The sequence below is a fragment of the Psychrobacter sp. Pi2-1 genome, from assembly GCF_904846645.1.
Classification (GTDB): Bacteria; Pseudomonadota; Gammaproteobacteria; order Pseudomonadales; family Moraxellaceae; genus Psychrobacter.
This window is the reverse complement of sequence record NZ_CAJHBO010000009.1, coordinates 1-57671: the sequence shown is the minus strand read 5'-3', so window position 1 is coordinate 57671 and position 57671 is coordinate 1. Positions and strand designations below refer to the sequence as shown.

The following is a 57671-nucleotide window of genomic DNA, read 5'->3' as shown; positions in this document are numbered from 1 at the left end:
TCTTCTCTCAAATGTTCGACTTTCGATTGAGCCTATCAGTGATATAGATGAGCTGAATGCTTGCGAAGACAAAGAATATGTTGGCTATCTAAGCATCAAGAATTTAAAGAAATTGGCGCTATAATAGGTTCATCTAAATTTTATAAAAGTAACCCAATACATGCTTGATTAAATGAACTTACTGGATAACTTAAGTTCGGATACGTTCTGTAATGTGTGATAGTTTCAGCATTATTGATACAAGAGCAATCAGGACTCGACTAACTTGAATCATACCCCAATTACCCCCATAATCTAACCACTTCTACATAATAAATAGCCTAAGCAAATATGCCCAATACTTCTAAGCCCAATATTCCTAAAAACAGCGATCCAGATACATCTACTGTAAATGAAACTCAAGATACTAAGAAGCCAGCAGTACCACTGGCGGATCTACCAGTACTTGCAAAGGATAGCTATTACTTAAGCCGTCTTGAGCGAGAACTGGCACGTGCTGCTGTATCTAAAAATAAAAAATCTGATCATGATTCTGAGCAAAAGAATAATTCAGATGATGTAATCGCCAAGAAACGTGCTCAGTACGAAAAAATCAAAACGCGTTCTCAAGAAGCTGTGCAGGCACGTATCGATAGTATTCCAAGTGATTTACCTACCAAGCTAAATTTAGATCTGCCTGTTAGCCAGCGCGCAGAAGACTTAGTACAAGCGATTATCGATAATCAAGTCATTATTGTCGCTGGTGAGACGGGTTCTGGTAAAACGACGCAGCTGCCTAAGCTTGCGATGCTGGCAGGGCGTGGTATCACAGGGCAGATAGGGCATACACAGCCGAGACGATTGGCTGCTCGTAGTGTGGCAAACCGTATCGCAGAAGAGCTGGGTGAGCCATTAGGTAATACTGTCAGTTTTAAGATTCGCTTCAATGAGCAAGGGACAGCGCAATCTGTTGTAAAGCTCATGACCGATGGTATTCTGCTCGCTGAGTTGGGTCATGATCGGTTCTTGAGTAAGTACGATACGATTATTATCGATGAGGCGCATGAGCGTAGTTTGAACATCGATTTTATTATGGGTTATCTCAAAAAGATGCTGCCCAAGCGCCCAGATTTAAAAGTCATTATTACCTCGGCGACCCTTGATACCAAGCGCTTTAGTGAGTATTTCAGCCATTATGATAACAAGCTAAAACGGCAAGTTCCTGCACCTATTTTTAATGTAGAAGGGCGTAGCTTTCCAGTAGAAGTCCGTTATCGTCCGTTGACAGATGAGCCAGTAAACAGCTCAGAGGATGACAGCTACGATGATTTTGAAGAGAACCTGCCGCGTGCTGTGGTTGCCGCTGTCGAAGAGTGCTTTAGCGATGCGCAGAGCAAAGGCCACGCCGATCAAGCTGATATTTTGATATTTGCTGCGACTGAAGCGGAGATTCGCGAAACGCAAGAGGTGCTTGAGCGTCATGGTCCGCGCCATACCGAAGTACTGCCACTATTTGCACGGCAGACTTACGAAGAGCAGCAGCGTATCTTTCAACCATCGGGTCGAGGTCGCCGTATTGTTATCGCGACCAACGTTGCTGAGACTGCATTGACCGTACCAGGTATCCGCTATGTGATTGACTTGGGTTTTGCGCGGATTTCGCGTTACTCGTATCGCTCGCGCGTACAGCGTTTACCGATTGAAGCAATTTCCCAAGCAGCGGCTAATCAGCGTAAAGGTCGCTGTGGCCGTGTTGCTCCAGGTGTTTGTATTCGTCTTTATAGTGAAGAAGATTTTAGTGGTCGCCCTGAGTTTACTGAGCCTGAAATTTTACGTACTAATTTAGCGTCAGTAATCCTACAAATGGCCAACCTACGTCTAGGTAGTGTAGATGACTTTGAATTCATTGAGCCGCCTGATAGCCGATTGGTTACTGATGGTCATAAATTGCTAGATGAATTGGGCGCTATTACCTCTAAGAAAGACATCGCTGCTCAGGACAAAACCAATAAACCAAAAGCTAAGAAAGGGCTTGATCATCTGCGTTTGACAGCAACTGGTCAGAAAATGGCACGTATGCCAATCGATCCAAGGCTAGCACGTATGCTGGTGGCTGGTTCTGATTTTGATTGTATTCGCGAAATGCTGATCGTTGTGGCAGCGCTTGCTGTACAGGATCCACGCGAGCGTCCTGCCAATAAACGCACGCAAGCGGATCAAAAGCATGCGGTCTTCCGTCAAGACGACTCTGACTTTTTGTTTTATTTGAGTCTATGGAAGGCGCTATTTGAAAAAGATGAAGACGGTAATAAACTGTCTGGCAATCAGCGTAAGCAGTTTACTAAGAAGAACTATTTAAGCTTCCCGCGTGTACGTGAATGGCATCAGACGCATCGTCAGTTGGTACAGATGGTCACTGAGCTGAAATTAACTGATGTTAATGAATCAAAAGCTTCTGATAAAAATGTGGCTGTCAATGATCCGACTGCGATCGAAGACGAAGAGTTAAAAGCGGTTAAATATGCCAATCTGCATAGAGCGTTATTGACGGGTTTATTATCTATCATCGCGCACAAGACCGAAAGCCGCGGTGAGTATTTGGCGGCGCGTCAGCAAAAGGCCAAGATATTCCCAGCCAGTACGGTGTTTAAACAAATACCACCTTGGGTGATGGCGTTTGAAATGGTGGAGACTTCACAAGTCTTTATGCGTACTGTTGCCAAAATCGAACCAGAATGGATTATTTCAGCGGCAGGTGATTTGCTGAAATATCATTACTTTGAGCCACACTGGTCCAAGAAAACAGGACGAGTTAAAGCTTACGCTCAGATTAGTCTGTTTGGACTGATTATTATTAGTAAGCAGCTGACTAACTATGAGCAAGTTAATCTGGTCGAGTCACGAGAGATATTTATCCGTGATGGCTTGGTGACAGGCAATTTTGGTCGCAATGCACCATTCTTGCAACATAACATGGACAAGATTGCTCACGTTGAGCGCATCGAAGACAAGCTGCGTCGCCGTGATTTGTTGGTGGATGAAGAAACGCTCTATCAGTTCTATGATAAGAAAATTCCTGAGCACGTTGCCAGTCGTAAAGCGTTTGAGGATTGGCGTGCAGAAGTCGAAAAGCATGATGCCAAGCATCTATTCTTCACTGATAAAGATGTACTTAATAGCCAGGCGCCGACCACAGGGGACTTTCCAGAAGTGTGGAAGCTGGGCGATCTAAAGTTGCCGCTGCGTTATATTTTTGATCCCGCCAGCGATGATGATGGTGTGACCATACGTGTGCCGCTTGCCGCATTACCGCAGCTCGATGCGATTGAGCTACTGTGGGGCGTGCCTGGTTGGCGCTATGAATTGGTATTGCAGCTGCTCAAGTCGCTACCAAAAGAGATACGTCGCCAAATCGTACCGATACCCAATACTGCAGACAGTTTGTTTGATGAATTGCAGCCAAAGGGTGGGCAAGGATTACTGAAGCAGCTGTGTCAGGCGTTGCATCGTCGCGGTATTATGTCGGTGACGCCAGAGAACTTCAATCCATCTACGATTGATCGTTATTTGCAGCCACAAATCTGCGTGGTCGATGAGAAAAACCGTATCATCGAAAAAGGCCGTGATCTACAAACCCTACAGATTCGTCATGCATCTGAAACCAGTCAAGCGGTAAATGAGCAGCAAGGCGTGCATACTGAGTTCCCTGAGCATTTTGCTTTTAGCAAAAACCATCATAGTGCAGGTGTGGTGATGAAACAGTTTGCGGCACTCGTCGCTGATGAAGCGGGAGAAGCGGTATCGATTCATCAATATACTGATGTCAATGCAGCACTTCAAGCACATCGCATCGGGGTGCTGACTTTAATCAAAGGCAAACTTGGTGCAAAGAAAAAGCAGTTAACGAGCCAAATCGACAGTATATTTAAACTGGCATTTGCGCCACTTGGCGACATGGATAAACTCAAAACGATTGTTATAGATGCTGCGTTAGACGCGGCTCTCGAAGAACACTACGTCTTATTTGATCACTCTGATAATTTACCAGAAAGCGCCGATGAAATCGCAGTTGGATTGAGCGAGGAGCTACCGTTTACCTCTGAAGAGTATACCCAGACACTCGAAGTGGTAGTGAATAACTTCTTATTAACTGGTCAAAGCGTTATCAAAACGCTTAAAAATGTCTACACTCGTTGGCAGCGTATCCGCCAAGGGTTGCTGATGCTAGATCGCGAGATATTTGGTGAGTCTATCGATGATATCGAAGATCAGCTAGAAGACTTACATTTGGCTGATTTTGTTTATCGGATGGACTATAGCCACTGGCAACAGTACCCACGCTATCTTGAAGCGCTACAGATTCGACTAGAGCGTCTGGAGCACAATCTCGACGCCGACCTCGATGGTGTTTACGCGCTTGACTTGCATATGGAGCGGCTAGCAGGACGTGCGGACAAAGAAGCCATCAGTGAGTATCGCTGGATGGTGGAAGAGTATCGTATTCAACTGTTTGCCCAGCCTATGAAAACTCGTATGGCAGTATCGCCCAAGCGTCTAAGCAAGATGTGGGATAAGGTGAGTTAGGCTAAGTTTTAGGTTTGTATGGTACGTTATGTTATAGAGCGCACATTAATTTTATGATGTGTGCTTTATTGCTACGTTTTCTAAATGCCATATGTTACCTACTAAATTGGATATCAATCTCAAATAACAGGACGATTAAAATGTGGGATGAACGCTATAGCGGTACAGAGTTCGCATTTGGTACCGAACCTAATGATTTTTTGAGAGAGACGTTTGAGCAGATACCTGTAAGTGGACACGTACTTTGTCTAGCAGAGGGCGAGGGTAGGAATGCAGTATTCTTAGCTGAGCAAGGCTTCACTGTAACTGCGATGGATATGTCCGAAGTAGGGTTAAACAAAGCGAACAAGTTGGCCAAAGAGAAAGGGGTAGCTATTACCACCCAAGTAGCTGATTTAGCAGATTACAACTTTGGTCAGGATAAATGGGATGCCATAGTTTCTATCTGGGCACACGTGCCTGAAACGGTACGTCAATATGTACATGCACAAGTTGGCACTGCTCTCAAGCCAGAGGGAGTATTTATCGTCGAGGCTTATACAGAACGACAGCTTGAAACAGAGGCAGTCGGTGGCCCACTAGCCAGTCAAAGGGAGCGTTTTGGCGCTTTAGAGAACTTTCAACATGAGCTTGTAGGGCTGAACGAAGTGATTGGTATAGAGAAGTTGCGTATGGTATCAGAAGGAAAGCGGCATCAAGGGCTTAGCGCTGTAGTACAATTTGTTGGCAAGAAAACCAGTAATTAAACGTTGTAAGTTAAAGCTATTAGTAGCTATATATAGTTAGAGAAGATAGTTTGCAAACCATCTTCTCTATGAGCTATTGAGGCTTAATGTCTGATAATTAGTGACGGGTATTTAATGACTAGTATTTAAGGATTGGTACTTGATACTTAATGATTGGTACTTAATGACTAATCTTTTCTGTCAGTACACCCATGCTATAAAGTACATAGGCAATCACAGTTAATGCGACGATAAATGGAGTAAGTATCCAAATCACAATATTAATCAAAAGTGATGGTAACAATCCATTGAACAATTCAATATCTGGTGCGAAAAAATCGGTCATGACATCGACGGCACGTTTAGCAATAGGGAATAGCAAGGTGCTAAAAGCTAACATATAAATGTACTTACTAAAGCCAGGGTCACTCATGACTACCATAAAGTAGAACACTGTAAAAAACGTGATACCAAGTGCCCAGCATTTGAGAGTGTAGCTTAAACGAATCATGTTATCTCCTCCCTAAGCTTTCTATTGATCGCTTTACATCGATCTTGCGCAGAGTAAAGCTGCTCCTATAAATTCATTATTTTAAATATATACAATATGTTATAATACGAATATATAGTCGAGTCAACCAATTTTTTCTATTTATTTAAAATACTCCATGAATCATTCAATTTAAAAATGATGTTTTTTGGGGAAGAGTTTCATAGGTATAGTAGAAAATAGCCTAAGCAAAATTATTCATTCTATTAAACGATAAGGTTATAACTACAACTCATTACTCGGGCTCAGACCAAAAAGCCGCTTATATTCTCGGCTAAACTGACTAGGGCTTTCGTAGCCTACTTGCATCGCTATTTGTGATATTTGCGCTCCCTGCATCTTAATTAAGCGTCTGGCCTCCATTAAGCGTAAGCTTTTTTGATACTGTAGCGGACTCAGTTGGGTTATTTCTTTAAAGTGCTGATGAAACCCTGAGACACTCATGCCGCATCTACTAGCTAAACTCTCAACCATAATAGGTTTATCTAGATGTGCCTTTATCCAGTCAGTCGCTTGGGCAATGCGGTGTGTATGGCTACCGCTAACTACCAATTGCTTAAGTTTGTTGCCTTGCTCAGCCAAGAGTAGGCGATAGTATATTTCTTGTTGAATTAAAGAAGACAGAAAATCAATATTATTTGTATAATCAAGCAAGCGTATCAATCGCTCAAACGCGTCCATTATGGTGTCATCTAAGTGCCACTTTATTCCTAAATGACTGCCTGCTACTGGGTGTGTGGTCGGTATCTGCGCTAATACGTCTCTAATCATAGCTAAATCTAATTTCATTGATAAAACAATGACAGGGTTCTTTATCGAAGCGTGCTTGATATGCATACTTAGCGGTATATTAACTGGACAGAACATCAAGTTACTATTGTCAAACCTTTGACAGTCAGCACCCAAGTAAATCTCTCGTTCACCTTGCAGTACAATACAAATACTTGGCTCTTGAATATAGCTTACGGCTTTGCTTGGTTTATCCGCGCAGTAAAAGAACAAGCCTGAAACAGCGGACTCGATGGTTTTATTTCTAGGTAGTACTGCTAAAAGTTGGTCAATAGTCGTTTGATTCATTACGAGTGCTTATTTTATATAATTGCCTGATAGTATAAAGATTTGCAGGATTAGGCAAGAGTTATAGAGGTTTGTTCTAACGTATAAGTGTAGATGATTCTATAATAATCTCATCGCAACAGCGTAAGTACGACCTCTAATAATATGAAACAAGGAATAATTACTCATGAAAATATTTTATAAAACGCGCGCAACCGCTACTGGTGGACGTTCTGGCCATACTGGATTAGACGATGGTTCGTTAGGATTTGATTTGGTATCTTTTCAAGAGCAAGACAAAGAAGGCGTGAACCCAGAACAGCTTTTTGCCATGGGTTACGCGGCTTGTTTTGATAGCGCTTTGAGCATGACTGCACAGCACATGAAATTGCCTGTTACCGCTTCAAAGACCTCTGCGCAAGTGGGTATCGGTATGAAAGCTGACGGTAGCTATAACTTAGAGATAGAGTTGTCTGTAGAAGTATCAGGTATTGATGAAGCGCAGGCGCAGCAGTTGATAGAAGCCACGCATCAGGTGTGCCCGTATTCTAATGCTACTCGCGGCAATGTCGATACTCGTCTAGAAGTGACTGTTGTTTAAAGACTAGTGACCGTAGACTAGAAATATTAAAACAATGACTCATATATTCAAACGCCCCGATCTATAAAAGTCGGGGCGTTTTATATTGTCTAGTAGAGACATTAGCTTGAACCTTTTTGAGCAACTTAGCTGATGATAGGTTATTAATAGCCTTATTTTATACCGGTACTTTTTTATTTAAGGTAAACACCAAGACCGCGCCCAAAATGACTGTGCTTGCAACTATAAATGGCATAGACAGCTGTTCAGACAAAAATATCACACCTAGCACGGCAGCAATCACAGGGACACATAGCTGAACGATAGCAGCTTGTGTGTTTTTCAATAGTGGCATCGCTGTATACCAGATACTGTAACCCAACCCTGAGGCGATCGCTCCTGATGCACAGGCGAGTAATATACCTTCAGTGGTAATACCCTTCAAATTGATATTTTTAAAACCCAAGTCATCTAGATACGTCATGCCTACTAGTAATAGTATAGGCACAGCGACTAAACTACGCACAAAGTTAAACCCTGTCGCTCGAAGTGGTGAGATACATGATTTGCCGCGTACACTATATACTCCCCAAGCCACGCCGCTCATAGCCATTAATGCTGCCGCCAATGGTGACGGTATGGCCGCTGATGGCAACATCAAATACACGAATCCTGCGACTGCAACAACAAATGCTAACCATTGTAGTGCGCTTAATTGCTCTTTTTTATAGATACCCCAGCCAATCATCGTCAGCTGAACCGCTGAAAACAAAATCAATGCCCCAGTGCCAGTATCCAGCTCTACATACGCAATTGAAAAGCACAGCGCATAAATCACCAAGCTGAGACTACTCAACCAACTGCCTTTGTCATTTAATATAGCGTGGACAGTAGAGTTGTCATGATTGGGCGTTTGGCGTCGCAGTCTGTAAGCATGTACAGCCATGATAAGGCCTAGACAGGCCGTCGCACTCACTAGCCTAATGATGGTAAAACTCCAAGCATCGATGTAGCCTTCCGCCAATGCCATTCGGCAAAACAAGGAGTTTGCGGCAAAGGCGATTAACGCAATAATGGTATAAGTAGTGGCTTTCAAAAGTAATTCCTACAATGAATAAATGGCACAAAACAAGCAAGCATAGGATTTTAATTTTAGGTCTTGAGATACGCTGTTATAACGAACGCTTATTTCTTAGCAAAAATAATAGATTGATAAATTATCAAACTAATCTATAGCTGTCTCACAGGACAGGATATTTTGTCGTACTTATGGCAAAAAGTCTCTTTTAAATCAGAATAACGATAGTTATATTGACGATAAGGTCTAAAAATAGGGATGATGTGCGTCGCATCAAATGAACTATTAGAACAACATTCATTAAACACAATAAATCAGATAAATAAATAGGAAAAGATAGTATGAATTGGGCAAGTATTTTTATTTATGACACAACTTGGTTGTTTGCCGTAGAAATTTTAATACGTGTCACTGTAATGTTTGTATTAATTATCACATTTTTGCGATTCACTGGTAAGCGCGGCGTCCGTCAGCTCTCTATTTTCGAGCTAACCATTATTTTATCATTGGGCTCTATTGCAGGTGACCCTATGTTCACCGAAGACCTGCCGATTATCCAAGCGGTATTAATCATGGGTACGGTCATTTCACTTTATAGGCTCTGTACTTGGGCGATGATGAAGTTCCAGCCTTTTGAGGACCTGCTAGAGGGGCGCTCAATGTATATTGTAGAAGATGGCATGCTGGTGCTTGATAAGATTAAACAGGGGGAAATGTCACATGATGAGTTTTTTGCTGAAATGCGCCAACAAGGGGTTGAGCATTTAGGCCAAGTTCGTGTCGGTTTGCTCGAAGCTGATGGCAATTTTAGTATCTTGTTGCACACCTCTGAAAAAACAGACTACGGTATGCCGCTTTTCCCCAAGCAATATCGACCGGTCGAGCAAGTAGAAGCAGGGGTTTACTATGCTTGTATGTATTGCGGTTATGTTGATGAAATCTCTGATCCCAATCAGTGTTGCCCGCGCTGCAAAGATAATTGCAATAACTGGGCTAAAGCGTTAAACAATCATATCGTCAAATAATATAACGATTAGCTGCCTTAGCTCAGTTGATAAGCTAAGACAGCCAAGTACTTTTTTTCAAATTATTAGATAAAAACCTTTCATTTACTGACAGTTTGTCTGACTTGCTTTATACAGCGCATGGCTCTAATAATTTATGTCACTTTATACCAGTCGAGTTTGCGAGTCATCACCATCACGCAGGCAAGTAATACAAAGCAGAATATCGCACCCAGTAACAGATTGAGATCTTCTGTACTTAAAATACCGAAAAACGCAGCATATAGCCCAGCAAGCGTCGCGGTAAAGATTACTGCCCGTTTGAAACCGCCAAATACATAGTAGCTATACCAGCCAATAAGCCCAACACAAGCACTGGCCGCTACCATATAGGCTTGCCAAAATGCGATTTGTTCTGCAAGTGGTAGTAATAAGACATAAAAGACAAATAGTGCGCAGCCGACGAGCAGATACTGAATAGGGTGGATACGACTTGATTTGAGCACTTCAAATAAAAAGAAAGTGCCAAAAGATACCAAAATTAATAGCAAGGCGTACTTCATGGCTCTTTCAGTTTGTAGATAGACATCGTTGGGGCTTGCAAAACTAACGCCAAAGCTGTTTAGCAGAACACTTTGATTACTACCAGCTACTGCTGCACTGTCTGTCGTCAGACCTCTTGATGCCTCAAACGAATCAGGATTGTACGAATGACTATCGATATTGAGCGTTGATTCACTTATGATTGTACATTGCTGGTTAGGTGCGCTGAGACATTGAGAGAGGTATTGATTATTTGCAACGGTTAGATACTGATTTTGCCAACTGGCATTGAATCCTGCAGCGGTAATGCTCTTGGTATTTGGTAGTGCTTTGCCGATGAAGTTTGGTGTCTGCCAGTCACTGTGCATAGATAAAGTAAAGTTCTGCCCAGTTGGTACAGTTGTTACATTACTAATGCCAGCTAAAGGTAAGTCGATCACGATATGAAGCGCTTGATTGTCTTTAGGGCTGGATAATTGGCTACTCACCTCTGATTTATTTAGAGCTGTATCTATTGAGCCTGTGGTAGCCAAGCTATCTTCATTCTGCTGGCTAGTAAGATTGCTTAATTGCTCCAATACGTCTTTAGGAATATCTACTTCGACATAGGTTAAGTTCTCTATCATTGGTATCTGCGGATAGTTTGCTGCAATTGATTTTTGATTGATTGTGACAGTAGGCAAGGTAGCGACACCGCGTAAGTCAGACACGGGAATGATCAATTTTGCTTTATTCCAGTGGGTAATGGTTTTGGCTAGCTGTGTCTTATCTGTATCATTGTCGATTGTATTGCCAATCTGATCTAAATTTTCTAAAGTCTCAGCAAAGGTATAACTCTGATCGAATGTCAGCTGACCATCATAGCTAGTAGCGCTATAAATACCGCGTTTATAAGTGTCTGTGTTCACTTTTAGGTCTTGTGTAGCTTGCGTCTGAGAGGCAAATATCGTCTCAATCTTCGAGTACGACGGTTCGCATTTGCTCTTTATATTTGGTGTATCAGATGCATTTGACTGACATGCCGGTGTGACTGTCATGGGAATAGCGATAAATGGATTAATGACTTCTTGTGGATTGACATGCTGCTGTGTGATTTCTTTTATCACTGATTCTGCGTAGTATTGCCTCTCGTATATGATATCGCTAATCATAGTGAGTCCGATTGAAAAGACAATACAAAGTCCTATAATGATGGATAACTTAGTCAATAATGTTTTTTGCATGTTGTTGCCTCCTAAGTGTCTTTAATCCACAGCTGCCGAGATAGCAGACCGTGGCTTTAAAAGACATCATAGAGAGGGTATAACGAGAAGATGTGCAGGAAATATGGAAAAACAGTGAAAGGGCGAAAGTCGATATTTTCGGATAATTATTTTTCGATTATTAATGTTTTTAATGCTTTTTCGTGTCGCCAACGACTTTATCCATAATAGCGAATAACAAGCCAGACAATACAAAGGTCATATGAATAATAACCTTCCACATGAGTTTGTCAGCATCAAGTTCACTCATTCCGCTAGATATATCCATAAAGGACTTTAGCAGATCAATCGCTGAGATAGCGACGATTGCTCCGATGACTTTGAGCTTTAGACCAGAAAAGTCCACTTTGCCCATCCAGCTAGGACGATCATCATGAGTGCCAGTATCGATTTTTGAGACAAAAATTTCATAGCCACTGAATATAATGATAAGCAATAAACTGGCAACTAGAGAGATATCAACCAATACCAATATATCTACAATCACACTGGCTTCAGAGGCCGTCAGAATGTCAGCGAACATGTGCCATAGTTTTTGGACAAACTTAATAAATAATAAAATAATGCCTAACACCAACCCTAGATAAAAAGGTGCCAATATCCAGCGGCTATTAAATATGGTTTTTTCTAAGTAAAGCTCAAACTTCTTTAGCATGGGTATCTCTTAGGTTTCAAATACAAAAAAGTGTTAAAGACAAGAAAGTCTTAAAAACACAAATATGAATAAGTTTTTGGGTATAGCTATTTAGCTTTATTCAGGCGATATTTTATCTATATTAGCGAGCTGCGCTACTACTTGTTGAACGCGCGCTTTTCTATCGCCACTAATGCGTTGAAAAGGTTTTTGGTGCTTGCTCAATTGATTGGCGAAATAAGCACTTATCTCATCGCGTTGGTGTGGACTGTCTCGCAGGTCATCGGCGACCCATGGCGTATCAACATCAGTTAGTAATATCAAGTCATAGTGATGGGCCAACGCTGATTGCTCAAGGGCCGTAGGGCAATCGTCATAATACCAATAAGAATAAACCATTAGCTCAAACAAACTGGTATCACAAAACAAATAATCACTGGCATCAGACGTCTGAGCGATCTGTTTGGCTAGGGTATTTTCTAGTGTAATTTGCCCCTGTGCGATAGGGAGCAGGTCCTCCCACGTACAAGTCAGCTGCTCGTCGTCCCATTTTGCCTGTAAGTAGGTACGCATATATTCTGACACCCAAGGAGTATCAAAATGCGCGGCCAAATCACGACATAAGGTCGTCTTACCCGTACTTTCTGCCCCTAAAACCGCGACGTTGATGACAGATTTAGGCGTATGCTGCTCGAGGTTGTACACGGTAGCGTCGTTGCCATTCATAGTATGCCCAGATTGCGATAAGAGTGAAAACTACATATTGTAGCGCGGTAAAAGTAAAACCTTTATAAAAGTATAGCGGTACCGATATCGCATCAGCGATGATCCAGAGTATCCAATGCTCGATTTTGCGTCGTGCCATGAGCCACATTGCCATCAAAAACAAAGCCGTGGTAAGCATGTCGATATAATCGACCCAAGTAAATAGATGGATCCCAAGTACCGTACTATCGAAACTAAAGCCATTATTAATCACTGGACGGAAATAATAAACCAAGCCTACAAAAGCTATCGTTCCTGCTGCCAAAGCAGAAAGTATAGGGATGTCACCTGCATGTAAATGCTCAATACGGACTTCATTGGCATCTGACTGCTTATGCTCAACAGACTGGTTTTTCTTGTTCTTTGACCAGTTAATCCAGCCATACAAGCTCATCACGGTATAGTAAGCATTGATGAACATATCGCCAAACAGCTGCCACTTCCACAGTAGGTACACAAATATAGCAGTGCTGACCAGACCAATAGGGAAGACTAGGATATTGGTTTTGCTGGCGAGTAAGACACTTGCTACGCCAAAGACAACGGCAATTAGTTCAAGAATGATGAATATTGTAGAGTAGTCAGCGTATTGACCAAATAACCAGTTGAGAAGTTCTGCCATTAGCATTCCTAAGTATGAGCGTGTATCGATGTTCTGAATTATTAAGATAGTTCGAGGAGTCGTACAGAATAAATGATGTCAATTATAACGTAGCTACCGCAAAAGGACGGCAGTCTTTGCTTATTTATCGCCAGAAACAGATTATTTGTAACAAAGCATTAGAAAAAATTTAATATTCAGGCATAATAAACACACTGATTTTAAGTTTACAGTTATTCACTGAATTTGAATGGCTATTATTTTCCACTTTTATGCTTATTCCAAGCACCACAGTAGTAGACAAGGAAGCGTATCATGACGACTTGTATCACAGGCACTGGTCTTTATATCCCACCTTACAGCATTAGTAACGAAGAGCTAGTTGAGTCATTTAACCAGTATGTTGAAAACTATAATACCGAACATGCTGAAGAGATAGCTGCAGAGACAATGACGGCACTTGAGCCTTCTTCAGCTGCTTTCATCGAAAAAGTATCTGGTATCAAATCACGTTATGTGATGGAAAAAGACGGTATTTTAGACCCTGAAATCATGGCACCAGTCATTGCCTATCGTAACTTAGGTGAAGAGCTGTCTGTGATGGCAGAAATGGGCGCGGCTGCGTTAAAAGACGCATTGGCTGATGCTGGACTTGAGGCCAATGACTTAGACGGCATTATCCTTGCTTGCTCAAATTTCCAGCGCACTTATCCTGCGGTTGCTATTGAAATCCAAAATGCCATTGGTATGGTTGGCGGCTTCGCTTATGATATGAACGTTGCGTGTAGTGCGGCGACTTTTGGTCTATCACAAGCACATGGTTCTATTGTTTCTGGTCTTGCCAAACGTGTGGCTGTGGTCAATGTTGAGATTACCTCGGCGCATCTAAACTGGCGCAATCGTGACAGCCACTTTATTTTTGGTGATGTAGCAACGGCGACTATTGTTGAAGAATTAGACACGCCAAAGGGTTATGAGATTCTAAACGCTAAGCTATTTACTCAGTTTTCGACCAACATCAAAAACGAATATGGCTTTATGGATCGCTCAGAGTATCTAGCCGCGCAGACCGAAATGTATCCAGATATCAAAGCGCCGGTCACTGATAAACTGTTTTTGCAAAATGGTCGCAAAGTATTCCGTGAAGTTTGTCCAAAGGTGTCTGAGGTTATCACTGAACACCTACAAGAAAATGATATACCGACCTCTGATGTTAAGATGATGTGGCTACATCAAGCCAATGCCAATATGCTAGATTTGATTTTACGCACTGTCATCGGTAAAGATGCTGACAAATCAATCGCACCAAGCGTGATTGCTGAATTTGCCAATACCAGCTCAGCCAGCCCAATGATTGTATTCCATCGCTATAAGGATGAGCTAGCGTCAGGTGATCTAGGTGTTATTTGCTCATTTGGTGCCGGTTACTCTATTGGCTCAGTATTGGTTCGTAAAGTCTAACGTTTTAATACGATGTTTTTGATAGATAAAAATAGCTAAGAGTCTTCTTAGCTATTTTTTTGTCTACTAATCTTGGTATCAGAACCAAGTATCTTTATTTAAGAATAAGTAGAGATATTTGAGAGTATAGTGACAAGATTGCTGCGAATATTGAGAAGAATGCTTAGAGGTTTTAATTTACCCCAAAAAATTTGCTATAATCACGAGCTTATTCCTCTTATCCAATTAAAAGTCCTTTTATGAAAGAATCCTTACGCCTGCGTTTAGACCAGATGGTAGACCGTTATGAAGAGGTCACCGCTTTATTATCAGATCCTAGTGTCATCAGTGATAATAATAAATTTCGCGAATTGTCTGTCGAGCACAGCGACTTGATGGACATCACGACCTTATGGCAGAACTATTTGGGCGCAGAAACGGATCAAGCCGATGCAGAAGCGATGCTAGCTGACGCGACAGATCCTGACATGAAAGAGATGATGATCGATGAGATTGAGAGTGCACGTGATACCATCGTAGAGATGGAAGAAGCGCTTAATCTGATGATGCTACCCAAAGATCCTAACGACAAAGTACCAGCATTTTTGGAGATTCGTGCAGGGACAGGCGGTGATGAGGCAGCGATTTTCTCTGGTGACTTGTTCCGTATGTACCAAAAATATGCGCAGAGCCAAGGCTGGACACTAGAAGTGCTCTCTGCAAATGAAGGTGAGCATGGCGGTTATAAAGAAATCATCACTCGCGTATCTGGCAACAGTGTATATGGTCGCCTAAAGTTTGAATCGGGCGCTCACCGTGTACAGCGTGTCCCTGAAACCGAGAGCCAGGGTCGTGTTCATACTTCAGCTTGTACGGTCGCAGTCATGCCAGAAGTTGAGATTGATGATACCGTTGATATCAATCCTGCTGATATCAAAATGGATACTTTCCGCTCAAGCGGTGCTGGTGGTCAGCACGTGAACACAACTGACTCTGCTGTACGTTTGACGCATATTCCAACGGGTACCGTAGTAGAGTGTCAGCAAGAGCGTAGCCAACACAAAAACCGTGCACATGCTATGAAAATGCTGGTCTCTAAAATTCAGCAAGCCAAAGTACAAGCACAGGTCGATGTGGCGGATTCTATACGTCGTGACTTGGTCGGTAGTGGCGATCGCTCAGAGCGTATCCGTACCTATAATTTTCCACAAGGCCGCATGACTGATCATCGTATCAACCTTACCTTATACAAGCTCGATTCCATTATGGAAGGCGACTTGGATGAGATTCTTGATGCATTGTTGCGTGAGCATCAGGCCGATTTGATGGCCAGTATCGGTGGCAATGACTAGTAGTTAGTCTTTAAAAGTACCAACAGTTTTATCGTTTTTATCACCATGTCTGTTCTTATAATAATAAGTATTGATTTAATTTTTCTGTTTTCGTTTATCCATTTAATTACCTAAAAATATTGAGAGTGTTATGTCAAAGCACAATAATCAGAACCAAGATCAAACCCCAGTCGTAGAAGATGCTAACGAGCTAATCGCACAACTGCAAGCCAAGCTAGATGATATTAGTGCTTCAGGTAAACAGCCGTATCCTAATACGTTCAAACGCACTGATTATGCGCAAGACTTACAGACGGCTTTTGATGGTGTCTCAAAGCAGGAAATTGAAGAAAAAGCAGCGAATGGTGAAAAAACACAAGTAAACGTGGCAGGTCGAGTCATGCTCAACCGTGGTTCGTTCATTGTGATCCAAGATATGACAGGCCGTATTCAGCTATATGTAGCACGTAAAGAGCTTGATGAGGAGACGCGTGCGAGCATTAAATCACTAGATTTGGGTGACATTGTTGGTGTATCAGGCTATATCGGTCGTTCAGGTAAAGGCGATTTATATGTGCATATTGAAGAAATTACGCTACTGACCAAATCACTACGTCCAATGCCAAATAAATTCCATGGCTTGGCTGATGTAGAAGCGCGCTATCGCAATCGTCATCTTGATTTAATGACTAATGAGACGACTCGCAATACCTTTATGGTTCGCAGTCAGATCGTCAGTGGTATTCGTCAATTTATGCTTAATGAGCGTTTTATGGAAGTTGAAACGCCAATGATGCATCCGATACCAGGCGGCGCAGTAGCTCGTCCGTTTGAGACACATCATAATGCATTAGACATGCCTTTATATCTACGTATCGCGCCTGAGCTTTATCTTAAGCGTCTGGTCGTTGGTGGGTTTGAGCGCGTATTTGAGATTAACCGTAGTTTCCGTAACGAAGGCGTTTCAACCCGTCATAACCCTGAATTCACCATGATTGAGTTCTATCAAGCCTACGCTGATTATCATGACTTAATGGATTTGACTGAGCGTCTGTTTAATCAGTTAGCAATAGATGTGTTGGGCACAACGGAGCTGACTTATCAAGAAGAAGCCATTAGCCTAAAAGCACCATTTGCTCGTCTATCAATGTCTGATGCGATTGCAAAATATGCTGAAAACTTTGACATGGCGCGCATCAATGATCGTGAATACCTAGCAGAATATGCATCTACGACACTTAAGCAGCAAGTCAAAGATGTGTTTGGTGTGGGTAAACTACAGACAATTATCTTTGAAGAAACGGCTGAGCATCAATTACGTCAGCCAACGTTCATTACCGAGTACCCAGCTGAGACTTCACCACTAGCGCGCCGTAGAGATGACAATCCTGAGATTACCGATCGCTTTGAGCTGTTCGTTGGTGGTCGTGAATTAGCGAATGGTTTTAGTGAGCTTAATGACCCTGCAGACCAAGCTGAGCGTTTCCGTGGTCAGGTTGCTGAAAAAGACGCTGGCGATGATGAAGCTATGCATTTTGATGAAGAGTATATCGAAGCATTGTCTTACGGTTTGCCACCGACAGCTGGTGAGGGTATTGGTATTGACCGTCTAGTAATGCTATTTACCGACTCTGCTAGTATCCGTGATGTGATCTTGTTCCCGCATATGCGCCGCAAACAAGACAGCTAAGGTGGGTTTGCTTGCTGTAAATCCAAACTGATACTTAACTCAGCATAAAAAGCTTTTGCTCATTTTCACAGAATGGGTATAAGCTTTTTTGTGAAATATCGTTTATAGAGGTATTATGGATATTCAGCAAGCATCACATGCGCCATGGCAAAAAATGATTCAGCAATGTTTTTTATCATTGTATGAGTTGCCTGATGACAAAATCACTGACTCTGATCATTTTCAGGGTTATGATTTTGTTTTTGAGTTTTCCGGCGCTACTATTTATTTGCTCGTCAATACGGTTTTGATGCAGGCAAATAAGCAAGAAGTAGATAATGCTAAAGTTCGTGAATGGAGAAAAGAAGTTGTTAACCAACTTATCAAACGCCACGCTCAGATTTATCAAAAAAACGATAGCCTAATTGTAGATAGAATTGCCGCGACAACTGATAAAGCAGTTTATTTTATTGGCTTAACGTCATTGTCTATTAATCATCAAGACAATCAGTCGGGCCATTCATCTTATGCAGTTGGCTACGAATATGGCAGTCGGTTTTTTGCAGAAGACTGTGTTTTAGACTTAGATGATGAGCAGAGTATCCTACAAGTCTTTAGTCATCAAAACTTCGTTGATATCCTTAATCAGTTGGTTACGCCAAGTGATTTAACAACCTTTTTGAATTTCCATCGTCGTCAACTATCTAGCTTTGCATCATTTCAAAACGAATCGACATTGCTTAAACAATTTCTACAATCACCGAACTTTCACCAAAGAGCGATTAGGGTACAAGAACAGCTAATTGATAGTGAGTTAATTGAGCAAGTTGAATTACGCTTACTTAAAGCAGTAGAGCCGAATCAGACTGTGTTTGCCGATGCTCTAATGGCTGAGATGCAAAAAAATACTGGAATGTGGTTCAAGCTATTCAACAGTGTGCTTGAGCGTTATCATGAAGCAGGTACACCTTTACCAAATGAACAGGTTGATATTTTGGTAGATGAGTCAATGTATACCTATGCGTGTCTAGTAGAAAAAATCTTAGCTTATAGAACCATGGATCAAGACTCGCGCTGGAATGGATATATCCGTCATGAGCATTCTTATCATGTATTTGGACGCCATTATCTCATGGTGTTTTATGCGCAAGACGATAGCAGTTCGCTAAGCGCAGAGAATGTTAGGCTCTCTTATAAAGATTTATTGTCAGATACCAATGTCCAGTTACAAGAGCCTGTAATGGATGATTTATTTTTACTGGGTGTAGAGTTTAGGCCGTGCGAAGACAGCGTAAATACTGAGGTTTATCTAGATATATTTCATCAAGCAGGCTCATTGATTGATGAAAGTACTCAGCGCTTATATGACCGGCTGGCCCAACTTCAAGCTCAGTTATAACCAAAACATAGTATGATTCATTAGCCCGACGCTTCATTTATATTTGTATTATTTACATTGGCATTTCTTATGACGCAGCAATATCAAGTTTTAGCTCGCAAATACCGACCAAAAAACTTTCATGAGTTGATTGGGCAGACGCATGTGTCTCAAGCGTTGATTAATGCGATTGATTACAATCGTTTGCATCATGCCTATCTGTTTACAGGTACGCGCGGTGTGGGTAAGACAACGATTGCGCGTATTTTATCTAAATGTTTGAACTGTGATACAGGTATTACCAGCACTCCTTGCGGCGTATGCGATAACTGCGTTGCTATTGATCAAGGGCGTTTCATTGATCTTATTGAGATTGATGCCGCTTCTCGTACCAAGGTCGAAGACACGCGTGAGCTGTTAGACAATGTGCCTTATGCGCCTAGCCAAGGGCGTTATAAGGTCTATCTGATTGATGAAGTACATATGCTGTCTACGCACAGCTTTAACGCGCTATTAAAAACGCTAGAAGAGCCACCTGAACATGTGAAGTTCTTGCTGGCGACGACTGATCCACAAAAGCTGCCAATTACGATTATTTCGCGCTGCTTGCAATTTGTACTACGCCCATTACCACAAACGTTACTTAGCGAGCACTTGGCAAATATCTTGACCAAAGAGCAGGTTGACTATACTCAGCCAGCTATTTGGCAGTTAGCAAGTGCAGCCAAAGGTTCTGTACGTGATGCGCTATCATTGACCGATCAAGCCATTGCTTTTGGTCAAGGCGCACTGGATGATGCGACTGTCAATGCAATGCTTGGTCTCATTGATGCTGCTGACTTAGTGCGTCTAATCACAGATATCTATAATCATGATAAGTCGGCGGTTGCTGCTCATATTGAGCAAATGCGCGCGCAAATGGTCGATGCGACTAGTATGTTTGATGGGCTCGCTGAGCTGCTACATCAGTTGGCATTGACTCAGCTATTGCCTGAAGTCGCTCTTAATGTCAATGAGGCGCAAGCAAAAGATATTTATACGTTAGCTCAGCATATCAGCCCTGATGTCTTGCAGCTGTATTATGAGATTGTTGTGCAAGCCCGTGAAGGTGTCAAGCTTGCAAGTACACCGATGCAAGCGCTTGAGATGTGTATCTTGCGTTTATTGGCGTTTCGTCCATTGCCAGTCGATGAAGTCTTGAGCAATACTTATGATAGTGATGGGCTTGCTACCAAAGTACCAGCTATAGAACCAGTTTCTTCGGCATCAGCTTCAGATGCTATTGTACATGAAGCCTCAGCACCGCCGCCAGAGCTTTATAGTGTTGATTATCAGACTTCAAGTCACGCTGAGCTACAAAGCGGTATTGATTATAATGACAATTTAGCACAGTCAGTGGCTAGTGCTATGCCTGAACCAGTTGTTGAGCCTGAACCAGTTGTTGAGCCTGAACCAGTTGTTGAGCCTGAACCAGTTGTTGAGCCTGAACCAGTTGTTGAGCCTGAACCAGTTGTTGAGCCTGAACCAGTTGTTGAGCCTGGCGCAAATGATTCTCAGTTAACAGCACACTCTGATGAAGACCCACGCACATTACTGCGTTGTCCACCTCAAGAACTGACCGGCGAGTGGAACCCAGAAAAGTGGGACTACTGGTTACAAACTGCTCGTGAAGGCGAGGTATTGGCACAAGATGAGCTAGCACTAGCACGACAAGGTACAATGACTGGTCAATGTAATGGCAAAGCCACGTTTTTGACCAGTGTTGATAGTAAGCATTTGCAGGTCACTTTTCAGCAATTGGCAGCTAAGTTACAACAGCAATTTACGCAAGCTGACATTGACTTGAAAATTGATAGTAGTATCATGCAGACCGAAGATAAAACCCCAGAGCGCCGACAGAAGAAACGTTTAGAGCAAGCGAAAACCGTTGCTGAAACGAAATTACTAAAAACACCAGTAATGCAGTATTTAACTGAACGCGGTGAGGGGAAAATGGGTAAAGTACAGCTATATTGAGATTTTAGAGCAGTGTTTGCTCAAAGTATCTAAAAGTATATTTATATATTGAACGTAGTTTTATATTAAATATCAAGGTGATAGCAATATATCACCTTGATATTTTTGTTTTTATTACGGGTCAAAATATATTTATCAAACAAGAGAGAACCATTTGATAACGATAAGATGAATGCAAAGTCGTTATAATGGTTAAGTTATATTAAAAACTGAAATGACGTTTAGGTGAGAATATGTTGGATAATTTACGCGGTATGGCTGTGTTCGCCAGTGTGGTCGGACATGGCTCTTTTAGTGGCTCTGCACGTGAGCTAGGTATTACAACCAGTGCAGTCAGTCAGCAAATTCGTTCGCTAGAGAACGAGCTTGGCGTGGTGTTGCTACATCGCTCGACTCGTAAGCTAAGCTTAACAGAAGCTGGTGAGAGCTTTTATGAAGCGGCAAAAGATGTCGTTAGTGCAGCAGAGCAAGGGCGTATCAAAGTTAATCAATTGCGTGATGAGCTAGCAGGTAGCTTGCGTGTATCGACGACTCCTGAGCTTGGTGTTAATCACATACTGCCGGCACTCTCTACGTGGATGGCGGCACATGATGATTTAAGCGTCACCTATCTAGCTGACAATCATTATATCGATATGATTGATGAGCGTATTGATATTGCTATTCGCATGAGTCCATCGATTAATGATTCTAGTTTGAGCAGTCATCCATTGACCGATGTGCGCCAACTGTTGGTTGCTTCACCTCAGTATTTGCGTCAGCACAGTAAGCTAAATACGCCTAAAGATTTGGCTGAGCATCAATTAATCTGTATTGAAATCATGAAAGATGCCAATCAGATCGATATGATTCAGACTGAAACTGGCAAAAAAACGCGTGTCAAAATGAACTCACGTATCTATACCAATAACGTGTTTATGGCAACGACGTTGGCTAAAGAAGGTCATGGTTTGGTTAGAATGTTAGAAATGGACGTCAAAAAAGAGCTTGAAAGTGGAGAGCTGGTAGAAGTGTTGACTGGCTATCAATTGCCAAGCTTTGTGCTATATGCGGTCACTTTAAATCGCGACCAACAGCCAGCTAAAATTACTCGTTGCCTAGAAGTACTGAAAAAATACTTCCATGCAAACTAAGTGTTGTTCTCACTACGCACGAAACGTTTTTAGTTAGCAATAAGCAGTTAGCAAAAAGCCTATAGATAATGAATCATCTATAGGCTTTTTTGTTGTCTGTTATTAACGTTGAAGCATGCTTTAAAATGATGGCTTCAACAGATTGATTAAACGCTCAGCGACTTGTGTGCTTTCATCACGGCTCATGTTAAGCGGCGGCAGCAAACGTACAACATGACCACCGGTCACATTAATGATCAGCTTTTGCTCATCACGGGCACGATCCACCAGTTGGCTACAATCCATATCTTCAGGTAGCGCGATACCAATCATCATACCTGCACCGCGACTACTAACGCCATGTTGGCCAAATGTATCAACGATACTTTCTCTGATAAATAAACCCTCAGTTACTGCGTTTTCCATAATATTACTATTTGCTAGCACGTCATATACGCTATGTACCACGCGGCTGGCCAATGGCGTACCACCATAAGTAGAGCCATGGCTACCAGCACCAAACAGACCATTGGCGCGGCCACGTACCATGCACGCACCGACTGGGAAACCATTACCTAGACCTTTGGCTGTCGTCAACACATCAGGGCGAGCATTGCTATGTTGATAAGCAAAATATTTACCCGTACGGCCATTACCTGTTTGCACTTCATCCAGCATAAATAGCCAGTTATGAGCGTCACATTCTGCTTGCAACTCTTCAAGATAAGTGAAGCCATTGGCTGCCGTATTTAGGCCACCTTCGCCTTGAATCGGCTCTACAAAGATAGCGCAGATGTCATCATGTTCTTGAGCAGCTTGTTTAACGGCAGCTATATCGCCAAATGGCACACGAATAAAGTCCTCATCTAGCGTATAAAACCCTTCGCGCGCTTTTGGATTTGCAGTAGCTGACAAAGATAATAACGTACGACCATGGAACGATTGCTCCATTACGATAACTTTTGGACGTTTAAAACCTTGTTTGTACGCGTATAAACGTGCCAGTTTCAATGCAGCTTCATTGGCTTCAGCGCCGCTATTGGCAAAAAACACACTGTCCATTTGGGCGGCGGTACATAGTATCTCTCCAGCGCGCTCTTGCCAATCAATGCCAAACAAGTTACTTGTATGAATTAACGTACCTGCTTGCTGCTGAATCGCGTCAGTGACTTGTGGATGACAGTGTCCTAAGCCGCATACCGCGATACCAGTTAAGGCATCTAAGTAAGGCGTGTCATCTTTGGTATAGAGCCAACTGCCTGCACCGCGTGTAAAGCTGATTGGTTGACGATTATAAGTGGGCATCAGGTAAGTAGCAGACATGTAAAGCATCCTTTGTATAATAATTGAGTAAGAGTGTGGGTTATAGCTCGTCAGAAAAAGGCGTGGTTTCTGCAGGTAAGGTGTAGTCTTCGTTTGCCCAAGCACCTAAGTCAATCAGCTTGCAGCGACTGCTACAAAACGGCTTATATTTATTGTCTTGCCAGGCCGTCTGAGTACCGCAACGTGGACAAGGGTAGGTCTTTGGGGGCGTGCTTGCAGTAGAATCAGTCATAATAAAAGAGAAATGTCCTAAATGTTATTAGTATTGGTTGCATATGGCATAAGCATAAAACGCATCCGTCATTGAAATTACGACGAAACGAGGCGTACTTGCTATCGCTGTATTACTATTCAATTGGATTGACTATATAATAGCATGGGGCCGAATAATGACAAAAGACAAATGCTTTAAGGATAGTAGATGACCGACAATATTGATCTCACGCATCAGCAAGAGCGTGCCTTTCAACCACAAAAACTGTCAGCACCGCGTGACTTTATTATTCCAAATATCATCAATGACAATAAAGATGAAAAACCGTTAATACTAGAAATTGGGGCAGGGAAGGGTAAGCATGCACTTAGCTTTGCTGCACAAAATCCTGATAAGCATCTGATAGCCATTGAACGCACGCGTAATAAATTTGAAGCATTCTCAAAATTAGCTACTCTACAAAATCTATCAAACCTAGATGCGATTCATGCGGATGCGATTGCATGGACAGTGCATGCCATTAAACCAAACAGCTTGGCTAAAATCTTCATTCTTTATCCCAATCCTGAACAGCACAATCTAAATCAGCAATGGCTGAATATGCCTTTTTTTGAGTTTCTATTATCACGCTTGCAGGTGGGCGGAGAGGTGATATTAGTGACTAATATCGAATCCTATATGGACAATGCAGAACACCAAGCAACTAAAGTGTGGTGTCTACCATCAACACGTTCTCGAGTGCCAGCGACTAGTCAGCGAACTCATTTCGAAGTGAAATATCTTGCCCGACAAGAAATGTGTTGGGAGCTAAGTATTCGTAAGCCGAAGTGGTATAAAACAAGATTTGACGATTGGCAGGTAAGTGCTATAAGCGAAAAATAATAGCTTAAGTAAATATAGGACTTATATCAGTGATACACAGTAAAGTTAGTAGTATTAGATGTAAAATAGCCTAAGCAAATAAAATCAAGACATTAAAAAGCCGTCACTAAAGGACGGCCAAAAATTTGCACAGTTTATAAATAAGGTTTTACGAGACTATTAGAGTTGGTATGCGCATCTAAAACAGTCAGAAAAGTATATGCACCGATAAACTTGCGGCTAATAAACATAAATTCTTTTGGTGGTAGATTAAATTCAAAAGATTGCATTGCACGTGTGGCCGTAGTGGATAGACGTGAATGTAGTTTACTGTTGGCCCAAATATATCGATTCTGCTCATCCAAACATTCGCTAGGGATGTTAGCGTTTTTCTCAGGGTCACTAAAAGGCTCGGTAGCAAGCAAAAATAACGAGGCAATATCCGAACGTACTTTATTACTCATGCTATCGAAAAAGTCATATCCTTTCATAGCAAGGCTCATTGCTTGCTGATCATGGCGATATCCTGCGCGTAGTAAACCACGGGCAATCGTTAATAAGTTGCCATCAAATTGACGAATCGCTCCAAAATCTAGCAAAACCAATCTATCGATATCTTCTTCGTTTTTGCTCACACGCACTAAGTAATTACCAAAGTTGGGATCTGTCTGCATCTCACCCCATACAAAAATCTCTTGCATCATGATTTCAATGGCCGCTTGACCAATGGCATTGCGGCGTTCATGAGGTAATAGCTGCAATGCTTCTGAAACCACAGTGATACCTGGCTCGTATGACATACATAGCAGACGTTTTTTAGAATAGTTACGATTGATCTTAGGCACGATATAGCGTGGATCATCGATTAAACGCTCGTAAAAACGCTCCGTCGTAGCCGCTTCCGCTTCATAATCGACTTCGTGATGGAGTAGGTCACGTATTTCCTCAAACCAAGCATCGAGTGCGCGTGTTTGAGGGACGATATTACTTACTTTTAACAATTGTTTGAACAAAGCAAGATCAGAGTTGATAGCGTCTGCCACACCCGGATACTGAATTTTTAACACAACTTGTTCGCCAGTGGCGAGTACGGTCGCACGGTGAACTTGAGCAAGAGAAGCAGTTCCGATGGGAACAGGATCAATGTCTAGCTCGGTTAGTTTATTGCCCAGTAACTGGCGTAATGTTTGCTCAATCGTCGGCCAAGTCAATGTTGCCGTATCATCATTAAGGGTTTGCAAAGCACGCGTGATCTCTGGCGGCAGTATATGCTCACCATAAATCGCTAGCATTTGACCAATCTTGACGACCGAACCTTTCAATTTACCCAGCTCTGATGCCAGATAATTTGCCTGAGTTTCCATAAACGCCTGATTGCGTGCAGTACGTGCTTCTTTATTTAAGAACATACCAGACACGCTATTACCCGCCCAACGACGACCAATATTCAAAGAAGTTTTTGCAATCGACATACGACGATCAAACCCTGAGGTTTTTAGGCTATCGATTGACTGCTTGTTGCTAAAAGGTTTAGACGTATCATTTGCCATAAGTATAATCATTCATCCAATTGGTATTGATTTGCGGGTTCGAAACCTACAATACAAGGGAGACGTGATGCACAGGTACAAAATTGTATCATATAAAGCGTGTGGGTTTTATGAGCCTGAACTGGCCATTGATAGTTACTTTGTAAGCTAATATCTAGCGGTAACTATTGATAAATAGGTGCTTACTAATTTGAGTATGATTCATAAATAGCTAGGATTTTCTAGCAAGTTCACTGGTTATTAAAATTTAGTGAAATCTATTTATAGCCAATAGGTCAGTGTCAAACAGATAATAAAAAATAAGACCTAGCACGGTGCTAGGTCAAATAATGATGTAGAGCTATAAAATAGAAAAATATTATTAATCGAACATATTGAGTGAAACCTTCGTATTATCTAAAATATTGCCTAAGACGTCACTCAATATGTCTCTTGGGATGCCTTAGCTGCTAAGCATTTTCGCGAGTGATGGCATGATGACCAATATCACGGCGATACTGCGCACCATCGAAGCTAATAGCAGCGGTAACTGCTAATGCGGCTTGCTGAGCATCAGAAATACTATCTGCTAGCGCAGTCACACATAAGACGCGCCCGCCGTTTGTGACGACTTCTTTATCATTATCGTTAGAAAGTGCCGTACCAGCATGGAAAACTTTAACAGCTTCGTCATTATTAGGATCTAGTTCTGGCAAGCCAGCAATCACATCACCTTTAGACGAAGTTTCAGGGTAGCCTTTTGATGCGATAACGATACCTAGAGCAGGGCGCGCATCCCATTTTGCTTCACTAGGTAACTGACCTGCCAAACCTTGTGCGACCAAATCGACCATTGATGACTGCAAGCGCATCAAGATAGGCTGCGTTTCTGGATCACCAAAGCGGCAGTTAAACTCGATGACATACGGGTCGCCTGCCTTATCAATCATAAGACCAGCGTATAAGAATCCAGTATAAGGATGGCCTGCGTTTTTCATGGCATCGACTACTGGTTGTATCACTTGCTGCATGACTTTGTTATGGACATCGCCGGTAACAACTGGAGCAGGGGAGTAGGCACCCATACCACCAGTGTTTGGACCGGTATCATCTTCAAAAGCACGCTTATGATCTTGACTGGTTGCCATTGGCAAGATGTTGTCACCATCAATCATACAGATAAAGCTGGCTTCTTCACCCTGTAAGAACTGCTCGATAACCACGCGGCTGCCAGCATCACCGAACTTATTGTCCGCTAACATATCGTCGATAGCTTCATGTGCTTGTTCGATCGTTTCAGCAACGATGACGCCTTTACCTGCAGCAAGACCATCTGCTTTAATAACGATAGGCGCGCCTTGCTCATCAACATAGGCTTTTGCAGCGACTGCGTCTGTAAAACCTTGATAAGCAGCGGTTGGAATGTTGTTTTGCTCCATGAACTCTTTAGCAAAAGTTTTTGAGCCTTCTAACTGTGCACAGTATGCTGTTGGGCCCCATGCTTTGATACCTGCTTCACGACAAGCATCAACAATACCCGTGACCAAAGGCGCTTCTGGACCAACAATTACCATGTCGATATCGTTATTCTGACAAAAGGCGATAACAGCACTATGCTCGCCTGCGTCAGCGTCGGTAGACTCTAGCGTAACGTTTTGGCATTTAGGCTCAAGGGCGGTGCCAGCATTGCCAGGAGCGATGTAGACATTTTTTACATTGTCATCTTTTGCACATTGCCATGCCAATGCGTGTTCGCGACCACCTGAGCCAACCACCAAAATATTCATCATACCTTTTGCCCTTAGCATTAAAGTTAATAGTGAGCGAGTCGTACGCTCTTAAATATGTTGGCATATTCTAACAAAAAAACGCCTTCAATTACCATGAGTATCCGCCTGCCAGCACCGAATCATCCATATCGATGTCTAAAAATGCATTGTCTCATTAGTAAAGGTTATCGACACATCGCTGATTCATGAAATGATGTTGTACACTTTAGCTCGCGCCTTATGTGCGTTACACTTCACTATATTGGTAGTATTAAATTCTGATGGCTACATATTAATAAAAAATAAGAGCAAAAAAGGAGAAAATTTCTAACTGTTATAAAAATAAAATAAGTCGCGTGAATGGAAATACTGCACCGTTGCACCAATGCATGAATATGCAGTAACAGTAGTCAATCTAAATCGATAAACTTAAATAAATAAATGTTAAACCAAATCTATAAAAAAAGGACGCAGGAAATGCCAAACTCCCTCAGTATCGCAAAAGAGCGCATTAGCCAGATAAGCGATATTGCTACCAGTTATGTACAAAAAGACAAATCACTATTTGATCATTTTATTCATAGCTATTATCAGCCGCTGCATCAAGAAACTGCAGAGGCGATTAGTAATGCTGACTTGGCGGGCATGGCGCTACATCACTTTACACTACTCAAAGCTTACGACGGCAGCAAGCCGCAGCTGACAGTACTAAACCCAGCAGCAGAAGAGCAGCACTTTCACAGCTCGCACACTGTCATCCAAATCGCAGCTTATGATAGACCATTCTTAGTTGATACGATTTTGATGAGCCTAGAAGCTGAAGGTATCGATGTTCATCGTACTTACAATATCATTATCAGTGTTGAGCGTGATGACAATGGTGATATTACGCATATCGAAGGCGCACATGAAAGTGCCACTTCACATATGTCATTGATTCATTGTGAAATTGCTTACCAAGACAACGAAGACTTGGAAGCACTTCAACAGATGCTTATGTCAAAAATTGACACGCTTGATACGGTCGTTGGCGACTGGAAACAGATGCGTGCACAGTTAAACGACATCAAAACCGAGCTTTCGACTAAGCCGCTACCAGAAGTATTCTACTCACAACAAGAAATCCAAGCATTTTTAGATTGGATCTTAGACGATCACTTTATATTCTTAGGTTATCGTGAATACCGCTTGGAAGGTGGTCAGTCTATCGAAGTGACTTCTGAACCGACCGATTTGGATTTATTTGCGATTGGTAACAGTGGTCTGGGTCTATTACGTGGTTCTGAAAAAGACAAGCTATCAGAAAGCTTTAGCCAGTTGCCTAGAGGTTTAAAGCAACTGTTGACTGAGCCGCGCGTGTTGATGCTGTCCAAATCAAGCCGTGTATCACCTGTGCATCGTTCAGTATATATGGACTTTTTGGGCATTCATAAGTTCGATGATAACGGTAACCTAATTGGTGAATACCGCTTTATCGGTTTGCTTACATCACAAGCCTATCAGCTGACTGTACAGCAAATACCGCTATTGCGCGAAAAAGCCAATAAGATTATGGCAATGGCAGACTTGCCACGTGACGGTCACGCTCATCACAAAATGATGCATGTGATTAATACTTTGCCACGTGATGATTTATTCCAAGCCAGCGTCGAAGAGCTATACCCAATTGTTTCGGGCATTACTCAACTACAAGACAAGAAAAGCTTACGTCTATTCAGCCGTATCGACCATTATCAGCGTTTTGTTTCGTGCTTGGTCTATATCCCGCGTGACAAATTCAACACCGAGCTACGTATTAAAGTACAAAATGTCCTAAAAGACGCCTATAACGGTATGTCTTCAGGGTTTACCACTGAATTTAATGAATCTGCGCATGCTCGTGTGCACGTCCACGTACGTACCGTGCCTGGTCAAGTAAATGACGTCAATATCGCCACACTTGAAGCCAAATTATCAGCACTCATGCAGTCATGGGATGATAATTATCAAAAAATGCTACTCGACAATGTAGGTGAGCAACAAGCCAACGCTTTAAATCGTCGCTTCTTAAACTATATTCCTGCTGCTTACCAAGAGCGTTTTGATGCTCGTACTGCAGTCGAAGATACGAAACGTTTGGCGGGACTGACTGCAGAAAACCCGATGCTCTGGCATTTATACCAGTCGACAGGCGATGCACGTAACCAGCTCCACCTAAAGCTATACGGTCGCGAGCAACCGGTTATCTTGTCAAAAGTATTGCCAATACTTGAAAACTTTGGTGTATCAGTTATCTCAGCACAGACTTATGAGTTTGACTTGCCAGAGCAGCCTATCTGGATGCAAGAGTATGAGTTGACCCTAGAGCATGTCGATACGGTCAATATGCAAGTAGTGCGTGGTCAGTTTGAAGACAGCCTCAAGCAAATCTGGGCAGGTCGTGTTGAAAGCGATTCATTCAATGAGTTGGTACTAACGACCAAGCTCGATACTTATGATGTCGTCGTATTGCGTGCATTGTCTCGCTATATGCTGCAAGCACGTGCCCCATTCTCTAGTGCTTATATTCAGCAAACTGTGGTCAAGAACAGTGATATCAGTGTCGCATTAGGTAGTTTGTTTGACGCACGTATGAATCCTAAGTATAGCGAAGAAGAACGTCAAAAAAAGGCTGCTACCATTCAAGAGCAAATCACCGCTGCATTAGCAGATGTCGATAGCTTGGATGAAGATCGTATCTTGCGCTGGTACTTAGATTTGATTAATGCGATGGTACGTACTAACTTCTATCAAGTGGATAGTGATGGTCAGCGCAAAGATCGCCTGTCATTTAAATTCTTGGCAGCAGACATTCCAAACTTGCCTAAACCAAAGCCAATGTTTGAGATATTTGTGTATTCACCGCGCGTCGAAGCTGTTCATTTACGTGGCGGCAAAGTCGCTCGTGGTGGTCTGCGCTGGTCAGATCGTATGGAAGATTTCCGTACTGAAGTGCTTGGCCTTGTCAAAGCGCAGATGGTCAAAAACGCAGTAATCGTCCCTGTAGGCTCTAAAGGCGGCTTTATTGTAAAAACCAAGAGCATGGCTGATGGTCGTGAGGCATTCCAAGCAGAAGGTATCGCTTGTTATCAGACATTCTTACGTGGCATGCTTGATGTCACAGACAATATTGTAGATGGCAACATCGTCCCGCCAGCCAACACGGTACGCCATGATGAAGACGATCCGTACTTGGTTGTCGCAGCAGACAAAGGTACAGCTACTTTCTCTGACATAGCCAACGCGCTAGCAGCAGAGTACAACTTCTGGCTAGATGATGCCTTTGCCTCAGGTGGCTCAGTAGGTTATGACCATAAAGCAATGGGTATCACAGCTCGCGGTGGTTGGGAGTCGGTCAAACGTCACTTCCGTATGCGCGGTATGGACATTCAAAACCGTGACGACTTTACCGTTGTCGGTATTGGTGACATGAGTGGTGATGTGTTCGGTAATGGTATGCTGCTATCAACGCATACTAAGCTAGTTGCTGCCTTTAACCATTTGCATATCTTTATTGATCCTAATCCAGATACGGCCGCCTCATACGCTGAGCGCGCACGCTTGTTTGAATTACCACGCTCATCATGGGCAGATTATGAAGCATCATTAATTAGTCAGGGTGGTGGTATCTTCTCGCGCCAAGACAAAACCATCGCTATCAGCCCTGAGATGAAGTCGCTCTTCGATATCAGTGAAGACAGCCTTGCACCGAATGATTTGATCAGTGCGTTACTACGAGCACCTGTCGATCTGATCTGGAATGGTGGTATCGGTACTTATGTCAAAAGTGCAAACGAAACGCACGCTGACGTGGGCGACCGTGCGAATGATTCGCTGCGTATTGATGGTAATGAGCTACGTGCAGCCGTCGTTGGTGAAGGTGGTAACTTAGGTCTAACCCAGCAAGGTCGTATCGAGTACGCTCAAACGGGTGGACGTATCTATACAGATGCAATCGATAACTCAGGCGGTGTTAACTGTTCGGATCATGAAGTCAATATCAAAATCCTACTTGGCAAAGTGGTCGAGCAAGGCGATATGACGCTGAAGCAACGTAATGAGCTTCTTGAGAGTATGACTGAGACCGTAGCAGAGTTGGTATTGCGTCAAAACTACTTGCAGCCGCAGGCGATTGAGCTAAGCCATATCCGTGCCGCAGCCAACCTGAGTGATCATCAGCGCTTTATTCAGATGCTAGAGAGTGAAGGGCGTCTGGATCGTGCGATTGAGTATCTACCATCAGATGAAGAGATTGCGAAGCGTCAAAAAGCGGATACTGGTCTGACCAATCCTGAGCTAGCAGTGGTCTTGGCCTATGGCAAAATGTGGGTTTATGACAATCTACTACTATCTGATTTACCAGATGATCCGTACTTTATCAATGAGCTACGCAAATACTTCCCTGATGAGCTGGCGTCACGCTTCTTTGATGAGATGACAGAACACCGCTTGCATCGTGAGATCATCAGTACATACTTAACCAATAGTGTGGTCAACCGCTTAGGTATTGAAGCGCTATTCCGCCTCTTTGAAGAAACCGATCAATCACTAGCCACTATCGTACGTGGTTATGCGATTAGCCGTGATGTATTCAATGTATCGCGTGCTTGGCAAGCACTGGAAGCACTAGACAATCAAGTTGAAGCGACGTTACTACTGAACCTTGAGCTACGCTTACGTGATGCGCTTGAGCGCGGTGTGGTCTGGTTCATCAACGCCTTCGGTCAAAACTTGCAAGTCGCTGACATGATTAGCCGCTTTAGCGAAAGTGTAGAAAAACTGACTAAGCCAAGTGGATTTATCGAGCAGCAGTTTGCACAATACCTGCAAGAAGATACCAAGCGTTTGATGCAAAAAGAGCTGTCTGATAACGATGCTACGTTGTTTGCGATGCTACCGTACCATGTCGATGCGCTTGATGCTGCATTGCTGGCCGAGCAATATGAGCGTCCTGTTGATGAGATTGCAACCCTGTACTTTGAAGCCTATCAAGTGTTGCAATTAGACTGGATGATGGACAATATTGCCAATTTACCACAGCAAGACTATTGGGATCGCCGTGCGCGCCATGCGTTAGTGAACGAGCTGTCACGCAGCTTGCGTCTATTGATGGATGTGGTACTCTCAAAACCAGATGCTAAGCAAGCATTTAGTGAATGGAGAGCAAGACACGTCGATCAGCTTGCAGCAGTCACTACAGAGATGAATAAATTAGATGAGCTGCATAGCAACGATGAAGAAGGCCAAATCGGTCTTTCAACGTTGTCAGTATTGATGAGTGAGCTTAGTGGTTTAGTTACTAAGTAATGAAGTAATATTAACCCAAACTGTCGCACAAAAAACCATCGTTCTTAATGTTCGGTGGTTTTTTGTTGTCTAAACGAAATGGTTTAATTGAAAGTATTAAGTAGTAAAGTGATTAACTTATGAGGCTTTTTCACTGACGACTTTATGACACCCTTGACCACTGATTCGGCTAAATCCACCTGACAGCTTTTCGACTTTGATTTGGGTTAAGATACGATCTTTTAATGCCTGCACATGGGAGATTACCCCGATTAACTTGCCTTCTTGCTGCAAATTAGTCAGCGTATCCAGCGCAATGTCTAAAGATTCCTCATCCAATGTACCAAACCCTTCATCCAAAAATAGCGAGTCCACACGTATGTTTTGACTGGCCATCTGTGATAGCCCTAACGCTAATGCTAGGCTAATAATAAAACCTTCGCCGCCTGAAAGGTTTTTAGTGCTGCGAATTTCACCACCTTGATAGTTATCAATCACATTTAGCTCAAGTGGGCTATTATCATCACGAGCCAGCAAATAGCGATCGCTCATTTTTTGCAGCTGCGTATTGGCGTGAGTGACCATGAGATCAAAGGTTAGCCCTTGAGCAAAAGTACGGAACTTTTTGCCATCAGATGAGCCAATCAATTTATGCAATTGTTGCCAAACTTGCAATTTGTCCTTTTGGGCAGTGATGGCATCAATTTGCGCCTGTTGAGTGTTTTTCTTATCTTCATTGTCTTTTAGTCGCTGACTGATGGCACCGATTGACTCAATTCGTTTGTTAAACTCATCTTGGGCTTGTGAGTGCTGTTGGGCAAGCATTTCTCTATCATCTACTGTTAGCGGATTAGCCTGCTTAGCTTCAAGTGTCTTTTGGGTGTCTTCCAATAAAGACTGCGCTTGCTTTAGTACATAATCGATATGCTGTTGTTGCTGTCTAAGTGTGTTGCGTTCACTAATTGGCAGGCGCGAGTTAGTAAAATCTATTTCATCAGCGAAATCAGAAGTAGCAAGTATTAACTTAAAGCTATCCTCTTGAGTATTGAGTGTTCCCTGTACTATGGTCACTTGCTCAGTCACCTGATGCTGCTTATCAAGCAATTGACTAAGTATGTGTTCAGCATTGTCTAGCTGTCTTTGGGCAGAGGTTTGCTCAATTTGAGACTGTTCTAACGCCTCACGCAAACGCTTTTCTTCTGCTTCAGGATCTTTATCAGCTAAGACGTCATCTCTGTTTGTTTTTAATTGCGTAAGCGTATCCGATTTTTCAGCCGCGAGTTGAACTAGTTTAACAAGCTCATTTTCTTCTTTATCGAGTTGAGACTGCTTGGTCTCAATTTGTGTTTCTAGTCGACCGAGTGATGTCTTTAGGGTTTGTTGATCCTCTCTATAGTCATTGAACTGTTTCTTGATTTCTAAAAGGGAACTGTGACATTGGCGCAGAGTATTGATTTGCGCCTGAGCGTCCACATTGCTTAGTACGGTTTGATTTTCAATGCTGGTTATCAGCGGTTGTAATGATTGCAGTGAAAAACGTATCGCCGTTTTTGTGCCTGACTGATTCTTGTCAGCGGAATATTTATTTAACAGGGCTAATATATCGGTTTTGAGCACGGTCAATTCAGAAAAATTATCAAGATATTTTTTGTCTAAGTTTTCTATAGCCCATGCTATTTTTTCACTATTGCTCTCAATCTTGTTAATAGTGCTGGTTAGCTCACGCTGCTCCTTGTCTAACGCTTCGATGTCGTTACGCATCGTAGAGAGCGACTCGCTAAGCGTTTCATATTGAGTTAACGTATTTTTAAGAGATTCTTTACGCTTACCTAGCTCGATTTTGCTACTGTCTAATAACGATAGTGTATCTATATGCGTATCTATATGCGCCAGCAGTTTTAATGTTTCAGCAATAACTTGAGAATAACCTTTATTGATTAATAAACTGACCAGCTGGTCAATATCTATCTTCAATTTTTGTATTTGGTGATTTAGCAAGCCTTGTTGCTCTTCCTGCTGCGCAAACTGCTGTCGTACAGTTGCCTGAGTAATACGATGTTTAGATAAAGTATCTTCTAAATTGGATATAGTCGTATCCAGATCTGTTATCTGTTGCTGAGTTTGATCTGCTTCCGTTTCTTGTATTAAATGTGGGTGGTCTGCACTATAAGGATGCTCTAGCGACCCACAAAGTGGGCAGGGATGACCATCTTTTAGGTCAGCGATATAGTCTTCTAATTTAGCGACTTTTTGTAGTAAATGCAGCTGGGTTTGTTTATCTTGACGCTTTTCTTTGGCAGCGCCGAGCGCCGATTCATTATCAGCGATTAAGCCTGCCAGCTTCTTGAGGTCGTTACTCATTACTGGCAAGGTAGCAACTATTTTCTCTACTTGTACACTAAGCTCATCAAGCTGTTTTGTCTTAACGCTCACTTGGTCAAGTTGACGGTTGATGTCATCAATCTGCTCTTGCTCATCTCGCATATCAGCCAATGACTGCACTTGGGTTAATGCTGCTTGCTCTTGTTGTAAAGCGGCCAATTTATCCTGTATAGACAATATGGTGGTGTCTTTTGTCTTTTTCTGTTGATTTAAGCCGTCAAGATTGGCGCGATACTGGTGGATCTGCTGCTGCTGGCTTGTTTTATCATCTGATAGGGCGGTATTCTCTTGCAATACTACTTTTAGTCGGCCGCAATGACTTTTGAAATTCGCTATGTCACTATCAATATTGCTTAATTCATGGGCGTCATTAAGATAGCTTTCGACACTTGCGAGCTGGGTTTTATTTTGTGCAGCCTGTTGTTTATGGTTGTCTATCTCTTTATTTAGATGTTGAGTGCTGCCCGTTAGAGTTTGCTGTCTTTGCTCAATATCTTTTAAGATATGCGTGTTCTGCGTAATCTCCACATCGAGTTTACGCGCCTGCGCAATATTGGGTAGAGCCGTTTGCAAAGCTTCGTGAGTAGCTTGTGTATGAGTTTTCGCTGTCTCTAGATGTGTGGTTGCTTGTTCTAAATCATTTTGTTTTTGTGGTAAGATGCTACTGATCTGCTGCTGTTCTTCTTGCAAGCGTTTTAGGTTATCGCGACTATGGACAAGTTGGCTGAACTGACTATCAATTTCTAGTGCTTTATTAGCAGCGGTTAAGCGTTTGGCATAAGGGATGAAGTCTTGCTGAGCCTGCTGAGCCTGATCTAGATCATTTTGATAAGTATTCAGTTTTTCTTTTGACTCTGTGACGCTATCTAGCCACTTTATCTTTTCGGCCAAATCTTGAATGGTCTGCTGCTGTTCACTTTGGGCACTTTGATATGACTGCAAGTCAGCTTTTAACTGATTTTCTTCATCGGTATCTAAAAGCATCAAACCGTTTAAACCGTATTGCAGTTTGCTGAGAATTTCCTCTTCGGTACGTTTTTTATCATGAACCTGTGTGGAGATAGTTGCGTAAATATCAGTGCCTGTAATTTTCTCTAAAATATCAGCACGTTCATCAGCCTTTGCCTTTAGAAATGCTGAAAAACTGCCCTGAGCCAGCAATATAGAGCGAGTGAACTGCTGAAAATCCATCCGAGTCAGTTCAATGATCTTATTTTTGGTATGCTTTAAGGTGCTCTCTAACAGCTCATCCTCTTTTGACGAATCATTGACGTTTAGCTTAGCAATTTCATGAGTCGCATCTTGCAGATTGCCATCCGCTTTATTGTAAGCACGGCGCTGTCCCCAGCGGCAGCGATACTGCTCACCATTCAAATCAATCACTACTTCAGCGAAACACTCTGCCGTCTGCCGCGTCATCACCTCATTGCTGCTCTTACTGATACTATTAATCCTTGGCGTCTCACCATATAGCGCTAAGCAAATAGCATCCAATATGGTGGTCTTGCCAGCACCTGTTTGCCCTGTAATAGCAAAGATACCTTCATTGGTAAAGGCAGTATCAGCAAAATCAATATGCCATTCACCTTTTAGGGAGTTGAGGTTTTTTAGTCTGAGTTCGATTAGGCGCATGGATAAGTCTTAATATTAGTAATAGCCGCAACTGCGAAAAATTTAGGAAGTGTGGTCATGATATTTCGCTTTTATTATTCTGCCTGTTTGTCTTCATGACGTAAGTTATAAAGTATCTGACCATAGGCATCGCGCAATGAGTCTTTTTGTGAGTCAGGTATGTCATTGATCGTCAAACAGCGCTCAAACACTTCCATCTCATTTAAGTCCTGCAAGTTCTCGGAAGTCTGCTGCTGATTAAGCACTTTGTTATAAGTACGAGTGTTTTTTATCTTAAGCACTTCACAGGGTAACCCTTCTACCATTGCTTGTACTTGCTCACGCAAATCACTGACAATCTCATCCCCTGTATAGACAACCTCTAGCCAAATAGAGTCCGATTGCGTAAGCGCTCTAATGGTTTGCTCAATCGTAATTAGGTCACCAGATATTTGCGCCAGTTGTTGAAACTTTGGAATGGGCAGGGACATTACTTGCATTTGATTAGCGTCATCGCGATGCAGTATTTTATTGCTAGTCACGGCGTCAGTAGAAGTTTCTCGAATGCTTTTATATTGCTCAGGCTGAATAGGAGTATTTTCTATGACAGTGGATTTTTTAACTTCCTCATCTTCTAATGGCTCATCAAAGCCGAACAAGTCGTCCATGAAAGGCAGTTCCTGAGTCGCCACTTTTTCAGCGGTTTTTTCTGCTAATTTATCTACTGATTTTTTAACTTGGGCGACTTCAATAGTAGCGGCTATATTGATGGCATGAGGAATAATACTATCAGGTACGACATTCAGCTCTGAGATGTCATTATTAAAATGTTCTGCGGCACCAAACTGTACCAGCAATACTTGCTTTTGTTGTTTGGCCTCTCCGAAACCCATGGCGATGGGTGAGCCTGAGTAGCGAATACTCTCACGACCGCCAACGCGCTGCGGCACGTGCAAATGCCCAAGTGCCACATAATCGAAGCCATCATTGAACATATCGGCAGATATTTTACCTAGTGAGCCGACATAAAGCTCGCGTACACCATCATCCTCAGTTGTTTTGCCGCCAGACGCGAATAGATGTCCTGTCGCGATGATAGGAATATATCGCTGATGCGTTTTGTTTAAGTCGGCTTGCTTAGCCTTTGCAATGTCTGCAACATTGTCATAGTGCTCGCAAATACCAGCGATAACATTGGCGTCTTTGCTATCTGCAGATTCGCCAGCGCTACTGCTACGCACATCCCGATCGCGCAGATAGGGCACAGCGGCAATAATACAATGGGGGTTGTTGTCGTCATCACCCAAGACCAATACTTCGTCGTCCAAGTGATCACAAGCAGTGCCAATCACATGTACGTTCAAAAACTTAAGCACATTGCTTGGTGCGTCTAAAAATGTCGGTGAGTCGTGATTGCCTGCGACAATAACCACATGCTGACAGCACGATCGTGAGACCTTACCCAAAAACTCATAATATAGCGCTTGGGCTTTATTGCTTGGGGTCATGGTATCGAAAATATCACCAGCGACGATCAATATATCTACTTTTTGCGCGCTGATGGTATCTTGTAGCCAATGCAGGAATGACTCAAATTCTTCATAGCGAAGACGCCCATATAGACGTCGCCCCAAGTGCCAGTCTGAAGTATGCAATATGGTCAAAGGTTTCATTTGCGTGGTTAAAGAGGAAGGCAAGCTAGCATCAGGTATGGGCATAAGTAGACTATAAGTATGAGCAGTAGAAAGTCTTCATTCTAGCAAGAATCGTTGCGTTTTGCGCTGTTGCCAAAAGAAAACCCTACCAATAATATACTGGTAGGGTTTTCTTTTTATTTAAAACTCATCTTTTTACAGGTTAGCAGTAAGCGCTAGTCAATAATCAGTTGCTCCAGACCATCTCCTTGCTGCGTCGCAAGATTTGCGACCATCGATAGGGCATGAGCTTGTTGGTCTATTGGTTGTTTTACTGCTTCACCTCTTGACCCTTCACGCAACCAATTTTTAGCGATGTCATCGCTATTTTGACTGTGCTGCTGATTTTGCAAATTATACCAAGCTAAATCATGATGCAAGCTGACCACGTCGCCCATAATGAGAAGGGCAGGCGTTGGTAATTGTGCTTGTTCTTGTTTGGCAACAATCGTTGCAAGCGTACCTGTCAATACTTGCTGATTGGGCATACTCGCATTAGAGACGATAGCAATCGGCGTCTCGCTACTGCGTCCAGCGTCAACCAAGCCTTCAGTCAAACGTGCCAGAGAGTGCAGACCCATATAAAATACGACCGTCTCATCAGTATTTAAGAAGCTTTTAAAGTTACTGTTGGGTGCACCAGCTTTCAAAAATCCCGTCACAAAACGCACTGACTGTGAATGGTCACGGTGAGTGAGCGGAATGCCTGCATAGCTAGCAGCGGCATTGGCTGCAGTGATACCCGGTACGACTTGATATGGCACATTATGTGCCCGCAGGCTTTCGATCTCTTCGCCGCCACGTCCAAAGATAAATGGATCGCCACCTTTTAAGCGCACCACACGGCGACCTTGTTTGGCATGATTGACGAGCAGCTCATTGATGCCTAATTGCGCAACTGTATGATTGCTGCGTTTTTTACCGACGAATACTTTGTCAGCATCACGGCGGCATAAGTCTAAGACCTGCGGTGAGACTAAAGCATCATAAAACACCACGTCCGCTTGTTGCATTAGACGCAGTGCTTTAAAGGTTAAAAGTTCTGGATCACCAGGGCCTGCGCCCACAATGTAGACTTCACCAACGGCTGGTAAGCTTTTTTCTGACTCATCCGGTGCGACGTTCTTGATGGCATCTGACTCTCTAACCGAGTCTGTATCGTCGCTTTTCTTACTGATAGCAGCGGCAGTACTATCCAAATCAGCTTGCAGTTGTGCAGTCGCTTCAGTTTCATTACCTGCAAACATGAGCTGACTGACTTGGCCTTCAAATGCGCGCTCCCAAAACTGACGACGGCCAGTAAGCGTTGGTATCTTGGCTTTTACCTCACTGCGGAATTCACCTGCCAGCTTGGCTAATTTTCCATAGCCTTGCGGGATTAATGTCTCAAGGCGTGCCCGTAATAGACGTGCCAATACTGGCGCTTTACCATTTGATGAGATACCAATCACAATGGGATTGCGATCGATAATGGCTGGAAAGATAAAGTCACATAAATGCGGGGTATCGACCACATTGACTGGAATGTTTAGCTCAGTCGCATCTGCATGAATTTGGTGGTTCAGCGTCTCATCGTCAGTCGCGGCAATGATTACCCGTGCGCCTGACATATAGGTTTTATTATAGTTCTCATAGATAAATTCATGCTTGCTGTCAGTGAGCAAGGCTTGTAGCTCATGACTGATATCAGGTGCAAGTATAGTGATACAGGCGCCTGCACGGCTGAGCAAATCCGCTTTACGCAGTGCCACTTCGCCGCCGCCCACGATGAGCACTTTACGGTCTTCTAATTTAAAAAATAGCGGGAAGGTGTTCATAATGTCACCATATATTTAATTGTTTATTATAAAAGGTAGAAAAGATATAAGGAATGCCGCCATTATGAGGTATCACAGGCATACTCTCACCTAGTGAATTGGCATTAGCATATTCGTTTTTGAGATATTAATTCATATTTTAGCTAGTAATAGGAATAGCGGTAAGTTTTCGATATATAGTCAGAGAACTAGTAAAAGGCAACGGCGTTACTCTCCCTAGAGGTACAATCTACAATCTACAATCTACAGTCGACTGCCTTGTACCCATTTTAGGTTTTTTTGACTGTAGATAGAACAGGCACAAAAAAATCCCGCTTGGCTCTTATAGAGTCGTTAAGCGGGATTTTTTATTGATATAGCTATAGCCATTGTTCAACAAACAATCGCTACAGTCAGCGCCTTACTATAGCTGAGTATGCAAGCCACACTCACGGCTTTCTTCTACTTTCGTTGGATCAAAGTAGTCATGCTCGTTCGGTAAGTTGTGCTCTTCTAGATATACGTCTAGATCAGCATCTGTTTTTTCAAACAATGGCGCTACTTTCAATACGCCATCTTTTGACAAGCTAAGTACATCAAGACCTTGGCGGAACTCAGTTTGGTCTTTACGAATAGCATTGAACCACACATCTGGCTTTAGCTCATCTAACGCACGGCGGAATGGCTCAAGTTTAACTTGCTCTGTGAACTCGTCATGCTGTGGGTTATCGATACCTGGGATGCCATTCATCGTCGCGTCACGGTGTGCAGCCGTTTGCTTAGGAATATAAGTAACGACATTTAGGTTCAAGTCATGGATAAGCTTGTTGGCAAACTGATAAGTAGCATCAGTGTTGTAACCTGAGTCTACCCATAATACCGTGATATCAGGACGCTGTTTGGCAACCAAATGCAAAATCGCTGATTCATACGGACGGAAGTTGGTCGTGATGATTGGATTTTTTGCTTGAGTCAGTGCCCACTCAACGATTTGCTCAGGTGACTTACCTTGCAGGTTTTGGTTGGCTTGGTCAAGATCTAGATTTGGGTGTAATTGGCTCATAATACGTTCCTTAATTGTTGTTAATATAAAAAGGTTGATTAAAAATATCGGGTATTACTATAAAATTAATAGTCAGTGCGACAGCTATGCGACTGAAGGCTCTGACGGTTGTACAAACATCGGTAAATCTGAAGCGCTTCGACCATCATAGCTGCTGGCAAGGGCAGTAAAGGCTTGCTCAATGCCAAGCTTAGCATCGGCTTCTAGGTCATGCTCGCTCAATACAAAGCTATCAACTCCCACACGTAGCATATAAGCAATTTGATCGCGGCCAAACGCCCCAGCCACTCGAATCTCGCCTGTATAACCGATTTGGCGCAGCGTACGTGCAAAGCTAAAGTGACGACCATCAGCGAATTTCGGCACATCAATCACGATAAGTGCGTGCGTTGATAAGAACTCACTAAGCCCCTCTAGTGCATCAGCGTCAGTATCGGCAGTAACCCACAATCCAAGTCGACTACTGTGCTGTACGATTAGCTCATAGACTTCTTTGATCAGACCACCAGCTTGTGCGCCTGTCGTATCTAACAGATCAACAAGTGGCACGATGACGTCAGGCTTTTCTTGTTTTTGTAGTAGCTCAAGCAACGTAATGTTAGTCGATACAATGCTCTCTGGTAGCGCATCAGTAGTGAGTACATGCCACGTATCTTGACTGCCGATATCGACGCCATGACTGTCCAAAATATGGTGATTAGCCATAGACCTTCTCCTTAAATGGATCAATACCAACGCGCTCAACCAATTGACCAAAGCTCTCTACATCGTTATCAGTGCTGGCACGTAAGTCCACATAGACATCAACGATCTGCTGTATGGTGTTGGCAACCTCAAGAGCAGGCACAGATTTGCCTAAGATTTTGCCAAGTTTGGCATCGTCGCTAGAGTTACCGCCAAGGCTAATCTGATACCAATGTTCGCCTTTTTTATCGACGCCCAAGATACCAATATCGCCTGTATGATGGTGCGCACAAGCATTGATACAGCCAGACATATTCAGGCGAATCTCACCCAAATCATATAGATAGTCTAGGTCATCGAACTGTTTTTCGATTTGTTCAGCGATGTTGTGCGTCGTTGCATTGGCAAGCGAGCAGTAATCCCAACCTGGGCAGACAATCATATCTGTTAGGGTGTTGATGTTTGCGCGCGCTAAATGCAACTCTGATAGCTGCTGCCATAATTCATAAAGCTTATTGGTCTGCACATCAGCGAATACTAGATTCTGCTGATAAGTACCACGTAGCTCACCAAAGCTATATTTGTCAGACAGGTCAGCCAGTGCGTCCATTTGTGATTCACTGACATCACCAGATGGTACATATTTGCCATCGACCAAGCCTGCTTTAAGCGAAATTACTACGGCACGATAGCCAGCTATTTTGTGCGCTACGGTGTTTTGGTTGTACCAATTGGCAAAATCTTTATCAGCGTTTAGTTGCTGTTGTAGCTCAGACTGTATTTGTAGTGCGTCGAATGAGACATAGTCAGGCTCACTAAAGAAGCCAGTTGCCGTTGCAAAATTCTCATCAGTCAAGGTCAATGGGCCATCTTTGGTGTGGGCTTCCCATTCAGCATTGACCAATTTGGCAAAGGCTGGACCGCCCATGCTTTCGACCAAAATTTTGATACGTGATCTGTATTTGCTGCCTTTGTCACGGCGACCATGCAAGTTATAGACACGCAAGATAGCGTCTAAATAACTAAGCAGATGCTGACGTGGCAAGAACTTATTGATAACTTTACCAAGGACAGGAATACGTCCTAGACCACCGCCAACCAATACTTCAAAACCAATCTCACCTTCATCATTGGTTTTTACATGTAGACCGACGTCATGTACTTGGGTTGCTGCACGGTCATCATTGGTGCCGATCACAGCAATCTTAAATTTACGCGGCAAAAAAGCAAACTCAGGGTGGAAGGTTGACCACTGGCGGATAATTTCACAATAAGGACGTGGGTCAGCGATTTCTTCTTTATGAATACCAGCATATGGATCGGTGGTGGTATTACGTATACAGTTCCCTGAGGTTTGGATGGCATGCATCTGTACTGAGGCTAATTCAGCCAAAATATCTGGCACATCTTCTAGTTTTGGCCAGTTCAGCTGAATATTGGTACGGGTCGTGAAGTGTCCATAGCCTTTATCATACTTGCGAGTAATTTCAGCCAGTTTGCGCAACTGGTAGCTGGCAAGCAAACCGTAAGGAATGGCGATACGCAACATCGGCGCATAACGCTGGATGTACAGGCCGTTTTGCAACCGCAGTGGCAAAAACTGCTCTTCTGGCAGCTCACCTGCTAAAAACCGCTCGGTTTGGTCGCGAAATTGGGCAACTCGTTCCTCTACCAAAGTCTGGTCAGCGTAATTATATTGATACATGACGTAATCTCAGTTTTGTTTTTAATCTTAAAATCAGCGACGAAAATGATTTGCGTGTGTAATAGGTTTTATTGCCGTTCGCAATGTAAATAATTCAGCTATACATCATATAAGCTTGTACCCAGAAACATAAATTCCTTTCAGACATATCCATATCCAAACACAGCATAAATTTTCATAACGAAAGTTAGGTAGCCTATGCGTAACAAATTTAATGCCCAATCGTTAGCACGCTACTTATTATCTAGCTATTTATTATCTATCGACGACTTTCTTCTCAGTTTTGTACATTTAATTGTTTTTGCATTTTTGCTCATCTCTTCCAACCATTCTTTTTATAAGAGGTTTTAATAACTATATGTCTCAGACTCAAAACCCAACCCAATCACAATTCAAATCAAAGCTGGTTCCTCCACACGGTAGTGCAGAGCTTAAACCACTGTTGTTAGAAGGCGAAGCACGTGAGCAAGCATTAGAACTTGCCAGCACATTACCAACCATCACTCTAAGCTCACGTGAGCGTGGCGATTTAATCATGTTCGGTATCGGTGGCTTCACTCCGTTAAATGGTTTTATGAATCAAGCGGACTGGCAGGGTGTAGTAGACAACATGCGCTTGCAAAGCGGCGAAAACGCAGGCTTGTTTTGGCCAATTCCTATCACTTTGTCTGCGCCAAAAGAGACTGCGGATAATTTGAGTCAAGGTGACAAAGTAGCCTTGGTCGCTCAAGATGGCGAAGTCATGGGTATCTTGACGGTAGAAGAAACCTACACTATCGATAAAGAGCACGAGTGCCAGCAAGTATTCACGACTACGGATTCAGAGCATCCAGGCGTACAGCAAGTATTGAACCAAGAAGCCGTCAATATTGCCGGTAGTGTCGAAGTGTTGAGCGAAGGTGAGTTCCCAACGTTATATCCAGAAATCTACAAAACGCCAGCAGAAACGCGCGCAATTTTGGATGCTAAAGGCTGGAAAACAGTGGCTGCATTCCAGACGCGTAATCCAATGCACCGCTCACATGAGTATCTGGCTAAAATTGCGATTGAAATCTGTGATGGTGTATTGATTCATTCATTATTAGGCGCATTGAAACCTGGCGACATCCCAGCAGAAGTTCGTCAAGAAGCCATCAAAACACTAATTGATAACTACTTTAGACAAGATACTGTTATCCAAGCGGGCTATCCGTTGGATATGCGCTATGCTGGCCCACGTGAAGCATTATTACATGCGCTATTCCGTCAAAACTATGGCTGTAGCCATCTGATTGTTGGTCGTGATCATGCGGGTGTCGGAGATTACTACGGTGCATTTGATGCGCAAACGATTTTTGAGCACGTTGGCAAAGATGACCTTATTACTCAGCCACTCAAAATTGGCTGGACGTTCTGGTGTAATGCTTGTAATGCGATGGCCTCTGACAAGACTTGCCCGCATGACGCCTCTGAGCACGTTAAAGTGTCAGGTACTAAGCTGCGTAAAGCACTATCAGAAGATGAAGATGTACCAGAAAACTTTAGCCGTCCAGAAGTACTACAGATTTTGCGTGACTACTATGCTGGTATCGCAAAAGAAGAGCGTGCTGAAGTTAAATTAACGGGTGCATCTGCTGTATAAAGACTGATCATTAGTATAAGAAACTCGTACTAAGCCAGTCATAAAAAAGGTGTCAGACTTATTGTCTGGCACCTTTTTATTTTTATCACTATTTTAAAATGAAAAGCACGTCCTAACACATGCTAGCGATGACTATTAAATCTCCAAACCTACTGCCAGCTTTTTATACTCTCCAGCAAGCGAGCCTCCACCTGAGCAAAAATAGTTCAATGCATACTTGTCTGAGCTGTCGATGATGAGGGTATCGTCCTTAAATTGAAAAAAGGCAGTACTGCCATTTACCTTTGCCTGAAAAATCGTGCCATGAGCAGTATCTTGTCCCATTAATGTCGCCTTACCATCGAAGTGACAAGTAGGTTTTTTGATATCGCTGCGTGAGCGAACTTTAATGTCAATCTGTCGATCACTCTCTGCTCGTACCAACACGCCAACCCAATCATAGCCTTGTGCTCGTTTGTAGTAGTCGGCAGTAGCGTAATCTGCTGAAACTTTATCTGTTGAAAAATTGTCTGCTGAGACATTGTCACCCAAGATATTACTTTCAATAGTTGGCAAATTAGATGTTGTACTGGCAACTGATTTGACCTTGCTGTGGCTATCGCTATTCATAGTGGGCGACATACTATTACAGCCTGTTAAAGCCGCTAGGGTAGAGGTCATTATTATTAGCCCTACAATAGAATGAAATTGACGGTATGAGGTATTCATATAAGGGCCTTTGGTCAAGTAGAAAAGTAAGGTTTGCATAGTATCGGGATAATGAAAGTATCATTGATACAGCAAACTTTATAACGTAAAAATAATGGTACAGCCTACCCAAATCATAGTCTACTTGATAAACCTGCCAGCAACTACTCAACCCATTTTATTCTTAATGATGCAAAACGATTACTCCTATCACTTATGCCAACTTCACTAGTCGATAAGCTAATTCATCACTAAGCGTTTGCTATTTATGCTGCTAGCATAGCCTGCATCATCCCGACAACCGAACTCAAAAGATTGTAGGCCCTGTGATGATGGTCAAGATTTTGACAAAACGCTTCTAATACTTTTATCGAGAGCATCATGCAAAAAAAATTCCAACAAATCAGCATTGCTAGCATTCAATCAACTAATAATAAGCCTGTAAAAGCACGTGTACTTGCCACTAGCGGCATGCTCGCAGCAGCGATAATGATGACAGGCTGCAGTCCAACAGAAGCGACGCAAGATGACGCGGCAAATAGTGCCAGTGGCAGGACGCAAGATGTCGAACTACTCAACGTCTCCTATGATGTGTCTCGCGACTTTTACAAAGACTACAACACTTTATTCAGTACTGACTATCAAAAGACTCACCCAAACAGCAAAGTAAATATCAATCAGTCACATGGCGGCTCTAGTAAGCAAGCGCTTTCTGTCGCCAACGGTTTGCAAGCGGATGTAGTGACTGTTAACCAAGAGAGCGATATGAATCTATTGGTGGAAAAAGGCTTGGTCGCTGCTGACTGGCAGCAAGCACTACCAAATAATGCCGTGCCGTACACCAGCACCATGGTGCTACTGGTTCGCGCTGGTAATCCAAAAAATATCAAAGACTGGTCAGATTTGGCCCGTAATGATATCGATGTGGTCATCCCAAACCCGAAAACCAGTGGTACAGCGCGTTATGCTTTCTTGGGTGCTTATGGCTACGGCTTGCACCAATTCAAAGAAAGCAATAATGAAAACCCTGTAAAAACCAATGACTTTATTAAAAAGCTGCTGGCCAATGTCGTCACTTATGACAATGGCGCGCGCGCTGCGACTACCAGCTTTACCCAGCGTGGTCTAGGTGATGTATTGATCACGACCGAAAACGAAGCACATTTGGCTGCACAGCAATTTGCAAAGGGTAGCGTTGATATCGTATATCCGAGCTATTCGATTACGATTGCCAACCCAGTAGCGGTCGTAACGGCAGTGACTGAAAAATCTGGTAAGACGGAAGCAGCTAGTGCTTATCTAAAAGGCTTGTGGGACAAACCTGCCCAAGAGCTCATGGCAAAAATGTACATGCGTCCAAGTGATGAGCAAATTTTAGCTGCTCACAAAGATACTTTGCCTGATATTGAGACGTTTGAACCTGTGGCTGTATTTGGCTCATGGGCAGAGATTATGGGTGCTTTCTTTGTAGATGGCGGCCGTTTTGATCAGCTGGCAACCACGAAGTAGTCGTTAATTCTCAGTTTATATAGCTATCTATCTTAGCTGCTTTCAATGAAACGCGGACAAGATAGATAGGGCGCATGCCAGTATTAAAACCATCAATAAACAAACAGTCGGTTATACATATAGATTCTTTTAACAACTTATTGATATGTCTAGATTTGTTTACTGGTTATTCCCTTTTGGCAATAACATACGCATATTCATCATTAAACATAATAAGATGGCGCTGTTAGCATACTTGCATTACACAACAGACATCTTTGAGGTATTTATGACAGACGTAGCTCGTTATCAACAGAAAAGTAAAACTCTTAGTGCCTTGAGTATTGCTGGCGTTGCATTGACCCTTGGTCTAGCTGGCTGTAGCAACAGTGAGACTACTGAGGCCACAGCCGATGGTTCAGCGACGACAGAAGGGCAAAATATCGAGCTACTTAATGTCTCATATGATGTGGCACGTGACTTCTATAAAGATTACAACCCGTTGTTTGTCGAGCATTACAAGGCTGAGAACCCAGACAGCAATATCCTAATCAAACAGTCACATGGCGGCTCAAGTAAGCAAGCATTGTCTGTGGCCAATGGTCTGCAAGCGGATGTTGCCACCATGAACCAAGGGTCTGATATTGAGCTGCTTGAGAAGAAAGGCTTGGTTGAGTCAGATTGGGAAAGCAAATTCCCAGACAACGCGGTTCCTTTTACCAGTACGATTGTATTCTTGGTGCGTAAAGACAATCCAAAAAACATCAAAGACTGGGAAGATTTGACCAAAGATGGTGTTGAGATTGTCATGGCCAATCCAAAGGTCACAGGTAACGGTCGTTATGCGTTCTTAGGTGCATACGGTTATGGTCTACATGCTTTTAATAAAGATGAAACGAAAGCTAAAGGCTACGTCAAAGACATGCTAAAAAATGTCAAAGTCTATGAAAACGGCGGACGTGCAGCAACGACAACTTTCGTACAGCGCGGTATCGGTGATGTGTTGGTTACTTTTGAAAACGAAGCCAACCTTGCAGCGACTGACTTTGGTGCGGGTCAAGTAGATATCGTTTATCCAAAATACTCAATCAAATCAGAAAGCCCTGTGGCTGTCGTGAAGACAGTAACAGACAAGAAAGGTACTACCGACGCGGCCAAAGCGTATCTTGATTATTTATGGAGTGAGCCGGCTCAGCAACTAGCCGCCGATTTATACTTACGTCCTAGCGTTAAGAGCGTTCTTGACAAAAACAGTGACAAATTGCCACCTGTTGAGACTTTCCGCCCGAACGATGCCTTTGGCACATGGGATGAGATCATGAGCACTTACTTCAGTGATGGCGGTGTGTTTGATCAGCTGGCTGTTAATGCGCCGCAGTAATCGTCTGCTACGTACATAAGAGCTGCTACTGCGCTAACTACTGAAACTGGTTGAAGCAGTTAATCGTACAGTCAGTCATGAAGCACCCCATAAAGGACATGGTCGTACGCACTATGTCCTTTATATCATAAGCCGACCAATAATAATTTTAATAACAGTTGTGATAATAATGGTCTTACGGTGAGCACCCTCGCTAAGTACCATCAGTTAGGCAATAGGACATCACTATGAGTGCAACATCTTCTTCTGCCAGTAAACCCACCAACAAAAAAGGGTGGTTGACACGCTTGCGTCAGCGCAATGTGCTACCCGGGTTCGGTCTGAGCATGGGTATTACTGTCTTTAGCTTGTCGTTATTGGTGGTACTACCGTTTGCCATGATGGCCTATACCACGACGCAGATGGGTTGGACTGGCTTTTGGGAAACCATTACCCAGCCACAAGTCACTGCCGCTATCAAGCTGAGCTTATGGATGTCGTTTTTGGCGATGTTGACTAATATGGTATTTGGCACATTGGTCGCATGGGTACTTGTGCGCTATGAGTTTTGGGGAAAGTCACTGATTAATGCCTTGGTTGATTTACCATTTGCACTACCAACTGCCGTTACAGGTATCTCGCTTGCCACTTTATATGCGCCTAATGGCTTGATCGGTCAATGGTTTGCCAAGTTCGATATTCAGGTCGCCTTTACGCCAATAGGTATTTGGCTAGCACTGGTTGTGGTTAGCTTTCCCTTTATTGTCCGCGCGGTGCAGCCAGTACTCGCTGAGCTGTCAGTAGAGTTTGAAGAAGCCGCTGCAGTATTGGGCGCCAATCGTTTGACAACTTTTCGTAAAGTGATTTTGCCGGAGTTGTTACCTGCCTTGCTAATGGGTGCAGGTATGATGTTTGCCCGTGCCACTGGTGAGTATGGTTCAGTTATTTTTATCGCGGGCAATATTCCGATGCAGTCTGAGATTTTGCCGCTTATCATTATCAGTAAGCTTGAGCAGTTTGATATTCAAGGGGCTTCTGCGGTTGCACTATTTATGCTACTCATATCATTTGTCATCTTGCTGACCATTAATATCATGCAGTGGAAACTGTCGCGCCGTGTAGGAGCTCGCTAATATGCAAATATCTAATAGCTACGACTACCAAAGCAACGCCGCGACCAAAGATACCCCATGGATACGCCGTACCTTTATTGCCATTGCAGTGTTATTCATGATTGTCATGTTGGTCATTCCATTACTGGCAGTGTTTTATGAAGCCTTTAAAAATGGTTGGCAGTTATATATTGCTTCATTAGTAGACCCTGAAGCTTTGCAAGCCATCAAGCTTACGCTCATAACAGCAGGCATTGTCTTACCGATTAATATGGTAATGGGCATCGCAATTGCATGGTTGGTTACACGCTATCAGTTTAAAGGTAAGCAGCTGGTTACCACTTTGCTAGATTTGCCATTTTCGGTATCGCCAGTGGTTGCAGGTTTGATGTTTGTGCTGCTGTTTGGACTGAACTCTACTATCGGCGGCTGGCTTGAGAGCATGGGTTTCCAAGTAATATATGCAGTGCCTGGTATCATTTTGGCGACGTTATTTGTGACCTTTCCGTTTGTTGCGCGTGAGCTGATCCCATTGATGCAGACTCAAGGCGACTCTGAAGAGCAAGCAGCGTTAACCTTAGGTGCGACTGGTTGGCAGACATTTTGGCATGTGACATTGCCTAATATCAAATGGGCGCTGCTGTATGGTCTGATTTTAACCAATGCGCGAGCGATGGGTGAGTTTGGTGCGGTCAGCGTGGTATCTGGTCACATTCGCGGCGAGACCAACACCATGCCACTATTGGTTGAGATTGCCTATAACGATTATAACTTTACCGCTGCGTTTGCCTTATCGAGCATATTGGCTGCATTGGCCTTGGTAACGCTACTGATTCAGCAAGTCATGACCAAGATACAAGAACGTAAATTTGCCAAGTCTGAGCGGCTCGCCAGCGCACCTGAGCTGCCAGTGAGTGCTAACGCAACGGTCACTACTGAAACGACGAGTGCGGACAGTACTGGCAAGGTATAACGGCCATTAGCTAATAAATGATGTTAATACTATTGATGCAGTCGCTACTCAGCTACTTGCCACGATACGACAAAAGATATAATAAGAGACACGATTATGAGCATTGAAATTCGCAACGTTAATAAAAAATTCGGCAATTTTACCGCTTTAGATAATATCAATATCACGGTGCCGACTGGCAAGCTGACGACGTTACTAGGTCCATCGGGCTGCGGTAAGACTACTTTGCTACGTATTATCGCAGGTCTGGAATATGCCGACTCTGGACAGGTATTGTTTGATGAGATGGATGTCACCAATACCCCAGTCCAAAAGCGCCATATTGGCTTTATGTTTCAGCATTATGCGCTGTTTCGCCATAAGAACATCGCGGACAATGTAGCTTTTGGATTGACCTTATTGCCAAAAAACGAACGTCCTAGCAAGGCTGATATCAATAAGCGCGTGGCAGAGCTGTTAGACCTCGTACAGCTACCGCAGGTTGCCAATGCTTATCCGCATCAGCTATCAGGTGGTCAGCGCCAGCGCATTGCACTGGCACGGGCACTTGCGGTCAAGCCAAAGCTGCTATTGCTGGATGAGCCATTTGGTGCATTAGATGCCAAAGTACGTAAAGAGCTGCGCACTTGGCTAAAGAACATCCACCACGAGCTTGGTATCACCAGTATCATGGTAACGCATGATCAAGAAGAAGCACGTGCGGTATCAGATGAGATCGTCGTGATGAATCAGGGCCGAGTAGAGCAGGTGGGCACGTCAGAGGAGCTGATACACCAGCCAGCCAACGCCTTTATCAGCGATTTCTTAGATCTTGTATAAGCATTTGATCTAGCGCAATTTAAGTCAAATTATCAATAGTTGAGCAAAAAAAGACCTACGAAAGTAGGTCTTTTTTGGTCTGGAGCATTGCCGCAGATTTATTGTCTTAAACGCTTTTTGTAAAGCACAGTCAAAGAGCTAAAAATCTAAGCGGACACAAGCGGACAATCGTATCTAAGCAAGATCCGATACATCTCTACTAGTACCTCTAGGAGTGATCTGCTCGTAGGTGATGTCTAAGATATCTTGACACCAATCTGGTAAATCATCAGCGACCTCATACCACATCCAAGTACCATCACGTACACAGCTCAAAATACCCAGTTTTTTCAAATGGTTTAGGTGGCGTGATATCGTTGGTTGTGGCTGGTCAAGCATATCTACCAAATCACCCACGCAACGTGCTTCTTTTTTAAAAAGAATTTGAAATATTTTTAGACGTGTCGGATCAGATAGGACTTTGAATAAATCGATAGGTCGTATCGTAAAGTTATTATCAGACATAGGTGAATTCCAATGGGCTTCGTTAATAGGGGTTCAATATAACAGCAGTTATCTATAAAATCGATTAAAAAATAAGCAAATTTACAGTTCATCGTCAATTCACTACCTTTGAAAATATTCGGTTACACGCACACTTATATCCACTTACATAAATGAACTGCCTGTAATACAAGGATACCGTCTCAACGAATAAATATATCGAATGTGATTGAAAATGATAATAATTATCGTTATTATACTGCAAGCGATAAACGTGATTTCAACGACTACTTTTTAATTGTTGGAAAACAGTAAATTATCCGTTTGTCAATGACACTTATCACAAAGTTTTATATAAGTGTCTTATGCCGTCATTATCGAATAGTGGTATTCCGAGGAGCCAATCCATGTACGTATGTATCTGCAACAACGTAAAAGAAAAGCAAATCAAAGCAGCTATTGCTGCAGGTGTTGATACGCTCGATGGTCTAAAAGATACGCTCGATGTAGCAACGTGCTGTGGCTGTTGTGAGCCGATGGTCAATGACTACCTAGACGAACACCATGCAAAACTCGATAATCTAGCATATGCTGTTTAAATATTATCAATCATATACCTTGTAATATAATACGATAAAATATATTCAATATTCTGCATCTAACTTTATTATACATAAAGGGTCGGGTGCAAGCGTCCATATAATCTCACTCAAACGCCAGCATGTTACATAACACATATAAATACTAGTTGTAGCTAATTATGATTCTCAATTAGCATCTTATTCTTAGTTCATAACGTTACACCCTATACTGCGCCTGTATGCTACTATATTTACTTGAGATTAGAAGCCATTTTATTGATTTTGATTTTGATTTTTACTGATCAGTTTGCCAATTATGCTATCCTTATATAATAAATTGTGAATGTATAGTGATCGGTAAAAATAAATAGGGGAGTACGCGTTATGATAGGTAGCCAGAAAGTCATTGATTATTTGAATTTCTTACTAGGTGGTGAGCTTGCTGCTCGTGACCAATATTTTATCCATTCAGAGATGTATGCTGAGTGGCACTATGGCAAATTATACGACCGTATCCATCATGAAATGGAAGACGAAACGCTACACGCACAGAGTATCATTCGCCGTATCTTGATGTTGAGTGGCACGCCAAAGATGTCGGTCGACGCTATCCATATCGGTGCGACTGTCCCTGAGATGTTGCAGTTTGACCTAGATTTAGAGTATCAAGTACAAAAGCATCTAAAAGAAGGTATCGCACTTTGCGAAGCAGAGCATGACTATGTCACGCGTGAGATGCTGGTTGAGCAGTTGAAAGACACCGAAGAAGATCATGCGCATTGGCTTGAGCAGCAGCTCCGTCTCATCGACATGATTGGTCTACCGAATTACCTACAAAGCCAAATGGCTGAAGTCACTCCTAATATTGTCTGATATCATCCTACGTATGAATAGCATTCACAGTATTTAGCATAAATAATAGAGATTAAGGGAGAAAGGTAATGACAGGGGATAAAGAAGTTATTCGCGCGTTAAATAAAGTACTTGGGCAGTCACTGATTGCCATCAACCAGTATTTTTTGCATGCACGTATTGCACGTCATTGGGGTCTAGAGGCGCTTAATGACTCATTATATAAGCAATCTATTGCTGAGATGAAATGGTCAGACGACTTGATTGCTCGTATTTTATTGTTAGGCGGTTTGCCAAACTTGCAGGAACTGGGCAAAGTATTGGTTGGCGAAGATGTACCAGAAATAATCGAGTGCAACTTACGTCTTGAAAGACAAAAGTTCGATATTATTACTGATGCTGTCACCTTATGTGAGACAAAGTCTGACTATGTCTCTCGCCAGCTATTAGTCACGCTAAAAGATGGCAATGAAGAGTATGAAGACTGGTTAGAGACGCAGCAGGACTTGATAAAAAGTATTGGTGTAGAGCGCTACATCCAATCGCAAATGAGTGATGATGACGCATAATATTTTTTGATGTAAGTCGTAATAAAAAAAGCCAGTATGAGATTGATAACACAATCGCATACTGGCTTTTTTCTGTCTATAGATAAGCTATTTCTAACGTTTTGGCTATACAGAATAGAGATGTGTTGTACGTAAAATCTCACTCAATAGAAAACTTGTCTCTATTGACAATACGCTCTAGTATAAACCGCGTCCATCCTCAGGTTTCAGACGTAAAAAATACAGCCCCGAGAGAATGGTCAAAATGCCCAATATCCAATAAGTGGTTTGGAACGCAACTAACGTATCCATCTGCAGACGCTCACGTAATAAATTCAATACAGCAGCACCGAACGCAATACCAAAGCTAATCGCCAACTGCTGATTGACCGCCATTAAGCTATTGCCACTACTGGTTTGTGTGCCCTGTAAATCGCCAATCGTAATCGTATTCATCGCACTGAACTGCATAGAGTTGCAGGCACCCATGATGGTCAGGATGGGTATAAACCATAGCCACTGCGAGGCATCATTAAACTGCGCTAGCACAATGATAAGCGAACCCATAAACAAGGTGTTGTAGACCAGCACTTTACGGTAGCTAAACCGCTGAATAATCTTGCTAACCCAAGGTTTGATACCTATAGCACCCACTGCAATCGGGGCAAGCAACCAACCTGCCTGCGAAGGTGAGTACTCAAATACCACCTGTAGTAATAAGGGCAGCAAAAATGGTACTGCACTGATACCAAGTCGCGTAAATAAATTACCTGTAATACCGATTCGAAAAGTACGAATATCAAACAAGCTGAGTGGAAACAGGGGAGCTGCTCGCCGTTTGGCATGCCAGACATACGCACCGATCAATAGACTTGCGCCTAATCCAAGCAACAACCCATAAACTCCGCGACCTGTCTGTGAACCAAACTCGACAGCGAGAGTAAATCCGCAAGCAGCTGCGGCAAACAATACAAACCCTGTCCAGTCAAGACGCTTGGTATCTTCATATAGCGCTGGCACCAGTTTTTTGCCCATAATAAAACCTGCCACACCCATCGGTATATTGATCAAAAATATCCAATGCCAGCTGGCGTATTGCACGATATAGCCACCCAATACTGGACCGACTAGTGGCGCAACCAATGCAGGTATCACAGCGAAATTCATCACAGTAAGCAGCTTATTGCGCGGGTAAGACTTAACCAATATCAAACGAGCGACAGGTGTCATCATGGCACCGCCGATACCCTGTACCACACGTGAAGCAACCAAAAAATCTAATGTTTGCGACGCCGCGCACAGTAATGAGCCAACACAAAAAATGATGATGGCCGATAGAAATACCCGACGTGTGCCATATTTATCCGCCAAAAAACCACTGATAGGGATAAAGATCGCTAGGGTCAATGCATAGCTGATGACGGCCCACTGCATTTTTAGTGGTGACTCACCCAGCGCCTGCGCCATTTGTGGCAACGAGGTGTTCAAAATAGTAGCGTCTAAAATTTGCATAAATAGCGCTACCGCTAGTACGTAAGGTAGGTATTTATCTTGAGTCGGGGTGAGCGTTACCATGTGAGTCCCATTGAACGTCTCGTTATTAAGTAAAAAAATAGCGGATTTGCGAGCAGATCACTATGCAAGCTGAGTAGTATAAGAAAGCCTAGCTCATAATAAAAGTGACTCAAAGTAACTGATATAAGATAACTTATATAAGATAACTTATATAAGAGCAACGATGCGAAGGGTAGCTAATAAAAAGGCAAAGAGGTGAAACAAGACAAAGAAGTTGCTCAGTGCTAACAGCTTATTTTCTTTTACTTTAGAATTAGAAACACAACATTGATTACAAGAGAGAACTTTAAAGTCGTTATGAGTTCTCGTTATAGTAAACCTTCGCGGCAGTCATAAATACAAACCGAGGATAAATTATGAGTCAAGATAATAATAAATACGTACCACCAAAAGTTTGGACGCAAGATAAAGACAACGGCGGCAAGTTTGCTAGTATTAACAGTCCAACGTCTGGAGCTCGCTATGATAAAGAGCTGCCCGTTGGTGATGCCCCGTTACAGCTGTACTCGTTAAATACGCCAAATGGTGTCAAGGTAAACATACTATTAGAAGAGCTGGCAGAGCTTGGCATTGACGGAGCAGCATATGATGCCTATAAGATTGATATTTCTAAAGGTGAGCAGTTTGGCTCAGGGTTTGTAGAGATAAACCCTAATTCAAAGATTCCAGCTTTGGTCGATCATTCTACTGATATAGCAGGCGAGCCGATAGCACTCTTTGAGTCGGGCGCTATCTTAATGTATCTAGCAGAAAAGTTTGATAAGTTTCTGCCACTGGCTACTGGCAAAGCGCGAGCAGATTGTTTGTCTTGGATTATGTGGCAAATGGGTAGCGCACCTTTCTTAGGTGGCGGCTTTGGACACTTTTATGCGTATGCGCCTGAACCTCTAGAGTATCCAATTAATCGCTATACGATGGAAACCAAGCGTCAGCTCGATGTATTAGACACGCATCTAAAAGATAACGAGTACCTGTGCGGCAATGATGAGTCTGATTACAACATTGCGGATATGATTGTCTGGTCTTGGTATGGCCAGTTGGTACTGGGTAAGCTCTATGACGCGGCAGAATTTTTACAAGTAGAAGACTACAAACACTTGCAGCGTTGGGCTAAGAAAATCGCTGAACGTCCTGCAGTCAAACGTGCAGTAGCGCTAGAGCTAAAACCAATCGACTAAACTAAGTATCCAATACAGTTTAGATCTAGGGCGTGTCATCAATTAAGCCAAATGACACAAGAAACCAGATAAATAGCACTCAAGAAATGACGGGCTAACTTATCATAGCGAGTAGCAATCGCACGATACTGCTTAATCTTGGCAAAGAAGTT

44 protein-coding genes (1 of these 44 running past the window's edge) are annotated in these 57671 nt (G+C 42.9%); 23 read left to right on the top strand and 21 right to left on the bottom strand.

Going from position 1 to position 57671, the window contains the following annotated elements; genetic code table 11:
- The 3 genes from JMX91_RS07015 to JMX91_RS07005 form a co-directional block, all read left to right on the top strand.
- Positions 1-124 carry the 3' portion of a DUF1543 domain-containing protein gene (locus tag JMX91_RS07015; protein WP_102093020.1) on the top strand. The gene continues 467 nt to the left of window position 1, outside the view, so 124 of the gene's 591 nt are visible here — the last part of the coding sequence; the start codon falls outside the window, past its left edge; the stop codon is at positions 122-124.
- A 206-nt stretch (positions 125-330) separates the two neighbouring features.
- The gene (gene hrpA / locus JMX91_RS07010) at positions 331-4563 is read left to right on the top strand and encodes an ATP-dependent RNA helicase HrpA (RefSeq protein ID WP_227679320.1); all 4233 of its coding nucleotides are present in this window, start codon (positions 331-333) and stop codon (positions 4561-4563) included.
- 140 nt (positions 4564-4703) lie between these two features.
- Positions 4704-5309 carry a class I SAM-dependent methyltransferase gene (locus JMX91_RS07005; RefSeq protein ID WP_201548268.1) on the top strand — a complete coding sequence of 202 codons (606 nt, stop codon included), beginning with the start codon at positions 4704-4706 and terminating at the stop codon, positions 5307-5309.
- 160 nt (positions 5310-5469) lie between these two features.
- Here the strand turns inward: JMX91_RS07005 and JMX91_RS07000 are convergent, their stop codons facing one another.
- Entirely contained in the window at positions 5470-5799 is a 330-nt protein-coding gene (locus tag JMX91_RS07000) for a hypothetical protein (protein WP_057760319.1), read from the bottom strand.
- Between the two features lie 264 nt (positions 5800-6063).
- Entirely contained in the window at positions 6064-6915 is an 852-nt protein-coding gene (locus JMX91_RS06995; RefSeq protein ID WP_201548267.1) for an AraC family transcriptional regulator, read from the bottom strand.
- 166 nt (positions 6916-7081) lie between these two features.
- Here JMX91_RS06995 and JMX91_RS06990 point away from each other — a divergent pair, with 166 nt between their 5' ends.
- Complete coding sequence (locus tag JMX91_RS06990) at positions 7082-7495, top strand: organic hydroperoxide resistance protein (protein WP_160021698.1); 414 nt, start codon at positions 7082-7084, stop codon at positions 7493-7495.
- 157 nt (positions 7496-7652) lie between these two features.
- Here the strand turns inward: JMX91_RS06990 and JMX91_RS06985 are convergent, their stop codons facing one another.
- Entirely contained in the window at positions 7653-8570 is a 918-nt protein-coding gene (locus JMX91_RS06985) for a DMT family transporter (RefSeq protein ID WP_201548266.1), read from the bottom strand.
- 323 nt (positions 8571-8893) lie between these two features.
- On the opposite strand from JMX91_RS06985, the gene JMX91_RS06980 reads away from it, so the two are divergent.
- Positions 8894-9577, top strand: coding sequence for a DUF421 domain-containing protein (locus JMX91_RS06980; RefSeq protein ID WP_201548265.1), 684 nt, complete (start codon positions 8894-8896; stop codon positions 9575-9577).
- Between the two features lie 134 nt (positions 9578-9711).
- On the opposite strand, the gene creD is transcribed toward JMX91_RS06980, so the two are convergent.
- The 4 genes from creD to pnuC all read right to left on the bottom strand — a co-directional run bounded on the left by creD (position 9712) and on the right by pnuC (position 13382).
- The gene (gene creD, locus JMX91_RS06975; protein ID WP_201548264.1) at positions 9712-11322 is read right to left on the bottom strand and encodes a cell envelope integrity protein CreD; all 1611 of its coding nucleotides are present in this window, start codon (positions 11320-11322) and stop codon (positions 9712-9714) included.
- A gap of 169 nt (positions 11323-11491) precedes the next feature.
- Positions 11492-12016 (bottom strand): TIGR00645 family protein, encoded by a 525-nt coding sequence (locus JMX91_RS06970; protein ID WP_102093027.1) that lies wholly within the window; start codon positions 12014-12016, stop codon positions 11492-11494.
- Positions 12017-12112: 96 nt separating this feature from the next.
- Complete coding sequence (locus tag JMX91_RS06965; protein ID WP_265089173.1) at positions 12113-12700, bottom strand: ATP-binding protein; 588 nt, start codon at positions 12698-12700, stop codon at positions 12113-12115.
- Positions 12672-13382, bottom strand: coding sequence for a nicotinamide riboside transporter PnuC (gene pnuC, locus JMX91_RS06960; RefSeq protein ID WP_201548262.1), 711 nt, complete (start codon positions 13380-13382; stop codon positions 12672-12674). Before pnuC ends, JMX91_RS06965 begins: the two co-directional genes overlap by 29 nt.
- 294 nt (positions 13383-13676) lie before the next feature.
- Here pnuC and JMX91_RS06955 point away from each other — a divergent pair, with 294 nt between their 5' ends.
- From JMX91_RS06955 to JMX91_RS06930, 6 genes are all read left to right on the top strand, one after another.
- Positions 13677-14822, top strand: coding sequence for a beta-ketoacyl-ACP synthase III (locus tag JMX91_RS06955; protein ID WP_075107455.1), 1146 nt, complete (start codon positions 13677-13679; stop codon positions 14820-14822).
- A gap of 239 nt (positions 14823-15061) precedes the next feature.
- On the top strand, positions 15062-16153 hold the full coding sequence (gene prfA, locus JMX91_RS06950; RefSeq protein WP_201548260.1) for a peptide chain release factor 1: 1092 nt from the start codon (positions 15062-15064) through the stop codon (positions 16151-16153).
- Positions 16154-16283: 130 nt separating this feature from the next.
- Positions 16284-17822, top strand: coding sequence for a lysine--tRNA ligase (gene lysS / locus JMX91_RS06945; protein ID WP_201548258.1), 1539 nt, complete (start codon positions 16284-16286; stop codon positions 17820-17822).
- Positions 17823-17937: 115 nt separating this feature from the next.
- On the top strand, positions 17938-19200 hold the full coding sequence (locus JMX91_RS06940; protein WP_160021704.1) for a hypothetical protein: 1263 nt from the start codon (positions 17938-17940) through the stop codon (positions 19198-19200).
- A 69-nt stretch (positions 19201-19269) separates the two neighbouring features.
- A complete protein-coding gene (dnaX, locus tag JMX91_RS06935) occupies positions 19270-21195 on the top strand; it encodes a DNA polymerase III subunit gamma/tau (protein ID WP_201548256.1) in 1926 nt (641 codons plus the stop codon).
- Positions 21196-21428: 233 nt separating this feature from the next.
- A complete protein-coding gene (locus JMX91_RS06930) occupies positions 21429-22328 on the top strand; it encodes a LysR family transcriptional regulator (protein ID WP_057760292.1) in 900 nt (299 codons plus the stop codon).
- 120 nt (positions 22329-22448) lie between these two features.
- On the opposite strand, the gene JMX91_RS06925 is transcribed toward JMX91_RS06930, so the two are convergent.
- Entirely contained in the window at positions 22449-23630 is a 1182-nt protein-coding gene (locus tag JMX91_RS06925) for an aspartate aminotransferase family protein (protein ID WP_160021706.1), read from the bottom strand.
- A gap of 40 nt (positions 23631-23670) precedes the next feature.
- Positions 23671-23862, bottom strand: a complete 192-nt coding sequence (locus tag JMX91_RS06920; RefSeq protein WP_160021707.1) for a DNA gyrase inhibitor YacG — start codon at positions 23860-23862, stop codon at positions 23671-23673.
- 189 nt (positions 23863-24051) lie between these two features.
- Here JMX91_RS06920 and JMX91_RS06915 point away from each other — a divergent pair, with 189 nt between their 5' ends.
- On the top strand, positions 24052-24726 hold the full coding sequence (locus tag JMX91_RS06915; RefSeq protein ID WP_201548254.1) for a DUF938 domain-containing protein: 675 nt from the start codon (positions 24052-24054) through the stop codon (positions 24724-24726).
- 134 nt (positions 24727-24860) lie between these two features.
- Here JMX91_RS06915 and JMX91_RS06910 read toward each other — a convergent pair whose 3' ends face one another.
- Together JMX91_RS06910 and purD are read right to left on the bottom strand one after the other, a co-directional pair.
- Positions 24861-26255, bottom strand: coding sequence for an ABC1 kinase family protein (locus JMX91_RS06910; protein ID WP_201548252.1), 1395 nt, complete (start codon positions 26253-26255; stop codon positions 24861-24863).
- 449 nt (positions 26256-26704) lie between these two features.
- A complete protein-coding gene (purD, locus tag JMX91_RS06905; protein ID WP_201548314.1) occupies positions 26705-28021 on the bottom strand; it encodes a phosphoribosylamine--glycine ligase in 1317 nt (438 codons plus the stop codon).
- Positions 28022-28480: 459 nt separating this feature from the next.
- On the opposite strand from purD, the gene JMX91_RS06900 reads away from it, so the two are divergent.
- Complete coding sequence (locus tag JMX91_RS06900; protein ID WP_201548250.1) at positions 28481-33328, top strand: NAD-glutamate dehydrogenase; 4848 nt, start codon at positions 28481-28483, stop codon at positions 33326-33328.
- Positions 33329-33445: 117 nt separating this feature from the next.
- On the opposite strand, the gene JMX91_RS06895 is transcribed toward JMX91_RS06900, so the two are convergent.
- The 6 genes from JMX91_RS06895 to JMX91_RS06870 all read right to left on the bottom strand — a co-directional run bounded on the left by JMX91_RS06895 (position 33446) and on the right by JMX91_RS06870 (position 44242).
- Positions 33446-37321 (bottom strand): AAA family ATPase, encoded by a 3876-nt coding sequence (locus JMX91_RS06895; RefSeq protein WP_201548248.1) that lies wholly within the window; start codon positions 37319-37321, stop codon positions 33446-33448.
- Positions 37322-37395: 74 nt separating this feature from the next.
- Positions 37396-39018 carry an exonuclease SbcCD subunit D C-terminal domain-containing protein gene (locus tag JMX91_RS06890; RefSeq protein ID WP_227679319.1) on the bottom strand — a complete coding sequence of 541 codons (1623 nt, stop codon included), beginning with the start codon at positions 39016-39018 and terminating at the stop codon, positions 37396-37398.
- A gap of 152 nt (positions 39019-39170) precedes the next feature.
- Positions 39171-40811, bottom strand: coding sequence for a siroheme synthase CysG (cysG, locus tag JMX91_RS06885; protein WP_201548247.1), 1641 nt, complete (start codon positions 40809-40811; stop codon positions 39171-39173).
- Between the two features lie 403 nt (positions 40812-41214).
- Positions 41215-41853 carry a phosphoadenosine phosphosulfate reductase family protein gene (locus JMX91_RS06880; RefSeq protein ID WP_201548246.1) on the bottom strand — a complete coding sequence of 213 codons (639 nt, stop codon included), beginning with the start codon at positions 41851-41853 and terminating at the stop codon, positions 41215-41217.
- Positions 41854-41937: 84 nt separating this feature from the next.
- The gene (locus tag JMX91_RS06875; protein WP_201548245.1) at positions 41938-42558 is read right to left on the bottom strand and encodes a DUF934 domain-containing protein; all 621 of its coding nucleotides are present in this window, start codon (positions 42556-42558) and stop codon (positions 41938-41940) included.
- The gene (locus JMX91_RS06870; RefSeq protein ID WP_201548244.1) at positions 42551-44242 is read right to left on the bottom strand and encodes a nitrite/sulfite reductase; all 1692 of its coding nucleotides are present in this window, start codon (positions 44240-44242) and stop codon (positions 42551-42553) included. Before JMX91_RS06870 ends, JMX91_RS06875 begins: the two co-directional genes overlap by 8 nt.
- 358 nt (positions 44243-44600) lie before the next feature.
- On the opposite strand from JMX91_RS06870, the gene sat reads away from it, so the two are divergent.
- Entirely contained in the window at positions 44601-45863 is a 1263-nt protein-coding gene (gene sat / locus JMX91_RS06865) for a sulfate adenylyltransferase (protein ID WP_201548243.1), read from the top strand.
- Between the two features lie 135 nt (positions 45864-45998).
- Here sat and JMX91_RS06860 read toward each other — a convergent pair whose 3' ends face one another.
- The gene (locus JMX91_RS06860; RefSeq protein ID WP_227679318.1) at positions 45999-46523 is read right to left on the bottom strand and encodes a hypothetical protein; all 525 of its coding nucleotides are present in this window, start codon (positions 46521-46523) and stop codon (positions 45999-46001) included.
- A gap of 408 nt (positions 46524-46931) precedes the next feature.
- Between JMX91_RS06860 and JMX91_RS06855 the strand changes: the two genes are divergently transcribed.
- The 5 genes from JMX91_RS06855 (at position 46932) to JMX91_RS06835 (ending at position 52302) form a co-directional block, all read left to right on the top strand.
- Positions 46932-48059, top strand: coding sequence for a sulfate ABC transporter substrate-binding protein (locus JMX91_RS06855; RefSeq protein WP_160021717.1), 1128 nt, complete (start codon positions 46932-46934; stop codon positions 48057-48059).
- Positions 48060-48327: 268 nt separating this feature from the next.
- Positions 48328-49419, top strand: a complete 1092-nt coding sequence (locus JMX91_RS06850; protein WP_201548241.1) for a sulfate ABC transporter substrate-binding protein — start codon at positions 48328-48330, stop codon at positions 49417-49419.
- Between the two features lie 227 nt (positions 49420-49646).
- Positions 49647-50531 carry a sulfate ABC transporter permease subunit CysT gene (cysT, locus tag JMX91_RS06845; protein ID WP_201548240.1) on the top strand — a complete coding sequence of 295 codons (885 nt, stop codon included), beginning with the start codon at positions 49647-49649 and terminating at the stop codon, positions 50529-50531.
- 1 nt (position 50532) lies between these two features.
- The gene (gene cysW, locus JMX91_RS06840) at positions 50533-51483 is read left to right on the top strand and encodes a sulfate ABC transporter permease subunit CysW (RefSeq protein ID WP_201548239.1); all 951 of its coding nucleotides are present in this window, start codon (positions 50533-50535) and stop codon (positions 51481-51483) included.
- A gap of 96 nt (positions 51484-51579) precedes the next feature.
- A complete protein-coding gene (locus JMX91_RS06835; protein ID WP_179799165.1) occupies positions 51580-52302 on the top strand; it encodes a sulfate/molybdate ABC transporter ATP-binding protein in 723 nt (240 codons plus the stop codon).
- Between the two features lie 174 nt (positions 52303-52476).
- Here the strand turns inward: JMX91_RS06835 and JMX91_RS06830 are convergent, their stop codons facing one another.
- Positions 52477-52806, bottom strand: coding sequence for an ArsR/SmtB family transcription factor (locus JMX91_RS06830; RefSeq protein ID WP_057760261.1), 330 nt, complete (start codon positions 52804-52806; stop codon positions 52477-52479).
- A gap of 386 nt (positions 52807-53192) precedes the next feature.
- Here JMX91_RS06830 and JMX91_RS06825 point away from each other — a divergent pair, with 386 nt between their 5' ends.
- The 3 genes from JMX91_RS06825 to bfr (JMX91_RS06815) all read left to right on the top strand — a co-directional run bounded on the left by JMX91_RS06825 (position 53193) and on the right by bfr (JMX91_RS06815) (position 54787).
- A complete protein-coding gene (locus JMX91_RS06825) occupies positions 53193-53384 on the top strand; it encodes a bacterioferritin-associated ferredoxin (protein ID WP_101205900.1) in 192 nt (63 codons plus the stop codon).
- Positions 53385-53750: 366 nt separating this feature from the next.
- Positions 53751-54239, top strand: coding sequence for a bacterioferritin (gene bfr, locus JMX91_RS06820; RefSeq protein WP_201548238.1), 489 nt, complete (start codon positions 53751-53753; stop codon positions 54237-54239).
- 68 nt (positions 54240-54307) lie between these two features.
- Positions 54308-54787, top strand: a complete 480-nt coding sequence (gene bfr / locus JMX91_RS06815) for a bacterioferritin (RefSeq protein WP_179799167.1) — start codon at positions 54308-54310, stop codon at positions 54785-54787.
- Positions 54788-54964: 177 nt separating this feature from the next.
- Here the strand turns inward: bfr (JMX91_RS06815) and JMX91_RS06810 are convergent, their stop codons facing one another.
- On the bottom strand, positions 54965-56341 hold the full coding sequence (locus JMX91_RS06810; RefSeq protein WP_201548237.1) for a DHA2 family efflux MFS transporter permease subunit: 1377 nt from the start codon (positions 56339-56341) through the stop codon (positions 54965-54967).
- Between the two features lie 356 nt (positions 56342-56697).
- Between JMX91_RS06810 and yghU the strand changes: the two genes are divergently transcribed.
- Positions 56698-57519 (top strand): glutathione-dependent disulfide-bond oxidoreductase, encoded by an 822-nt coding sequence (yghU, locus tag JMX91_RS06805; RefSeq protein ID WP_201548236.1) that lies wholly within the window; start codon positions 56698-56700, stop codon positions 57517-57519.
- A gap of 38 nt (positions 57520-57557) precedes the next feature.
- On the opposite strand, the gene JMX91_RS06800 is transcribed toward yghU, so the two are convergent.
- The coding region (locus JMX91_RS06800) for a transposase (RefSeq protein WP_201547709.1) at positions 57558-57671 on the bottom strand (114 nt) is incomplete at its 5' end.

Bases quoted from the DNA above. Each gene is read 5' to 3' on its own strand.
- hrpA (WP_227679320.1), top strand. From the start codon at position 331: ATGCCCAATACTTCTAAGCCCAATATTCCTAAAAACAGCGATCCAGAT.
- JMX91_RS07005 (WP_201548268.1), top strand. From the start codon at position 4,704: ATGTGGGATGAACGCTATAGCGGTACAGAGTTCGCATTTGGTACCGAA.
- JMX91_RS07000 (WP_057760319.1), bottom strand. From the start codon at position 5,799: ATGATTCGTTTAAGCTACACTCTCAAATGCTGGGCACTTGGTATCACG.
- JMX91_RS06995 (WP_201548267.1), bottom strand. From the start codon at position 6,915: ATGAATCAAACGACTATTGACCAACTTTTAGCAGTACTACCTAGAAAT.
- JMX91_RS06990 (WP_160021698.1), top strand. From the start codon at position 7,082: ATGAAAATATTTTATAAAACGCGCGCAACCGCTACTGGTGGACGTTCT.
- JMX91_RS06980 (WP_201548265.1), top strand. From the start codon at position 8,894: ATGAATTGGGCAAGTATTTTTATTTATGACACAACTTGGTTGTTTGCC.
- creD (WP_201548264.1), bottom strand. From the start codon at position 11,322: ATGCAAAAAACATTATTGACTAAGTTATCCATCATTATAGGACTTTGT.
- JMX91_RS06970 (WP_102093027.1), bottom strand. From the start codon at position 12,016: ATGCTAAAGAAGTTTGAGCTTTACTTAGAAAAAACCATATTTAATAGC.
- pnuC (WP_201548262.1), bottom strand. From the start codon at position 13,382: ATGGCAGAACTTCTCAACTGGTTATTTGGTCAATACGCTGACTACTCT.
- JMX91_RS06955 (WP_075107455.1), top strand. From the start codon at position 13,677: ATGACGACTTGTATCACAGGCACTGGTCTTTATATCCCACCTTACAGC.
- prfA (WP_201548260.1), top strand. From the start codon at position 15,062: ATGAAAGAATCCTTACGCCTGCGTTTAGACCAGATGGTAGACCGTTAT.
- lysS (WP_201548258.1), top strand. From the start codon at position 16,284: ATGTCAAAGCACAATAATCAGAACCAAGATCAAACCCCAGTCGTAGAA.
- JMX91_RS06940 (WP_160021704.1), top strand. From the start codon at position 17,938: ATGGATATTCAGCAAGCATCACATGCGCCATGGCAAAAAATGATTCAG.
- dnaX (WP_201548256.1), top strand. From the start codon at position 19,270: ATGACGCAGCAATATCAAGTTTTAGCTCGCAAATACCGACCAAAAAAC.
- JMX91_RS06930 (WP_057760292.1), top strand. From the start codon at position 21,429: ATGTTGGATAATTTACGCGGTATGGCTGTGTTCGCCAGTGTGGTCGGA.
- JMX91_RS06925 (WP_160021706.1), bottom strand. From the start codon at position 23,630: ATGTCTGCTACTTACCTGATGCCCACTTATAATCGTCAACCAATCAGC.
- JMX91_RS06920 (WP_160021707.1), bottom strand. From the start codon at position 23,862: ATGACTGATTCTACTGCAAGCACGCCCCCAAAGACCTACCCTTGTCCA.
- JMX91_RS06915 (WP_201548254.1), top strand. From the start codon at position 24,052: ATGACCGACAATATTGATCTCACGCATCAGCAAGAGCGTGCCTTTCAA.
- JMX91_RS06910 (WP_201548252.1), bottom strand. From the start codon at position 26,255: ATGGCAAATGATACGTCTAAACCTTTTAGCAACAAGCAGTCAATCGAT.
- purD (WP_201548314.1), bottom strand. From the start codon at position 28,021: ATGAATATTTTGGTGGTTGGCTCAGGTGGTCGCGAACACGCATTGGCA.
- JMX91_RS06900 (WP_201548250.1), top strand. From the start codon at position 28,481: ATGCCAAACTCCCTCAGTATCGCAAAAGAGCGCATTAGCCAGATAAGC.
- JMX91_RS06895 (WP_201548248.1), bottom strand. From the start codon at position 37,321: ATGCGCCTAATCGAACTCAGACTAAAAAACCTCAACTCCCTAAAAGGT.
- JMX91_RS06890 (WP_227679319.1), bottom strand. From the start codon at position 39,018: ATGCCCATACCTGATGCTAGCTTGCCTTCCTCTTTAACCACGCAAATG.
- cysG (WP_201548247.1), bottom strand. From the start codon at position 40,811: ATGAACACCTTCCCGCTATTTTTTAAATTAGAAGACCGTAAAGTGCTC.
- JMX91_RS06880 (WP_201548246.1), bottom strand. From the start codon at position 41,853: ATGAGCCAATTACACCCAAATCTAGATCTTGACCAAGCCAACCAAAAC.
- JMX91_RS06875 (WP_201548245.1), bottom strand. From the start codon at position 42,558: ATGGCTAATCACCATATTTTGGACAGTCATGGCGTCGATATCGGCAGT.
- JMX91_RS06870 (WP_201548244.1), bottom strand. From the start codon at position 44,242: ATGTATCAATATAATTACGCTGACCAGACTTTGGTAGAGGAACGAGTT.
- sat (WP_201548243.1), top strand. From the start codon at position 44,601: ATGTCTCAGACTCAAAACCCAACCCAATCACAATTCAAATCAAAGCTG.
- JMX91_RS06860 (WP_227679318.1), bottom strand. From the start codon at position 46,523: ATGACCTCTACCCTAGCGGCTTTAACAGGCTGTAATAGTATGTCGCCC.
- JMX91_RS06855 (WP_160021717.1), top strand. From the start codon at position 46,932: ATGCAAAAAAAATTCCAACAAATCAGCATTGCTAGCATTCAATCAACT.
- JMX91_RS06850 (WP_201548241.1), top strand. From the start codon at position 48,328: ATGACAGACGTAGCTCGTTATCAACAGAAAAGTAAAACTCTTAGTGCC.
- cysT (WP_201548240.1), top strand. From the start codon at position 49,647: ATGAGTGCAACATCTTCTTCTGCCAGTAAACCCACCAACAAAAAAGGG.
- cysW (WP_201548239.1), top strand. From the start codon at position 50,533: ATGCAAATATCTAATAGCTACGACTACCAAAGCAACGCCGCGACCAAA.
- JMX91_RS06835 (WP_179799165.1), top strand. From the start codon at position 51,580: ATGAGCATTGAAATTCGCAACGTTAATAAAAAATTCGGCAATTTTACC.
- JMX91_RS06830 (WP_057760261.1), bottom strand. From the start codon at position 52,806: ATGTCTGATAATAACTTTACGATACGACCTATCGATTTATTCAAAGTC.
- JMX91_RS06825 (WP_101205900.1), top strand. From the start codon at position 53,193: ATGTACGTATGTATCTGCAACAACGTAAAAGAAAAGCAAATCAAAGCA.
- bfr (WP_201548238.1), top strand. From the start codon at position 53,751: ATGATAGGTAGCCAGAAAGTCATTGATTATTTGAATTTCTTACTAGGT.
- bfr (WP_179799167.1), top strand. From the start codon at position 54,308: ATGACAGGGGATAAAGAAGTTATTCGCGCGTTAAATAAAGTACTTGGG.
- JMX91_RS06810 (WP_201548237.1), bottom strand. From the start codon at position 56,341: ATGGTAACGCTCACCCCGACTCAAGATAAATACCTACCTTACGTACTA.
- yghU (WP_201548236.1), top strand. From the start codon at position 56,698: ATGAGTCAAGATAATAATAAATACGTACCACCAAAAGTTTGGACGCAA.